Origin of the sequence: Campylobacter sp. CNRCH_2013_0855 (genome assembly GCF_025773025.1) — a bacterium.
Lineage (GTDB): Bacteria > Campylobacterota > Campylobacteria > Campylobacterales > Campylobacteraceae > Campylobacter_D > Campylobacter_D jejuni_C.
The window spans coordinates 1-57,671 of sequence record NZ_JAKMTE010000004.1; the positions used below are offsets into that span (position 1 = coordinate 1).

Here is a 57,671-nt window from a genome sequence, read left to right on the forward strand (position 1 = left end):
GGCTTTAGCCATAGCACCTAATTCATCATTAGTATTAACACTAATCATAGCTGAATCTTTAGTTTTATGATTGATAAAATCAAAGAAAGAGTTAAGGCCGGTTTGGATTTTTTTGAGTGGGGATAAAAACCTGCTAATAACTATTTTAATTAATAGCAAAGCCACAACTATTGCTATTAAAGTTACAACAACTTGTTTGACTAAATCTTTATTTACTTTTTCTGAGTACACTCTTTCTTTTGTGACTGTACATACTTTATATTTCAAATTAAAAGAATTTGTACACATTACAGCCTCTATACTTCCATCTTCATTTGGAATATATGCAATTTCGCTTTCATTTTGTGGATTTAAAAATTCAGGATTTGTTTTCATATAAGCTGAAATATTTTCACTGAATTTATCTTTTTTACCTATTTTCTCAATTTCGGGGTGAAAGAAAACATTTCCCTCGATATCATATATAGCTGTATATGCTTGAGAACTTTTTCCAACTGAAAGTACATCTTTTGAAAACCTTTCTAAATCATAATCTCCTCCAACAACACCTATAAACTGTTTATTTTTAAATACAGGTACTGCATATGCAATTTTCATTTTTCCATCAGCAAAACTAGAATATGGATCTGATACGATTAATTTCTTTTCTTCTTTAGCTTTAATATACCATGCTCTAGTTTTTACATCAAATCCTTTAGATTTATCCAAATAGGTATGATCAGATTTATAGTGTTTTCCTGTTTCGTCTAGAGCAAAATAAATAATATCAAAATTATTCGCTTTCTTAAAAGCTTCTAAAAAATTGTAAATGCTTTCATCGTCAGAAAAATCTTGCTTTACAATTTCTTCAGCCAAAATAGCAATTGCATCTCTTTTTGTATGTGAATATATAGCAAAAACTTCTGCTGTATCTAACATGGTTTTTCTTTGAATCTCTTCAAGATAAGTATAAGTATCCTCTTTAGAGTTGTAATAACTCATACCATTAACCACCGCAAGTACTATAATACTCACAATAGCGATCACCAAAGTTAATCTACTTGTAATACTTTGAAACATTTTTACTCCTTGTATTGAATGTTGTATTGACAAATAAGATTAAAATTGTATTATTTGATTTAAAATTGATAAAAAATGTAATTTAAATAACAAAAAATATAGAAAAAATATTTTTAAAATATACAAGTTATAGAGGAATAAAAAAAGATTATAAAGCCTACATATAGCAGGCTTTTAGTTATAGTTTACCTTCGTTTTTGCTTAAGTAATCAGCTACACCTTTAGGGTCAGCTTTCATACCTTCATCACCTTTATTCCAACCAGCTGGGCAAACTTCACCATGTTCATTAGTAAATAACATAGTATCAACCATTCTAATCATTTCATCAATGTTTCTTCCAAGTGGTAAATCATTAACTACTGCATGGCGGATTGTTCCATCAGCATCAAGCAAGAAAGAACCTCTTAAAGCAACTGCTTCTTCAAATAAAACATCAAAATTTCTAGCAATTTGTTTTGTTAAATCAGCTACTAAAGGGAATTTAACTTGACCTATACCACCTTGATTTACTGGCATATTTTTCCATGCAAAATGAGAAAATTCATTATCGCAAGATACGCCGATTACTTCAATACCTCTATCTTTAAAATCTTGATATCTTTTATCAAAAGCAATGATTTCAGATGGACAAACAAAAGTAAAGTCTTTTGGATAGAAAAATACTACTGCGCCTTTTGGTCCTATATTTTTATAAAGATTAAAATCTTCAACTATTTGATTATTTCCTAATACAGCAGGTGCTGTAAAATCAATAGCTTTTTTAGTTACTATCATAATTTTATCTCCTAATTAATAAATTTTATTTGTAACAAAATAATATCATTTGTAAATTTAAAAATTTATTAATTGTGTAAATTTGTATGTAAATTAATTTTATTATCAAAATTAAAAGATTTTAAGAATAAAATTAAGACAATTTTGATAATCTTGCATTTAACATTTAATATTAAGGAGTAAAAAATGGCAGTTAAAATTACTGATATTTGTATAGCATGTGGTTCTTGTATAGATGAATGCCCAGTAAGTGCAATCGTAGATGATGCAAATAACCCTGAGGGTGAAGATAGATATTATGTTTATGCTGATAAATGTGTTGAATGTGTAGGACATAATGATCAGCCAGCATGTGCAAGTGCATGTCCAACTGATGGCTGTATCGTATGGAGCGATGTAATTAGTGGTCAACCAAGCCGTGATAACATCGGAAGTGATTTAAGAGACGGTTCAACTCCAGTATTTGCTTAATAGTTTAATGTAAGTATCTTGTTTTCAAGCTACTTACAAACTCTTCTATAAACTCTAAATTTTATATAATTTTAAAGCATTTTTTGATATAATTAGCTCTTTTATAAACATAAAACTTATCTAAATTAAGGGGACGATTTTGGAAAAAACACTTTCTATTATTAAACCTGATGCAGTAAAAAAAGGCGTTATTGGTCAAATTTTAACACGCTTTGAAAGCAATGGTCTAAGAATAGCAGCAACAAAAAAAATACAGCTTTCAGAAAAAGAAGCACAAGAATTTTATGCTGTACACAAAGATAGACCATTTTTTAAAGACTTAGTTGAATTTATGATCAGTGGTCCAGTTGTGGTTTCTGTTTTAGAAGGCGAAAATGCTGTGTTAAAAAACAGAGAATTAATGGGTGCTACAAATCCAAAAGAAGCGGCTCCTGGTACTATCAGAGCAGATTTTGCAGATAGTATTGATGCAAACGCGGTTCATGGAAGCGATAGCTTGGAAAATGCAAAAATTGAAATAGAATTTTTCTTTTCAAAAACTGAAATTTTATAATGAAAATTGCCTTTGCAAAACTTAGCTCTGTAGCTTATCCTTTTAAACTAGATCTTGATAATATAGTTTTTGAAGGAACTATTACAAAAGTTAATCCAAAATTAGCTAAAATAACAGCTAATTTTAAAGGATTTACTTATAGAAATTGCGATCGATGTGGTGATGAAATGGAACTTGAAATCGATCAAAATATAGAGCTTTTTGCAAGCGATGGAATTTTTAAAGATGAAAATAATACTTTAAGTGATACTATGGAGTTTTTTGACTCTCATATTGACTTAATAGAGCTTGCTACAAGTGAATTACAATCTTACTTAAGTGATTATTTTTATTGTAATAAATGTTTAAATTAATAAAGGAGTAAAAAATGGCAGTACCTAAGAGAAGAGTGAGTAAAACTCGTGCAGCAAAACGTAGAACTCATTATAAAGTTACCCTACCTATGCCTATTAAGGATAAAGATGGTAGCTACAAAATGCCTCATCGTGTAAATCCTGTAACTAAGGAATATTAAGAACAATGACGAGCATTGCTATTGATGCAATGGGTGGTGATTTTGGGGAAAAGCCTATTATAGAAGGTGTAATTCAAGCTCTAAAAGAGCGAAAATTTAAAGCCATCTTAGTAGGAGATCCTCAAAAGCTTAAAACCCTAATCCCTCAAGAATTAAATCCATACATAGAATACGAAGAAGCTTTTGATGTGTTTGCTATGGAAGAAAATTCTACAGATGCATTAAAACGAAAAGATAGTACTATTTATAAGGCTATAGATTTAGTAAGAAATCAAAAAGCAAAAGCTGTTGTGTCAGCTGGACATAGTGGAGCTACTATGAGTTTGGCTACTTTAAGACTTGGAAGATTAGCCAATATCGCTAGACCTGCAATAGCCACTTTAATGCCAAATATCCATTCAAGAACATTAGTGCTAGATGTTGGTGCAAATGTTGATTGCAAAAGTGAACATTTGTTTCAATTTGCCATTATGGGTGAAGCCTATGCTAAAGAAATTTTAAAAATTGCTAAGCCTAGAGTTGCTTTGCTTTCAAATGGTGAAGAAGAGTGCAAAGGAAATGAGCTTACCAAAGAAACTCATCAACTTTTAAAACAACTTCCAAATTTTGTAGGAAATGCTGAAGGTAGAGATATCTTTAATGGCACTATAGATGTATTAGTATGCGATGGTTTTAATGGAAATATCTTGCTTAAAACCGGAGAGGGTGTGGCAAGTGTTATTACAAAACTTTTAAAACAAGAAATTCAAAAATCTTTTTTAGCAAAACTTGGTTATTTTTTAGCAAAACCAGCTTTTAATGAATTAAAAACTCATATTGACTATGAAGAATACGGCGGAGCCCCGCTTTTAGGCGTAAAAGAATGTGTTATTATAAGTCATGGTAAAAGTGGTCCAAAAGCTATCAAAAATGCTATTTTTCAAGCATTAAATTTCACACAATCAAATATAAACCAAACTATAGAAAAAGAACTTACAAATTATGAAATCAACTAAAGCTTCTTTAAAAAGTATAGCTTCTTATATTCCCAAAAAAATACTTAGTAATCATGATCTAGAAACCATGGTTCAAACTAGCGATGAATGGATATTAAGAAGAACAGGTATAGAGCAAAGACGTATAGCAAATGATGATGAAAATACAAGTGATCTTGGTACTAAAGCAGCTATTAAAGCTATACAAAGAGCTAATTTAAATCCTCAAGATATAGATGCGATTATAGTGGCTACTTTAAGTCCTGATTATTTTACCATGCCATCAACTGCATGTAAAATTGCTCACAATCTTGGTTTAAAAAATGTCACCGCTTTTGATATTTCTGCGGCATGCTCTGGATTTATTTATCTCTTAGAGCTTGCAAAATCTATGGTTGAAAGTGGTGCTAAAAAAAATATATTAATCATAGGAGCTGAAAAAATTAGTTCTATTATAGATTATACTGATAGAAGTACATGTGTTTTATTTGGTGATGGAGCTGGAGCTGGAGTTGTATCATTAGATGACAACTTTCCAATCATAGACACTCATACTGCAAGTGATGGAGAATTTGGAAGTTTATTAATGACTCAAAGATCTCAACAAAGTAACATTTGTACTCCACTTTCGTTACAAATGAAAGGTAACGAAGTATTTAAAATTGCAGTTAATACCTTAAGTAATGATGTTATTGAAATTCTTGCAAAAAACAATATAAAAAGCGAAGAAATTGATCTTTTTATACCCCATCAAGCTAATTTAAGAATCATTAAAGCTGTGCAAGAAAAATTAAATCTCAAAGATGAACAATGTGTAGTTACAGTACAAAAATATGGCAATACATCAGCTGCTTCAATACCTATGGCTATAAATGATGCATATGAAGAAGGTCGTTTAAAACAAGGTTCGTTAATACTACTTGATGCTTTTGGCGGTGGATTTACTTGGGGTTCAGCGCTACTTTATTTTGGAGGGGAATAATAAATTCATTTATTATTTAACCCCCCCCCCTATAATTCTATCCAAAACAGACTGTTTTATAGTGTTATCAGAAGAATCTACACGGATATAAAATTCAACTCTATTATTCATCTCATCTTCTTTATTTTGAGTTAATGGATAATTATCTCCGTAACTTACAACCACCAATTGAGAAGAATTTATACCACTACTAACAAGATAATCAGCCACCACTTGAGCTCTTTTACTAGCTAAATCAAAATTTCTTTTTGGGTCCTTATCGCTTGCATCAGTATAACCTCTGATTTCTATTTGAGCTTGAGTTGGCATTCTCTTTAATACTTCACTAATACGCTTTAAAAAATCTTGCACATCAGTTGAATCAATTTGAGTACTACCTCTAGCAAATTCAACTCTTGCAGGTAGATTCAACACAACGTTATTTTCTCTTTGATCTAATGCTGCTTTTAGTTTTTCTATATTCTCTTGCTGAGTGATACTTAATTTTTTAAGCTTTTCAAGTTCTTCAACATTTGCATTAGATGGCGCACTGTATTTATTATGCACTTCACTTTCTTTTTCTAAGGGACTAGAAGCAGTAAATTCAAAAATTTTAACAAATTCAGTTTTTAAAGCCTCAGTTTTTGCAGGATTACTTTCAGAAATTGCCCAAAGAGCAATAAAAAGTGCCAAAAGCAAACTTAAAAAGTCTGCATAAGGCACAGCCCATTTCTCACCAGCTGGACACTCTGGACATTTATGTTTTTTTCCCATTTTTAACTCTTACTTATCAAACTGAGAAATTCTAGGCTCACCTTGTCCAAGATAATTAAACAATTTAGCCTCTAAATCTCTAGGGTTAGCTCCTTCTGCAATGCTTACAATAGCATGCGAGATCACTATCCTTTCTTTAATGAGCTCATGAGCATTAGCTTTGATTTTATGACCCCAAGGTCCAAATAAAGCATAAGCACCAAAAATCCCCGTTACTGTTGCAGTAAATGCCCCTGCAATACCTGCTGCCATAGCTTGAGGATCATCTAAAAGTTGTAACGCAAGCATAAGCCCCATAACCGCACCAACAAGTCCCATAGTAGGACAAGTCTCGCCAAAACGGATCCAGTATTCTGCCGTTTCTTTATAGTATTCTTCCATTTCTTCTATTTGGATTTCCATGCTTTCTTTAATTTCTTCTACACTCTTGCCATCAACCATCATCATCATGGTTTCTTTTAAAAACTCATTATCTATTTCATTAGTTTTTGATTCTAAAGCCAAAAGTCCATCTCTTCTTGCTATGATAGAGTATTCTACAAGTTCAGCTATTCTCTGACTTAAATTTACCCCTGCACCTTTAAAGGCAAGTTTTAATTCTTTATAAGCTGCTTTAACAAATTTTTTATGCGTTGCTGTCATCGCACAAAATGCTGCAGTTGGAACCACGATCAAAAACGAACTTAAGTGCAAAACATGTAAAGGGTTACCACCCTCTAAAATATCCCCTACAGAAATACTAACAACAGCTAATACCATCCCAAGTATGGTTGAAAGATCCATTAGTTATTCTCCTTATTTTAATGCGCCCCAATTTTTGGCAATACTTGATGAAGTTTTTAATTTAACTTTTAATTTTACAATATTTTCCATAATATCACTAGCATTTTTTGCAAATTCCTCACAAAGTTCATCTTTTACTTCAAAAATAAGCTCATCATGAATTTGTAAAATCAAGCGTTTATTTTCATCTAAATCTTTTGCAATTTCTATCATTGCAAGTTTTATTATATCGGCAGCAGAGCCTTGAAGTGTAGAGTTAATACTCTCTCTTTCATACATTGCCACATGCATAGGCTTTGCATTTTCAAAATCAAAATAACGCTTACGACCTAGCAAAGTCTTTATAAAACCATTTTGCTTAGCTTCATTTTTTACCTTTTCAAAATAAGTTTTAATGCTAGTAAAATTCTCAAAATATTTTTCAATATATTCTTTAGCTAACTTTGCTTCTATTTTTAAATTTTGACTCAAAGTCTTATAACCCATGCCATAAATAAGACCAAAATTTATACTTTTAGCAATACTTCTTGTCTCATAATCACTATAGCCAAAAATCATAATAGCAGTTTTTGCATGAATATCCTCATCATTTGAAAACGCTTCTAGCAATTTCTCATCTTCACTAAAATGTGCTAGCATTCTAAGCTCAATTTGTGAATAATCAAGCGAGATAAAGCTAAATCCTTCTTTTGTTACAAAACAAGATTTATAATCTTTAGCATATTGACCATGTGCAGGGATATTTTGCAAATTTGGGTCTTTTGATGAAAGGCGTCCAGTTGCAGTACCAGTTTGCAAAAAGCTTGAATAAATTCTTGAGTTTTCATCTTTTTTAGCTAATTTTAACAAAGGCTCGCAATAAGTAGAAACTAATTTTGCAAGCTCTCTATAAGCTAAAATTTCTTTCACAATCGGATGTTCATCTAAAATAGTATTTAAAACCTTTTCATCAGTAGAATAACCTGTTTTACTTTTTTTACCACTTGGTAGTTTTAGTTTTTCAAATAAAATATCCCCTACTTGTTTTGGAGAGTTAATATTAAATTTTTCACCCGCTAAATCATATATTTTTTCACTTAATATTTTAATATCTTGATTAAAACTTTGCATTAGGCTTTCAAGTTTTTGAGTATCAAGTTTAATGCCATTATTTTCCATCATAATTAGCACTTTGATAAATTCAAACTCATTTTTTTGTGCAAGTTCAAGCAAAGGCTTTTCTAAATTTTTTAAAAAATACAGATAAAATCTTAAAGTAACATAAGCATCCTCAGCTGCATATTTACAAGCTTTTTCTACATCCACTCCTGCAAAGCTTTCTCCTTTTTTTACCAAATCTTCAAAATGTAAAGTCTCATAATCAAACAATCTTTTTGCTAAATCATCCATATTTACACGCAAACTTGGTTCTTTAAGCCATGCAAGTATCATAGTATCAGCATAATTTTTTGGAGGAAGTAAATTAAAATTATTTTTTATAATCTCAAAATCATATTTAAGATTATGTCCTATAACCGTGCTTTGATAGATTTTTTCTATGCCCTTTTTAGCTACTTGCATAGAAATTTGCTTACAAACTCCCAAATAATCATGTGCAAGTGGCACATAAAAGGCTTCACTTTCATGAAAACAAAAGCTAAACCCTACTATCTTTGCTTCTTTAGTATCTAAGCCCGTAGTTTCAGTGTCAAAAGCAACAATACTTTGATCATCAATTTTTTCTAAAATTTCAAATAATTCTTTCTCATCTAAAATTAATCTTGCATTAAATCCTAAATTTTTATCTTTATTAGTAGGATTAGTACGTAGTTTTTTTAATAAAGCATTTAATTCATAATACTCTAAAATATCCATAATCTTAAGCAAAGGTTCATCTTTTGGATACTCACAATTTAAAAGCATATTTTTCACATCTAAATCTTCATACAAAGAAGCAAGTTTTTTACTCAAAAAAGCATTTTCTTTGCCTTCAAGCAATAAATTACGGCTTCTTTCATTACGCACTAGTGTTAAGTTTTCATAAATTCCCTCAATACTTTCAAACTCATCAAGTAAATTTTTAGCACCCTTAGTACCAATTCCTTTTACCCCTGGGATATTATCTGAGCTATCTCCACATAGAGCTAAAAAATCTCTTATTTGACTAGGTTTTACCCCATATTTTTCCAAACATCCTGCTTCATTATAATCATTTTTTGAAATAGGACTATAAATACTAACTTTATCATCTTTTATAAGTTGATATAAATCTTTATCTTGAGTGATAATTCTTATAAAAATATCCTTATTTTCGCACTCTTTAACCAAAGATGCTATGATATCATCAGCCTCATACCCTTCACAAGAAAAGCTTGAAAAACCCATTTTTTCTATCATTTGAATGCAAATTGGAATTTGAGCTAATAAATCAGGTGGAGGTGGAGTGCGGTTGATTTTATAATTTGGATCAATTTCACTTCTAAAAGTTTTTCCTTTGCTATCAAGAGCAAAAATAATCATATCACTAGGATGTTCATTTTTCAAACTATAAATAAAATTAGCAAAACCGCTAATCATATTACTAGGTTCGCCTTTTGAATTTTTCAAACCCTTTAAAGCATAAAAAAGTCTAAAGAAAAAGCCAAAAGTATCAATTATGGTTAAAGTTTTCATTTTTTTCCTATATTTAAAAAATAATAATAATTATCGCCCAAAATTATTTAAAAGTCGGTAAAAAGCATTAAATTTCCATTTTAAGCATTTTAGATAAAATTATCATTTTGAAATTTCAAATAAAGGTTTAATCTTGCAAACAAAATCAATCGCGGATGAAAATTTTCAAACTCCACAAGGAAAAAAAGCTTTTAAAAAAGCTGTGTTTTCATGTTGGCTAGGAACTGCTATGGAATATGCAGATTTTGCACTTTATGGCTTAGCTGCAGCTACTGTTTTTTCAGAAGTTTTCTTTCCTGAGCAAACTCCTGTTATAGCATTATTGCTTAGTTTTGTTACTTATGGCATAGGTTTTATCGCTAGACCTATTGGAGCTTTGTTTTTTGGATATTTAGGAGATAAATACGGAAGAAAAAATGTATTAATGAGTACTATTGCATTAATGGGTATTTCAACTACTTTAATTGGCTTTATACCAAGTTATGCAGTAATTGGAATTTGGGCTCCTATATGTTTGGTTATTTTGCGCTTTATGCAAGGCTTTGGTGCAGGTGCTGAGCTTTCAGGTGGAACTGTCATGCTTGGAGAATACGCTCCTAGCAAACATAGAGGTTTAATCTCTTCTATCATCGCTCTTGGATCAAATAGTGGAACCTTACTTGCAGCTTTTGTATGGCTTTTAGTTACAAGTATGGATGATACTAGTTTTAAAGAATGGGGGTGGAGAATTCCTTTTATAGGAAGTATCTTCATAGCACTTTTTGCTGTTTATATGCGTTTAAATGTAAAAGAAACTCCTGTTTTTGAAAAACAAAAAGAATTAATGCTAAAAATTCGTCATGAAAATGAAACACATATGAAAAAAGATGAAAGAACTTTTTGGCAAAAAAGTCGTGCATTTTGGACTATGGTGGGTATAAGGATAGGAGAAAATGGGCCATCTTATCTCGCACAAGGCTTTATAGTAGGCTATGTAACTAAAATTTTACTTCTTGATAAATCAGTGGCTACAACTGCTGTTGTCATCGCTTCTTTGGTGGGATTTTTAGTTATACCTTTAGCAGGGTATTTGAGTGATAAATTTGGAAGGCGTATTACTTATAGAACCTTTTGCTTACTTTTAATGCTTTATGCCTTCCCTGCTTTTATGCTACTTGATAGTAAAAATGAAATTATCGTGATTTTAACCATCATCGTAGGTATGTCTTTGGCATCTTTAGGAATTTTTGGTGTGCAAGCTGCGTGGGGTGTAGAACTTTTTGGAGCAAAAAATCGCTATACTAAAATGGCACTAGCAAAAGAATTTGGCTCTATACTTTCAGGAGGAACCGCTCCTATGATAGCTTCAGCTTTACTTGCTTATTATGGTGCTTGGTGGCCAATAGCTTTATATTTTGTTATCACCGCAGGAATTGGTTTTATCACAACTTTCTTTGCACCAGAAACTAGAGGCAGGGATTTAAATTTAATAGAAGATGCGATATGATACGCCTTATTTTAGATACTGATATAGGCAATGGAATAGCAGGGGCTAATACTGATGATGGTTTAGCCCTTGGACTTATTTTAGCCTCCAAAGAAATCAAACTTGAAATGATTAGCACTTTAAGTGGTAATGTGCAAGCTTTAACCGCTTATAGTGTTGCTAAAGATTTATTAAATAAGCTTAATCTAGATATACCTTTGTATTTAGGTGCTCATGAAGCTTTATGTGAAGATAGTCATTTTTGGAGACAAAGACTAGATAAAAGCGTAGAAGAGTTTAAGCTTACTCATCTTTGGGATCATATAAAACCTATAAAAATCCTAGAAAACATAAACCCAAATGCTTGTATGAAAATGGGTGAGCTTATTATGCAAAACCCAGGTGAAATTTCAATTTGCGCTATAGGGCCTTTAACAAATATAGCCATAGCTATGAAACTTTTTAAAGATTTTGATAAAAATGTAAAAGAAATTTTTATCATGGGTGGAAGTTTTGATATGCCTTATCATATCAAAGATACAAATTTTGGCTTTGATCCTGAAGCTGCTAGTATAGTTTTAAACTCAAGAGCTAAAATCACACTTGTTCCTTATAATGCAACAATGCAAACTATGCTCACACATGAAGATTTAAATGCTTTAGAAAATCAAAATCCTCTTTGTGATTTTTTAGTGCAGACTTTAAGAGTTTGGATTGATTTTGCAAGCAAAACAAGAGGCACAAATGGCACATGGATACACGATGCATTAACTATTGCTTATATGCTTGATCCAAATTTAGCAAATTTTGATGAGTATTTAGTAGATGTCATTTGTGATAGTACTTTTGCTAGAGGAAGCACGATAAGGTGTTTTAAAGATGCAAAAATGCCTATGAAAAATCATGAATTAAAAAACACCATAAAAGTTTTAAAAGATGTTGATAATGCTAGACTTTTAAATCTTTTAAAATCAAGGCTTTTAAATGGAATTTGCTATGAAAATTACAAAAGCATAACGACTTAATTTACCCAAGGCTATAAAAATACTTGCTTTTAAAAAAGAATACTTAGCAAATCCAAGCCCTAGTACAAAAAGATCTCCCACTATGGGCAAAAAAGTAAAAAAAGCATACAAAGAGCCAAATTTTTTAAAGTTTGCATTGATTTTTTCTAATTTACATAAAGAGTTTTTAAAATATTTTTCCAAAATTTGACTCTCTCCAAAATAAGCTAATGCATAAGTACTTAAACTACCCAAAGTATTTCCCAAACTTGCTATAAATAAAACCATATAAGCATTAAAATCTAATTTCACAAAAGCAAGCACAAAAGCCTCACTTGCCATAGGTAAAAGCGTGCTAGAGAGAAAACATACTATAAAAAGCCCTATATAGCTTATATCATTATATAAAAAATCAAACATTACAAATTTTCTTAGTATTTATTTTATAAACTATCATTTTAAAGAATTTTTAATAATAATTATCTTAGAATGTAAAGTCATTTGGCAATTTTTTAAAAGGAAAAACTATGGAAAGGAAAAAATTTTCTAAACTAAATTTAGAATACTCATTTAACAAAGCTTCTTTTTCTTGGCGTTAAGCCTGCTACTACATTTTCAATCATTTTTTATTTTACATTTTTAGTTTTAGTTGATCATTTTTTGATTTTAAATTATTAATCATTTTAAGGAAACACTATGAAAAAATATTATGGAAAATTTGGTGGGCAATTTGTGCCAAATGAAGTAAAAATAGCATTAGATGAAGTAGAAAAAGCTTTTTTAAAACTCAAAAAAGATAAAAATTTTAACACAGAATTAAAAGAACTCTTAGCTAATTATGTGGGAAGACCTACACCTTTATACCATGCTAAAAATTTAAGCAAGCTTTATAATCATGAAATTTATTTAAAAAGAGAAGACTTAACTCACACAGGAGCTCATAAGATCAACAATGCCATAGCTCAAGCCTTAATGGCAAAGAAAATGAATAAGAAAAAAATTATTGCTGAAACTGGAGCAGGACAACACGGACTTGCAACCGCTACTGCAGCAGCTCTTTTGGGACTTGAATGTGAGATATTTATGGGGGCTATTGATGTAAAAAGACAAGCCTTAAATGTCTATAAAATGGAACTTTTAGGAGCAAAAGTTCATGCGGTAGAAAGTGGAAGTAAAACTTTAAGTGATGCGGTGGATGAGGCTTTAAATTTTTGGGTTAAAAACACCAAAGAAGTATTTTATGTAGTAGGAAGTGCAGTAGGGCCTTATCCTTATCCACAAATTGTTACACATTTTCAAAGCATTATAGGTAAAGAATGCAAAATACAACTTAGAAAATTAAATAAAAAAGTAGATTACATCATAGCAGCAGCTGGAGGTGGTAGCAATGCTGCTGGAATTTTTCATGCATTTTTAAAAGATGAAAAAGTTAAGCTCATAGGCGTTGAAGCAGCAGGTTTAGGAAAAGATACACCTTATCATGCAGCCACACTTACTAAAGGCAAAGAAGGTATTATCCATGGTATGAAAACTAAGGTTTTACAAGATGATAAAGGCAATATTGCTCATACTTTTAGTATTTCTGCAGGGCTTGATTACCCTGGGATAGGACCTTTGCACGCATATTTGCAAGAAAGTAAAAGAGCAAGTTATCATGCTATTAGCGATGATGAGTGTATCAATGCTTTAAAATTATTATGCAAAGAAGAAGGTATTATACCTGCTATTGAAAGCTCACATGCATTAGCTTATCTAGAAAAACTTTGTCCAACTTTAAAGAAAAAAAGTGTGATAGTTGTAAATCTTTCAGGAAGAGGCGATAAAGATATGCAAAGTATTTATGAGTATAAAAAAGGTGAAATTTATGGTTGAAGGATAACTTCAACCGATTTATTTTTTTGTGTTTTTTAGCTCTAAATTTAGATAATACCCCGTATAAGAACCACTTTTTTCATGATTTTTAGCAAGCTCTTCAACACTACCTTTAGCTATAACCTTACCACCTTTAACTCCACCTTCAGGTCCCATGTCGATGATATAATCAGCATTTTTAATCACATCTAAATTATGCTCTATCACAAACACACTATTTCCAAGATCAACTAAATGTTGCAAAACTAAAATAAGCTTATTAACATCTTCAAAATGAAGTCCTGTTGTAGGCTCATCTAAAATATAAAGAGTTTTTCCTGTATCACTTCTGCTTAATTCTTTAGCTAGTTTGATACGCTGAGCCTCCCCGCCACTTAAAGTAGTTGCATTTTGTCCTAAAGTAAGATAATCAAGCCCAACTTTTACCAAAGTATCAAGCTTTTGTTTTATCTTTGGCACAGAAGTAAAAAACTCACTTGCTTCAATAATACTCATATTTAAAACATCAGCTATGCTTTTACCTTTATATTTAATCTCTAAAGTTGCATCATTATATCTTTTACCATTACAAACATCACAAGTTACCATCACATCAGGCAAAAAGTGCATTTCGATTTTAATTTCACCATCTCCACTGCACTTTTCACATCTTCCACCTTTAACATTAAAAGAAAAACGTCCTGCTTTATAACCTCGCATTTTAGCTTCTTTAGTAGCTGCAAAAAGATTACGAATTTCATCCATAGCGCCTGTATAAGTAGCAGGATTTGAACGCGGGGTACGACCTATAGGACTTTGATCAAGATAAATCACCTTATCAAGTTTTTCTAAACCTTCTATTTTAGCCCCGCTTAGTTTTTTAACTTTTTTAGCACGGTTAAGCTCTTCTTTTGCAAATGGAAGCAAAGTTTGTAAAATTAATGAGCTTTTACCACTTCCTGAAACACCTGTAATTGCCACAAGGTTACGTAATGGAAAATCTACACTTAAATTTTGAATATTATTAATACTCACATCTTTTAAACTAATAAAATCTTTTTGTTCTCTATTTTTTTGATGAGCAATTTGCTTTTTGCCACTCATATAAAGGGCGGTTTGGCTTTTGCTTTTTAACAATTCTTTATAAGTTCCACTAAATACAACCTCACCGCCAAATTTACCAGCATTTGGACCAATATCTACGATAAAATCTGCCTCTTCTATAGTCATTTTATCATGCTCAACTACAATTAAAGTATTACCCTTTTGCTGAAGATTTCTTAAAGTTTTAATGAGTTTTGCTGTATCTCGCTCATGTAAACCAATACTAGGCTCGTCTAAAACATACATCACTCCACTTAAACCACTACCAATTTGAGATGCTATACGAATTCTTTGAGCCTCACCCCCGCTAATGGTTCTTGCATCACGCCCTAAAGATAAATACCCAAGTCCTACATCATAAAGAAAAAACAATCTTTCATTAATTTCTTTAAAAATAGGTTTAGCTATCAATCTTTCTTGCTCACTCAAATACGCAAAATTAGCTTCTTTTGAAAAAAATGCAGTGGTATTTTCTATACTCATATCTAAAATTTCACCCAAATTTTTTTCAGCTACTTTTACAGCTAAACTTTCAGCTCTTAAACGATGACCATTGCAATCTTTACAAGTTTTTTCGCTCATATACTCGCTTAAATCTTTTTCATCTTTTAGCATTTCATAGGCATATTTAACCGCACCTTCAAATTTGCGATTTAAACGATGTCTTTTCCATAAAAAGTTAATTTCTTTGGCATTACCATAAAGCACTAGACGCTTTTCTTCTTCATTTAACTCATTATATGGAATTTTTACCCTGATATCATTTTGCTCGCAAAAGGCCATTAAAAACTTATAATAATAACTTTTATTAAACCCATATAAAAGCTTTATAGCTCCTGCTTCTAAGCTTAATTCTTCATTGATAAGCTTTTTCATATCTAGCGTATATCTTATACCAAGACCATCACAACTTGGACAAGCGCCTTTTGGAGAATTAAAAGAAAAACTCAAAGGCTCAAGCAAAGGAAAAGAAATTTTACAATCAAAACAAGCATTATGCTCACTATAATGAAAATGTTTTGCTATGTTTAATTCTTCATTATTCAAAACTTCAATTTCCACTTCACCAAAGCTCTCACTAAGACCTTTTTCTATATCGCTTGCAAGTCTTGCTAGCATATCATCTTGCACTTCAAGCCTATCTATTACAAGTTTTATTGTATGTTTTTTGGTTTTAGCAAGCTCAATATCCTCATCAAGACGCGTTAAAACCCCATCAATTTGTGCTCTAACATAACCTTTTGCGACTAAATTTTCCAAAAGATCTGCAAAAGTTCCCTTTTTTTCTTTAATCAATGGCGCATAAATGATGATTTTTGCTTGTTTTGGAAGCTTTAAAATTTCACCTACGATATCTGCTGCACTCATAGATGAGATTTTTTGGCCACATTGATGACAATGCTGTGAGCCAATCCTTGCATATAAAAGTCTTAAATAATCATAAATTTCAGTAATAGTTCCAACGGTTGATCGAGGATTTTTAGAAGTTGTTTTTTGATCAATAGCAATAGCAGGAGTTAAACCTTCTATTTTATCAACATTTGGCTTGCCTACTTTATCTAAAAACTGCCTTGCATAAGCACTTAAACTTTCAATATAACGACGTTGTCCTTCTGCATAAAGCGTGCCAAAAGCTAAAGTGGATTTACCACTTCCACTAAGTCCTGTAAAAACTATGAGTTTATTTTTAGGAATTTCTAGGTTGATATTTTTAAGGTTATTCTCTTTAGCACCAATGATACTTATTTTGTCATTATTCATAAAAATCCTCTTTTTATCTAATCAAACATGTTTTTTAGCAAAATCTTTCATAAATTCACTTAACTTTTGAACCTTTTCAATACTGATAGAATTATAAATACTAGCACGAATTCCGCCTAAAATTTTATGTCCTTTAAGACCTATCATACCATTTTCTTCAGCTTCTTTTACAAAAACTGGCTCTAAGTTTTTATCATGAGCTATGTTAAAACTAACATTCATTAGTGATCTATCCTCTTTTTTAGCATGACCTTTATAAAAACCATTACTCTCATCAATCACATCGTATAAAATTTTAGCCTTTTGTATGTTTTGCTCATTGATTTTATCTAAGCCACCTTGATTTAAAAGCCATTTCATTTCAAGATTAAACATATATATAGCAAAGGTTGCAGGTGTATTAAATAAAGAATTATTTTCAGCATAAACACTGTATTTTAACATACTAGGTATATTTTTGTTTTTACTACGCTCTATCATATCTTTACGCACAAATGCACAAGCAAGTCCTGAAATTCCTGCATTTTTTTGCACTCCACCAAAAAGCATAGCAATATTAGAAAAATCTATCTTTTTAGAGAAAAAATCACTAGAAGCATCAATTATCAAAGGACTTTTAGTCTTTGGATAGCTTTTATACTGAGTTCCATAAATGGTGTTGTTAGAGCATATATAAGCATAATCTGCATTATCACTAAATTCAAATTGTGGGATATGATCAAACTCACTTTCTTGAGTGCTTGCTACTATTTTTGTATTTACTCCTAAAATTTCAGCCTCTTTAATAGCTTTTTTAGTCCAAACTCCCGTATTAGCAAATTCACAAACACCACCCATATATAAATTCATAGGTATCATAGCAAATTGCAAACTAGCCCCACCTTGCATTAACAACACTTCATAATCATCATTTACACCATAAAGCTCTTTTGCCATTTTAATAGCTTCAAAATGCACTTCTTCAAAAACCTTTCCACGATGAGAAACTTCCATAATAGAAAAGCCTTTGCTATGATAATCAAACAAATGCTCCTGTGCTTCTTTTAAAACCTCATCAGGCAGATTTGAAGGACCTGCACTAAAATTCATCACTCTCATTTTGTCTCCTTTTTATAGTATTTGGGCTTCTTTACTCTCATTTATTGAACAAAGCTTTATAATATCTCCTTTTTTTAGTTTTTCAAGAGAGATATTTTTGCCATCTTTTTGTAAATTTATCAAATTTTTACTTTTATCAAAGAAATTTTTATGCTGAGTTAAAAGCTCTTCAAAATTATTAAGTTTGTTCTCATAGTTTAATAATTTTAAAATTAAAACGCTCTTTAGTTGACTTTGTAAAAAATCAAGCTTTTGTTTTCTAAGAAAAAAAGCATTTTCCAAAGATTTCGCTTTGGCTAAATTTTGCAAATGATCGATTTTATTTTGATAAAACTTAAGATGGTTTAGCATTTGATTTTTAAAACGCATAGTAAGTTCATCAAGTCCTTGTTCTAAACTTAGTTTATTTGGAAAAATCATATCAATAGCTGCACTTGGAGTTGGTGCTCTTAAATCTGCTACAAAATCACTAATAACATAATCAATCTCATGTCCAATAGCAGAAATGATAGGCGTTTTTAAAGAAAAAATACATCTTGCAAGTTCTTCATCATTAAAACAAAACAAATCCTCTCTGCTTCCACCACCTCTTGCCAAAATAATCACATCTAAATTATACTTATTGGCTTTTTTTAAAGCATTTATCAAAGAATTTGGAGCACTTTGTCCTTGAGTGAGAGCATTAAAAATAGTTATTTTACAAAGATTGTATTCCTTTTGTGAAATTAACTTTAACATATCTTGCAAGGCAGCTGAAGTAAAAGAAGTGATTATGCCTATTTTTTTAGGAAATTTAACAATGCTTTTTTTAGCATTTGTATCAAACAAGCCTTCTTTTTCAAGCTTTTCTTTTAAGGCTAAAAATTTAGCTTCTAAATCCCCAAGGCTTGTTTTTTGCATACTTTTAGCGATAAATTGATACCTACCACTTGCTTCATACAAACTCACATAACCTCTTAGATCAAGCATATCGCCAACTTTTGGTTTAGCTTGAACAAATTGATTAAAGCCTTTAAACATCACACAAGCTATGCTTGATTTTTCATCTTTTAAATCAAAATACCAATGTCCTGAACTATGAATGGTAATTTTAGAAATTTCTCCACTAAGCTCTATATCATCAAGATGAAATTCTAATAAACTTTTAGCTTTTAGATTAAGTTCTGAAACTTTCATTTTTTTCTTGCAATAAACATAGAGCAAACACCAAAGCTAAAACTTTTATACTCTAACATTTCAAAATGCTCACTCAATTCTTTAATAAATTCTTCTTTGCTTAAAAAATCTTCTATAGAATTTGGTAAATACTCATAAGCACTATAATTTTTACTGATAAATCCACCCACTTTTGGCAAAATATTTTTTAAGTAAAAATCTCTACAAGCAGCTACAAAACCACCCTGCTCTCTTTTGGTAAATTCAAGTACAAGTAAAATCCCATCCTTTTTTAACACTCTTGCAAATTCTTTTATAGCTTCTTTTCTATCCACCACATTGCGTATGCCATAACTTATACTTATGATGTCTGCACTTTCATTTTCAAGTGGAAGTTCTTGTGCTTTTGCTTGCACAAAAGTTGCTTCAGGGATTTTTTTCTTAGCCACTTCAAGCATGCCCACACTTGGATCAACCCCTTTTATGCTAATGATATTTTTATTTGCTCTTAAGGCTTGATTTTGCCATTCTATAATCATATCGCCCGTGCCACAAGCCACATCGATAATATCAAGCTCATTGTTAGAAAATTTAAAAACATCCAAACAAGCTTTTTTTCTCCAACTCACATCACTTCCAAAACTTAAAATTCTATTAGCCTTATCATAAGTTGGCGCTATATCATCAAACATTTTGACTATTTTTTCTTGTTTTTGCATGTTTTTCCTAACTATATATTTTTAATTTTTTAATGCTTTTTTCAATTTGTTTTATTATATTTGCATCATATGAAATTTGCTCTAAATGATTAGATTCAAAATAATTTTTTAGTTTTTCAATACTTTTTTCTTCAAACATAGTTGCAAAATAACATAATAAAAATTTTATTTTTTCTACTTCTTCTTCAAGATTTCTTTGAGATTTTACAATTTTTTTCTTTAAAAAAACTAATTCTTTTCTTAGCTTAAAAGCCACTAAAGACTTTAAAATTTGATTTTTTTCTCCTTGATAAAAATCACAATCATTCTTTAAGATAAAATCCATATCAAGAAAAATATCATTGATTTTTTCATCACTTAAAATAAAAATATATTTTTCTAATTCAAATTTACAATTTTTACCACTGCATACTTGTTTTTCCAAATTTAAAATATAATTTTGAAGTTTATTTTGAATACTTTTTTCAAAAAGAGTGCTAAAAAACTCAAAGAAAATACAAATTTGCCTAAGGCTTATAAAAAATTGCTCTAAGCTTTCAAAAGTTAATTTTTGTAAAAAATTTAATCTATCATTTTTTAGTCTTTTTAAAAGCGCAAAAAATAAAATTTTACCCGCTTCAAAACTTTGAATTTGGCTTGGAAAATATAAACTAATATCTTCTTGCTTGTCTAAAATTTTAATACATTTTACACTATCAAAAATTTTAGAAAAATCTCCATATAATGCTAAATTTTTACTATAAAAATTTTCATTATCTGTAATTTCTTTATAGTTTTGCAAAAAATGAGGCAGGTTAAAGCGTTTTGCTTGCTCAAAAGTAGGAAAAATAACTTTCAAAATAATTAAATCTTGCAAATTATTTTTAAATTTATAAAGAAAAAACCAAACACCATCAATCTCAAAACTAATTCTAGTTTTTTTAATGATATCCCCTAGAGCATGTTTACTTTGGCGTTTAAATTCTTTTTTAGAGAGTTTATAAGTTTTTTTATCTATAATATCGTGCAGTTTATAAAGTGAAAATTGATAATAATCTTGATTGATTTTTTTATATTTGACATCACAAAAAGGACTTATACACGTAAAGAAAACGCGTATTTTATCCTTAGAGTAAGCAATTTTTTCTTCTTTTATAATTTTTATAAAATCATCATTTTCAAGTAAAAAGCGTCTTTGAACTTCACAAACCATTTTATTTTTTACAAGCTTTACAGCCATTCACATAAGCAAACACACCAAGGTAATCAATAATATTACCGATTTTTTTCTCAAGATCTTCTTGATATTTATTAATTCCACTATCTTCATAGCATACATCTTCTATATGATTACATTTACTACAAATTACATGAATATGAGGATATTCATAAATATCATAACAAGTTTTTTGATTTGGGGTGTTGATTTCTACAACTAAACCTTGTTCTTTTAAGGTATTTAAATTTTTATACACTGTAGCTAAAGAAATAGAAGGATATTCTTCCTTAATACTTTCATATAAAGATTCAATATTAGGATGTTCATGGCGTTTTAAAATTTTTAAAATACAAAGTCTTTGTGGAGTAGCTTTTAAATCACAATTTTTAAGCATTTGAATAAGTTCCATTATTAATTCTCCGATATTTTTTATATAGTATAACGCTTTTTTTATAAAAAAATAATTATATTAAAGGATATTTTTTATCTTTTAATAACTTTTGATCTTTTTGCATAAAGAATCAATATCAAGCTCTAAAAATTTTTCTACCTCATTTGTTTTACCATGGGTTATAAATTGGTCTGCAAATTCAAAACTTATTAGTTTTATATGATAAAGATTTTCTTTTTGTAAAAAATTTGTAATTAAACTTCCCACTCCTCCTATCTTGGCACTATCTGAAAAAACAAACCAAATTTTTGTATTATTTGCTAATTCTTTTAAAAGCTCTTCATCTAAAGGTTTTGCAAAAATCAAATCTATTAAGCTTGCATAATCTAAACCAAGTTTATCTAAAACTAGTTTTGCCTTAGCCACACCTTGACCAAAACCTAAAAATACTTTATCGCTTTGTGCTTTAGATAAAATTTGAGCTTTTGCAGGTTTTATCTCACATGGATTAAAATCATCATCTAATAAAAAATTACCCCTAGGATAACGAAAAGCAAAAACACCTTGATGAAAATACGCATATTCTATAATTTTTTCCATCATAGCTTCATCTCTTGGGGCCGCTAAAGTAATATTTGGTATAGCACTTAAAAAACTAATATCAAAAACACCTTGGTGTGTTTCTCCATCTTCTCCTACAATTCCTGCTCTATCCATAGCTATAACTACATTTAAATTCATAATAGCGCAATCATGAATAACTTGATCGTAAGCTCTTTGCATAAAAGTGCTATAAATTGCTATAAAAGGCTTAAAACCTTCTTTTGCCATAGCCGCCATAGAAGTAACCGCATGTTGTTCTGCAATTGCTACATCCCAAAAACGCTCGGGATATTTTTCCATTAGCTTATCTATTCCAGTTCCACTTGGCATAGCAGCAGTTACACCTACTATATTTTCATATTTTTGAGCAAGTTTCAACAGTGTATTTGAAAAAATTTCTGTCGCACTTTTTTTACTTACATTTGTTTTTAAGCTTTCTCCACTACTTCTATCAAAAGCACCTACTCCGTGCCATTTAGCATTTTTACCTTCAGCTAATGTATAACCTTTGCCTTTGATAGTTTGTGCATGCACAACGCAAGGCTTATTCATAGCCTTAGCTTGATTTAGTGCGTTAATAACTTCATTTAAATTATGTCCATCAATAGGCCCGATATATTCAAGTCCTAATTCTTCAAATAAAAGTCCAGGCGTAATAAGCCTTAAACCCTCTTCAAAACGCTTTGCCATATAAGAAGCACTTTGAGGAAAATACTCTAAAAGATTTTCTATACGTTTTTTAAATTTTTGATAAAACTGCGTTGCCATTGCTTGAGAAAGATATTTTGAAATAGCTCCGATTGGCTTTGAAATACTCATTTCATTATCATTTAAAATAATCACACAAGGATATTCTCTATCGCCAAGCTCGTTTAAAGCTTCATATGCCATACCCGCACTTAATGCCCCATCGCCTATTAATACAACAGGCAAACGATCTTCTTTTTTTAATCTTATAGCTTTACAAGCTCCAACCGCTAAAGATATAGAAGTACTTGAGTGTCCTGCTACAAAATAATCTCCCTCATCAGGCTTTGTATAACCGCTTAAACCATTAAATTGTCTTAGAGTATAAAAATTATTTATTTTACCACTTAAAAGCTTATGCGGATAAGATTGATGTGAAACATCAAAAATAAAAGGATCTTTTTGCACATCAAAAACATAATGCATTCCTATACTAAGCTCAACTACACCTAAATTTGAGCTTAAATGTCCGCCATTTTTACTCACTGTATCTATGATAACTTCACGCAAATTACTAGCTAAATTTTCTAGTTCTTTAATTTGCATATTTTTAATATTTAAGTTATTTAAATCTATCATTCATTAACCATGTTTTTGATTTTTTGCAAACGATTATTAAGGTTTGACTCTATATTACCTGCATCGCTTAATATTAAAACACTTCCTTTATTAATCGCATCATCAAGACTGAATTTGATATTACTTTGCTCTTGTTCTAAATGTGATTTTACATATTCAAAATCTTCAGGGCTTAGTTTTAATTCTATTTTAGTAGCATTTTTAAGCTCATTCATAAGCTCTTTTGCTAAATTTAAAGCTATAAGTGAGGAATTTTCCTCAAGTTCTTTTGCAATCACTTCTTTTGCAATAATTACAGCTGTATCGGCTAATTCTTTTTCATTTTTAGATAAAAACTCATTTAAATTTTGCACTGTATTTTCAAGCTTTTCTACGCTTTTTAAGTATTTTTCCCTCAAGGCTTCTAATTCACTTTCAAAATTTTTTTGAGCTTGCTCATAACCTTCTTTGGTAAATTTTTCTTTCGCATGTTCTAATTCTGTATTTAAGCGATTATTAAATTCAGCTTCTTGACTTTCTATTTGCATTTGCAACTTAATAATATTTCCTGACATTTCATCAGTTTTTTTAAGTAAATCTTCTACAAAATCAGGTTGAATTTGAGGTTGTGGGGCTTGCGGAGTAGCTTCTATTGCTTGATTTTCTACTACTTGTTGAGTATTTTGACTAAGTGGAGTTTGATTTATAGTTTGAACTTCTTCTTGTTTTTGTTCTTCATTAGAAGACATTTCACTCATAACTTTAAAATGATATCCTTCAACCACATGGGCAGAAATATTTTCAGGTGAAATTACATTAGTTAATTTTGCCATAATCTTACTCTATCATCTCATCAGCCTCACCTACTTGGATAAGACCTTGTTCTGCAAGTTTTTGTACCACTTCTACAACTTTTCTTTGAGCCTCTTCAACATCTTTTACACGCACAGCGCCCAAAAATCCCATTTCTTCTACAAAGGCTTCAGCAGCACGCGTAGACATATTGGACATAAATTTTTGTTTTAAATCCTCGCTTGCACCCTTTAAACCTATCATCAAATCACGTTTATCAGCAGCCTTTAATACCTCTCTAATCGCATTAGTGCTAAGTTGAGAAATATCATCAAAGGTAAACATTAAATCTTTAATGGTTGTAGCAAGTTTTTCATCACTTTGCTCAATATAAGAAAGTGTTGTTTTAGAAGCTTTTTGACCCAAACGATTAAGCACTTCAGCAACTGCTCTTGGACCACCCACTTCAACTTTATAAGAAGTAAGACTTTCAAGTTTACTTTCAAGCACAGCAGATACTCTTTTAATGATTGAAGGTGAAATATCTCCAAGATTTGCCATTCTTATTACAACCTCAGCTCTTAACTCATCACTAAAATACTCCAAAGTTTCAGCAGCTTGAGTGGTATCCATATGAGCTAAAATCAAAGCTATGGTTTGAGGGTGTTCTTTAATGATAAAGTCTGCAAGCTGTTGTGGTTTGATTTGAGAAAGATAAGCAAAATTTTGGTTATTTTCCATACTTTTGGTAAGTTTTTCCAAAATTTTATTGGCAATTTCAGGACCAAAAGTTCTAAATAAAATCTCTTTTGCATATTCCAAACCACCACTTTTTAGATATTGGTTTGACTGTAATAAAGTATAAAATTCCTCAAGAACTGCAGTAGCAACTGGTTTGTCAACATTTTTTGCTAAAGCAATATAGCGAGAAATTTCAGTGATGACATTAATATCCATATGAGAAAATAAAACTGTCGTTACATCTTCTCCAAGTTGGATTAAAAAAATTGCGACCTTTTCTGGCATAGAAAGGTCATCATAGACCATTTTTTGTTCTTCACTAAGCTTTATCATCAGATATCCTTCTCACCAAATTCAGCTTCATTTTCAACAAGTTTTTGTAACAATAATGCCACTTCTTCGCCTTTTTCATTAGCTACTGCTCTTAATTTTTCAAGTAAAACATCATATTGAAGCGCATCTTCATCAAAACTATCTCCAAAACCAAGTTGTTCTTCAACTTTCTTACGTGCTGCGTTGAATTTTTCAATAGCATCTTCAGCCTCATCAATAATCTGCCCGTCCTTACCTTCCATTTCTTCTTCAAGCTTAATATCCGCAAGCATTTTTTGTGAAAATGGAACAATAACTTTTTTGTAAAAGATGAAAAGTAAAATCGCCGCAAAGACATATTTAACAGGCGGGATAAATGGCTCAACAAATCTTGAATAAAAAGTTTGAACTTTATTTTCAACTTTAGCTGTTCTATGAAATTCTAAATTATTTACTTCAACTGCATCACCCCTAGCAAGATTAAAACCTATAGCACCTTTAGTTAAATTTTCAATCGCTTTAATTTCTTTATCATTCAAAGGAATGTATTCATTAGTAACATTTCCTTGATCATCAGTAATTACTTTATACTTTCCATCTACCACAACAGCTGCAGAAATTCTTTTAACGGTTGCAAATTGCTTAGTAGTATTGGTGATTTTTTTAGAAATTTCATTATTAGTTGTGGTTTGGTTTTTAGTATAAACCTCGCGCGCGCCTTTATCATCCAAACCTTCCACAGGACCGATGTTTGAAACAGCACCTGGCACACCTTGAATTTCTTTATCTTTATAACCTTCTCTATGCTCTTCTAAAGTTTGCTCGCTACGCACAACGGTATTTGGATCATATACTTCACTTTGTGATTCTTCTTTAGAAAAATCATAATCAATACTAACCTTTGCTACCACCCTATCATAGCCACCTGCAAATGGAGCAATAGAAGCAACGATTTTTTGTTCTAATTCGTATTCTTGATCTCTTTTGTATTTAATTTGAGCAGCTATTAAATCACTCTCAAAAGCACCCTCATCATCTAAAGGAATACCTTTTTGATCCATGATTTTTACATTTTCAGGGGTAAGTTTTGTCACTGAAGAAGCAATTAAGTTTTTAATCCCCATAATTTGCTTTTTATTAAGCTTTAAACCTTCTTTTATTGTCAAAGCTACTGAAGCAGTTGGTGGAACTTGTTGTTGGGTAAAAAGTGTATCTTTAGCAAAAGCAATATGCACCGTAGCGCTATGAATAGGCTCTAAACTTTCAATCGTTCTAGCAAGCTCACCTTCTAATGCTCTTTGGTATTTTACCTTTTGTTCAGCTTCTGTGGCTCCAAATTCTTGTTTATCAAAAAGCTCAAAGCCTACTTTATTATCTTTTGGCAATAATCCTGCTGAGGCAATAGCTAAACGCTGTTTATATACTTGCTCATTAGGAACTAAAATCGTTCCTTCATTGCGCAAAATATAAGGAACTCCACTTTTTTCAAGCTGCGTTACTATCATCGCTGAATCACTAGTATTAGCATTTTCAAATAATACTGAATATCCAGCCTCACTAGCTACTGTAGAACCACTTCTAAAAAGGGTTAAAAATACTAAAAATCCAACTACAACAACAATAGAAGCAGCAATGATAATACGCTGTCTTAAACTTAAATTTTGATAAAGCTGACCTACTTGGTGCAGTATAGTTTTATAATCCATTTATTTCCTACAAACTAAAAATTTTTAGAAAACTCTTCAAAAAACCTTGAATTTTCATACTCTGTACCTATACTTATACGCACAGCATTTAAACCATAACTTTGTAAATTTCTTATTATTATACCGTTTTTAAGCAGTTTTTCAGATAAATCTGTGCTATTTTTTTCATCAAAAAAATAAGTAATAAAATTTGTATAGCTTGGAATGTATCGAATTTTATAATTTTTAGCAAAATCTTCATAAAGTTTCATTTGCGAAAAATTATTTTCCAAAGTTTTTTGCACAAACTCATCATCATCTAACGCAGCAACAGCAGCTTTTAAACTCAAATTAGTCACATTAAAAGGTGCTCTTAATTTATAAAACGCATTGATAATTTCCTTGCAAGCTATGCCATAACCCACTCTCATGCCACCCAAACCATAAAGCTTAGAAAAGGTTCCTAGATATACTGTATTTTGAAATTTATGGATTAATTCCTTAGGGTTGATATGTTTTTTGCTATCTTTAAATGAAGCAAATGCATTATAAGCTCCATCAATGGCTACCAAACAATCCTCATCAATTTTTTCTAAAAACTCAAAAACCTCACTCGCATCCAAACACTCACCTAAAGGATTATTGGGTAAGCATAAAAAGATTACTTTGATTTCATTTTTATGCTTTTGATATAACTCATACAACTCATTTAAATCATGGGTTAAACTTGGAGTTTTATAAACCTTAACTCCTAGTTGTTTTGCATAAATTTCATACATAGCAAAACTAACCCCGCATTGCAAATAAGCTTTAGAATGATCAAGTTTTGCATGCACTATATATTCTATGATTTGATCACTCCCGCTACCTATGATGAGATTTTCTTTTAAAATATCATATTTTTGCGCTAAAGCTTGTTTTAATTCACTCATAGTATCATCAGGATATAAATGAGCTAAATGTGCATTATTTATAATGGCTTCTTTAGCTTTTTTACTTGTACCATAAGGATTTTCATTACTCGCTAGTTTAATAACTTCTTTTAAACCATATTCTTTAGCAATTAAATCCATATCCTTGCCACTTTCATAAGTTTTAATAGCTTCTAAAAAAGGATTAAATTTCATTACTTTCTCCTGATAAATACGATCCAAGCCATTTTATATGCTCAGCTTTTTTTAATACTCTTTGGACATTTTCATCATCAATATGTCCTTCAAAATCTATATAAAAACTATGTACAAATTCTCTTGTTTTTATAGGGCGTGATTCAAGTTTTGTTAAATTTATCCCCTCTTTTTTAAACTCATATAATAAATCACTAAGCCCACCTGGTTTATGTGCAGCAAGTGCTAAAATAGAAGTTTTACAATGAGGCATTTGAGGTATTTTTATATCACTTAAAATCAAAAACCTAGTGCGATTTGCCAAATTATCCTCAATCGTTTCAAATAATATAGGCACATTATAAAGTTTTGCCGCAATCTTAGAGCAAATCGCAGCTGAAGTAACATCTTGCGAAGCTAAATAAGCTGCATGAGCTGTGGATTTGCTTGCTACAAATTCCACTTCGCTTAAATCATGACTTTCTAAAAAATTTCTACATTGATTATAACCTTGTGGATGAGAATATATGCGTTTAATATCTTTTAAATTTTCACTCATACTTACAAAAGAATGATGAATGTCCATATAAATTTCAGCAAAAATCTTTACATCTTCATATTTTCCAAGACAATCAAGCGTCACACCCACTGCACCTGCTGTATTATTTTCTATAGGTACTACTCCATATTTTGCTTCTTTGTGAGCTAATTCTTTAAAAACATCTTCTATATTTGCAAGTGGAGTATAACGACTCATAGCACCAAAACGCGTTCTTGCTACTTGATGCGTATAGCTTCCCTCAGGTCCTAAATAAGCTATGCTTTGGGGCATTTCTAAATTTCTTGATACAGCAAAAATTTCTTGATAAATTGCTTCGATTGCATTTTGATCTAATAAACCATGATTATAATTTTTAAGTCTATTTATAATAGCTCTTTCGCGCTCAGGTCTATAAATACTCCCACCTAAATTTTGCTTAATAACTCCTATATCTTTAACATGAAGCATTCTTTCATTAAGCAAAGCCAAAATTTTATCATCAATGGTATCGATTTTATTGCGTAATTTTTCTATCTCTTTCATTTAAACCTCGATATGTAGTAATCCTTAATACTATCATATACAAAATTAAGTTTAGTTGTATCAAGACCTTGAGTGTTAGAAATTTTACCACTTAAAACTAAGGCTATTTGCATACCAAGCTCATAGGCACCAAGCAAATCGCCTTTAAAATCATCACTAATGATTAAAGTCTTTTCAAAACTTACATTACAATCTTGTTGTTTTAATAAATTTAAAGCACTTTCATAAAAAGCCTTACTAGGTTTTCCTATCACCTTATAATCAAACTCGCATGCATTTTTAAGCATAGACATAATACTTCCAACGCCTGGATAAAGCCTTGAATTTTTCTTATAAATACTACTTTCATGCATTGCTATAGCTTGCACGCCATTTTTAAGATACTCTATCATACTAGCAAAATCTTGAAATTTAAAATCATCATAACTTGCTACCAAGAATACTTTTGGATTTTTATAATCAAGCTCATAACCTAGCTCTTGAAGTGAATCTAAAAATTCTTTTGCTCCAAAAGCTGCTATTTTACAAGGTTTTAAATGATCTTTTAAAACACAAAAAGGATCAATATAAACTTTTTCATTAATTTCAAAACCTAAATTTTGCAAATAATTTAAAAAATCTAATTTTTTGGTATTATTAGTAATAATCACATAAGGAATTTTTTCTTTATTTAAAGATTGAATGAGTTCTAAAGCACCATTTATAGGACTTTTATCATAATCTGAAATCAAAGTTCCTTGCACATCTAAAAACAACATTTCAATCCTTTAAAAAATCAAGCTCTAAAGCAATTTGATCCTCATAGCTTTCTCTTTTTCTAATCATTCTTACTGTGCCATTTTCACAAGCTAGCTCACATACTCTATTACGAGTATTATAATTACTACTCATGCTAAAACCATACGCACCTGCACTTTTAACTATGATTAAATCTCCTGCTTTTGTTTTAGCTAGTTTTCTATCTTTAGCTAAAAAATCTCCACTCTCACAAATCCCACCAACAATATCACAAAAGCTTTCTTCTTTATTTTCGCTCAAAAGCTTGATTTCATGATAAGCACTATATAAACTTGGACGCAATAAATCATTCATCGCCCCATCAACAATCACAAAACGCTTTTTATCATTAAATTTTTCATATAATACTTTAGTAACAAACTCACCTGCATTTGCTACCAAAAACCTGCCAGGTTCCATACCTATACACACATCAAGACCTTGTAAACTTGCTAAAATTCCTTGAGCATAATCATATAAATTTGATTCTTGCTCATCTTTATAACAAACCCCTAAACCCCCACCTATATCAAAGAATTTAATATTAATTTTCAAAGCTAAAAGTTCTTTTACTAATTTTGCAACAATCGCAGAAGCTTCATGAATACTGCTTATATCAAGAATTTGCGAGCCTATGTGAAAATGCACACCAACTGGCTCTAAAAATTGTGAGTTTTTAGCATAAAGATACATTTTTTTAGCACTTTCTATATCTACGCCAAATTTATTTTCATGCAAACCTGTAGAAATATAAGGATGTGTTTTAGCATCTACATTTGGATTTACTCTTATGCTTATACGGGCTGTCTTTTGATTTTCTTTAGCAATTTGTTCTAAAAGAAGCATTTCTTCATAGCTTTCTAAATTTACATAAAGTATGTTTTGCTCTAAAGCATATTTTAACTCATCAGCACTTTTACCTACCCCACTAAAAATAATTTTATAATTCTTAGCCCCTGCTTTTAAAGCTCTATAAATCTCACCCGCACTAACACAATCAAACCCACTATCTAAAGAAGCTAAAAGCTTTAAAACACTTAAATTAGAATTTGCTTTGACTGCATAAAAAATTTGTGATTTTCTTGCCTTAAAAGCATCTTTTAACATTGTAAAACGCTCTTTGATTTTATCAAAATCGTAAATATAAAATGGTGTGTTGTATTCTTTTGCTAGTTTTAAATAATCCATAAAAACCTCACTTGTAGTTATTTGTGTTTAAAATAATAAAAACTTCCTATACTTATTAAAATAAATACTGGTAGCATTATACCAAGCTCTGGAAGTAAAATTTCATTTTCACTCAATCTTGTTAATAAAAACAACAAACCCCAAACTAAAAGTATACACACAAAAAACACAAAAGCTAAAAGTGCGAGATTAAAAAATCTTGCTGTTAAAGGAAAATAATAATACACAATAAGCATTAAAAATGGCGCAAAAAATGGTGTAAGAACTAAAGAATATAAACTTGTTCTAAGTGTATTAGTAGAAATATTTTGTTTTACAAAAATCGCCATACTTTCTAGCGCGTCTAAAATAGAATAAGAAGGATTACTCTCTACTAAAGAAATTCTTTCTAAAATTTTTGGAGAAAAATCTTCTAAGCCTTTAATATTTTTAAATTCTTCTACACTTAAACCCTCTTTTGAAACAATCAAATTTTGCGGTACATTAGTAGCTTTAGCATCATTTAAATTCCAAGAATCTCCATTAAATTTAGCAGTTTTTGCATGGATTGTGCTTTGAATATCTAAATTTTTTACATCAAAAATTTTTACATTATATAGGGTTTGAGAATTTATTTTTTGTATATAAATAAATTTATCATTGTATTTAATCAAAACCTCCCCGCCTTCTCTATCTACAACACCACGCTTAAGAATATTACTTTTATATTCATCTGCATAAGCAAAGGCACTAAAATTAAGTCCTACATAAACACAACAAAAAAACATAGCCCATAAAAAAGGATAAAAAATCACTTGGTTTTTACTTAAACCCAAGGCATATAAGCTAACAAATTCATTCGAGCGTATCATATTAAAAATACATAAAACCAAAGCAAGGACTATGGCTAAAGGCAGTATATAAGAAGCTGCTGAGCATGTTAAAAAAAATATATATAAAAGCTCCAAATTTGCACTTTTTGGCAGTCTATTAAAATTGAGTAAAAAATCAATCGCTACAAAGAAAAAAGTCAAAGAAAAAAACAAAATAAAAAATGATTTTAAATACAAAGATGAAATATAGCGAAAAAATATACTCATCGTTTAACTTTTTAAAGAATATTTTGAAGCGATTTTTTCTATATCAGAATTTAAAAGCTCAAGTAAGGCTTTTTTACTATGTTCTAAAACCTTAGTTAAACTTTCTTGCTCTTCTTGTTTAAATTTCCCCAAAACATGAGAAATCACATCTTGTCCTTTTCCTACTCCTATGCGTACTCTCTCATAAGCATTACCACAAAGATTATCTATACTTTTAAGTCCGTTATGTCCACCACTTGATCCACCTATTTTAAATTTCAATGCACCTAAATTTAAGTCTATATCATCATGGATTACAATAATTCTATCACATTTATAATATTCACTAACAGCTTTTACACTTTCTCCGGATAAATTCATATAAGTGGAAGGTTTTAAAAAAAGAGTAGAAGAGCCTTTAAAAAGCTCTCCTTTAAATTTAGCATTTGAAAGTTTTGTTGTTTGCAAATCTTTCAAAATTAAGTCAATTAGCATAAACCCTACATTATGACGGGTTTGAGTGTATTGTTCTCCTATATTACCAAGTCCTACGACTAAGGTCATTTTATCTTGCTTTTTCTACGCCAACTACAGCCACTCTATCAGCATCAACCATAGTTACACCCTCAGGTACAACTACATCGCGGATTAAAAGTGCATCACCAACATCAAGTTTAGTTACATCTAGTTCAAAATAATTTGGTAAGTTTTCAGCTGCACATTTTACTTTTAATCTTCTTTTTGATTGGATTAAAACACCTTTATTTTTAAGACCTATAGCCGTTCCTACGATTTTTACAGGAACCATATATTTAGAAATAACACCTTTTTGTGCTACTTTTAAATCTACGTGTTTTAATTCTGCAGTTACAGGATCTTTTTGATAATCAACCACAACAACATTTAATACTTTATCTGCTACTTTTACATCAAAAGCTAAAGTAGTTTTTTTGCGTACTTCTTTAATAAATTCATTTACTTTAAAAGCAGCATTAATGTTTTCTAATCCTTTTCCGTAGATGTTTGCGATTAGATAACCATCTCTTTTTAAAGCTTTAGCAGCTTTTCTACCGATACTCTCTCTAACGATACCTTCTAACATTTTTTCCCTTTTTTATAAAATAAAAGACTTAATAATATCAATTTCTGGCTTAGTAAAGTATAAATTTATTTAAAAAAATCACAAATATCTATTTCAAAAATCTCAGCCATTTGAAATAAATGATTTAAATTAAAATGAGCACCTCTATAATGTCTTTCTGCGCTTGCAACTATAGAAACGCTTTTATGTCCCAATAATAATGATAATTCTAGTTGAGAAATTCCTTTTTCTTTTCTTATTTTTGCAACTCTTTTACCTATTTCTCTATGTTTATCAGATATATCTTGCTTCATATAACCAAGCCTTATAACACTTTATTTATTTATAAGTCTAGTTTTTATATAATTTTTTTACAATCGTTTATAACACTAAGTGTTATTAAACTATAATTAAAAATAAAAGGAATAATATGTCTACAATACTATTAAAAGAATTGGATTTAGAACCAATCATAGTAAAAATAATTGACAAAAATGAGGGGTTAGGGTGGAGTTTAGAATACACCAAATTCATTGAAACTGAATATAGAAAATTTCTTCTTTTATGTCAAGAAAATAAAGATGCCTCAATAGTACCACCAGCTGATGTTGATAAATTTTGGCATTATCATATTTTAGATACATTAAAATATGCTCAAGATTGTGAAAATCTTTTTGGCTATTTCTTACATCATTTTCCTTATTTTGGAATGAGAGGCGAGGAAGATTTCAAAAATCTTAATAAATCTTGGGAGGAAACATGCGTTTTATATGAAAAAAGATTTGGGAAACCTTCGGAATATATAAAAGAAAATTTATGGAAAACAATAGCTAGATGTCCAAATTGCGGTAGAAGATCTCCATCTAATGTTTTTTCACTAAAAAGACCAACTTTAGCAAGTATTAGTGCTTAATCTCATTTGAGATTAAGCCACATTATAAAGATTTTAAAATATCTTCATAAGCTATACAAAATTGCTCTAAACCATCGTCAAGTAAATTTTTACAAGCTTTACTTAAAGCATCTTTTGAAATATTTGCATTTAATTTTTTCTCTATACATTCATCTTTTAAAGGCTCTTTAAATACAATTTGCTTACCCTTAAAAGCTTTTATAGCATCTAGTGGTGCAGTATTAATAGCTTTATCATAGAGTAATTCTTTAATATAATAATCTTTTTCTAAATCATCACCCTTAACACCCGTACTTGCAAATAAAGCTCTAATATTTGCTTCATTTTGTTTAATGATATAATTATAAGCCTTAGTTGCAGTAAGAATTCCCATATAATTTTTATCTAAAACTTGATTATTTAATAATCTATCAAAACGACTTACAAAAATGCTAATAACAGCTTGAGGTTCTTTTTTGGCTATGATATTATTTTTTCTAAATTCTTTTAAACCTAAATTTAAAGCTTCAAAGCATTTTTTAGTTTGTTCAAAATCAAAAATCAAAGTAGCATTGACACTAATGCCATTTTTCATTAATTCTTGCATTACTTCATAAGAAGCTTCTGTAGCAGGAATTTTCATCATCACATTTTCTTTTGCAATCTGTGTGTATAATCTTTTTGCCTCGGCTAAAGATAAACTAGTATTATCTTTTAATCTTGGGTCAATTTCAATACTAATAAAACCATCATTATTTTCATAATAATTAATAGCTAATTTATCTGCGGCCTTAGCTATATCTTCTACCGCAAGATACTCATATAAAGCTTTTTTATCTTTAAGATTTGATTTTTTGATTTTTTCTTTATAAATAGCAGAGTTTAAAATCGCATTTTTAAAAATGGCAGGATTTGAAGTAGCGCCGTTAATTGTTTTTGAGTAAATTAAATCTAAAAATTCATGATCTAAAAATTCATTTTCTATAAAATCACACCATAGTGAAAATTTTTTCATTGTATTACCTTTATTATTTCTTTTAAATCTTTTTTATCTATACAAATATCTGCATGAGATCTTAAAATTTCTTTGGCACAAAAAGCTATTTTTAATCCACATTCTTTAAACATAGAAATATCATTAGCTCCATCGCCTACACACATAATTTCTTCTGTTTTTAAATTTAAAAATTTCTTAAGTCTTTGTAGTATAATACCTTTTGAGTTATTAAACATAATTTCCCCGCCAACTTTTCCCGTCAAAACACCATTTTTACTATGTAAAAAGTTAGCAAAACCAAAATCAAAATGAAGTTTATCTTGTATTAAGTCAATTCCTTCATGAAATCCACCGCTAAAAACAATAATTTTTATGTTTTTATTTTTTAAATACTCGCATAATTCTTTAGCGCCATTCATCAAAGGTAAATTTTCACAGCACTTTCTTACTTGATCAATAGGCATTCCTTCAAGTAAGGCTACTCTAGCACTTAAGCTTTCAAAAAAATCAAGCTCACCATTCATTGCTTTGTTGGTGATTGCTTTTACAGCATCACCAACATTATATTCTTGCGCTAAAATATCGATGGTTTCTCCATCCATTAGCGTAGAATCAAAGTCAAAGGCACAAAGCTTTATCATTAAAACTCACGCTTTAATAAAGCTTCAGCTTTTAATATAGTCAAGATATTTTCTTCTCTTTTGCCTATACCAAAAATCATACCTTTTTCTTTTAATAAAGTTTCAGGCGGTGGATCAATCCTGCTTCTGTGAATTTTAATAGCTTCTGTTAATCTATCTATCACAAAACCCGCATTACCTGCAGGAGTTTGATTACCATTTGCCATACCTTTTAAAACAATATATCTTGTTTGAGGTGTCATTTTAGAACTACCTTGATTAAATCTTTTAGCAAGATCTATCAAAGGCATAACATTACCCCTCATATTAAACACACCTAAAACATAATCAGGCACACTTGGAACCCTAGTATATTCTATAGGTTTAATAATTTCTTGGATATTAAGAATAGGAATAGCATATTCCTCATCCCCTACCACAAAACCAACAAGCTGAATAATATCCTCTTCTTTATCTACATCAGGTTCTGCAATTTGCGCTTGTTGTTTTTGCAAAACCTGGCTTAATTTATCATTCATCTTCTTATCCTAGTTTTAAATTTTTTCTAACTACATTTTCTAAGTACTCTGGAGAGTAAGGCTTAGTAATATACTCAGTCATTCCTACTTCCACACCTCTTAAGCGGTCTGATTTACTAGTTCTTGAAGTTACTGCAACAAGCGGAAGGTTTTTATACTTAGAATACTTTCTGATTTCACCTGCTAAGGTATAACCATCCATTCTTGGCATTTCAATATCAATTAACACTGCATCAATATCATGCTCACCTGATTTGATCATATTTAAAGCTTCCACACCATTAGTTGCTTCTATAATACTCACACCTAATGGCTCTAGTGATTTTTGCATGATATTTCTATCCATTTTAGAATCATCCACTATAAGTACTGTGTAATCACTTGGTTTTTCTTTAGCAGTTTTTTTAGATTGTGATTCAATTTGTGCTTTAATATCTACTTTAATCTCTTTAGCTATATCCATCATAGCAGCAACATCAATAATCAAAGTAACCCTACCATCACCACGAATAGTCGCTCCTGCTATACCTTGAATGTTTTGTAAATACTCACCCATAGACTTAATAACAATCTCTTCTTGACCCACTAAAGTATCTACTATAATACCAAGCTTACTTTCTGCTACACCTATAACAACGACATAAGTTTGATCGGTATTTTCAAGCACTTGTTTTACACCAAACACATCTGAAAGTCTTACCAAAGATAACACTTCATCTCTTAGACGTAATACATTTTTACCTTCAATAGTATAAATATCATCAATTGGCACTCTAACTGTTTCAAGAACGCTTGCAAGTGGAATAGCATAAAATTCTTCTTGCGTACCCACAAGTAATGATTGAATAATTGCTAAAGTAAGTGGAATTTTAAGCTTCATTACAGTGCCTTTTCCAAGCTCACTATCGATCTCAATCACACCATTTAATTTTTCAATATTGGTTTTAACAACGTCCATCCCAACGCCACGGCCTGAAACATTAGTAATTTTTTTCGCAGTTGAAAAACCTGGTTTGAAAATCAATGCAAACGCTTCTTTATCGCTCATTTGATCAGCTTCGCGTTCTGTAATTAGATTTTTCTCCATAGCTTTTGCTTTTAATACATCAGCATCAAGCCCTTTACCATCATCAGCAATCTCTACTACAATATGATTTCCCTCATTGTATGCTTTAAGATTAACCGTTCCTTTTTCTGGTTTACCATTAGCCACACGCGTTGCTGGATCTTCTATACCATGATCACATGAGTTTCTAATCATGTGCATAATAGGATCGCCGATTTCTTCCACAATAGACTTATCAAGTTCAGTTTCTTCCCCTGAAATTTCAAGCTCCATTTGCTTACCAAGCTCACGACCCAAATCACGTACAACCCTTGGGAATTTATTAAATACTTTTGCAATAGGTTGCATTCTTGTTTTCATAACCGCAAGCTGAATATCTGTAGTGACAATACTAAGTTGAGAAACAACTTGATTTAATTCTTCTAAGAATTTTTCCCCATCATATCTTTCTTCAACATCATCATAAATTTTCAATAAGCGGTTTTTACCTAGTACCAACTCACCAATTAAGTTCATTAAATGATCAAGTCTTTTAACTTCAACCCTAATGGTTTGATCCATATTTGCACCACTGCTTCCACCACCTGCTGCAGGAACTTTTTTCTCAGTAGTTGCATTTTGTGCTTGAGCAGCTGGTTTACTTGGAGCTGGGTTTGCTTCTTGTGTTTTTTTCTTTTCAGCACGTCTTGCTTGATCTTCAGCTTTTCTTACCTTTAAAAGCCTTTCTATTTCAGCTTCAACTTCATCATCACTAAGTTTATTAACATCAACTTCAGGCTCTTCAGCTTTTGGCTCTTCTTTGACTTCTTCTTTTGACTCTTCAGCTTTAGCCGGTGCAACAGACTCTAAGCTTTCACCTTCTGAAATAGCGGTTAATCTTGCGCAAATTGGAGCTATGTCAAGTCCTATTGCTGTATCATTTCCATTATCTCTAATAGAATTTAACAAAGTTTTCATCATATCAATAGACTCTAAAACCACGTCCATTACTTCAGGAGTAATTTTAAGCTCATTATGTCTTGCTTTATTTAAAACATCTTCCATATGATGAGTAAGTTTTGTTAAAACATCAAAATTTAAAAAGCTTGATGAACCTTTAACAGTGTGTGCAACACGGAAAATTCTATTTAATAGTTCTAAGTCTTCAGGATTTGCTTCTAATTCAACCAAATCATGATCAATTTGCTCGACTAATTCAAAGGCTTCAACTAAAAAATCCTCAAGTATTTCTTGAATATCTTCCATTTTTACTCCTCACCTTTTTCATGTTTTGCTATAATACGAGAAATTTCAGCAAAGAAATCACTTGCGTTAAATTTAACTAAATATCCATCACCACCTGCTTCTTTAACACCTTTATCACTCATAAATTCATTTGACAAAGAAGAATTAAACACGATAGGAATATTTTTAAATCTCTCATCTTCTCTTACTTTAGCTGCAAAGTGAAAACCATCCATTTGTGGCATTTCAACATCACTTACGATGATTTTTAGATGCTTTCTTAAATCAGCACCATAGGCATTATAAAGCTCTTCTAATTTTTGTAAGCCTTCAACACCATCTTTTGCTTCAACAACTTTTAACCCGATTTTATTAAGAATATCTTTTACAAGTTTTCTTGCAGTAGAGCTATCATCAAGCGCTAAAGCCATACCTTCTATTTTTTGGATTTTATCATCTTCAATATCAGTTTGTGGGGTATAAATTCCAAGCTCTTGCACTATGCTTTCTAAATCTAAGATAAGTAAAACCTCATCACCTTCGATTTTAGTCACACCAGTAATTTTACCCTTATCTAAGCTACCCGCACTTGTTGCAAAAGTAGCTGGCTCAATATTTTTCCAATTAATCCTACGAATTCTTTTTGCTTCATGCACTATAAAACCGATCAATACATTACTAAATTCAGTAATGATAACTCTAGGTTTTATATTTGTCATTTCTGGTTCTTGAATTTGCATCCATTTTGCTAGGTTGATTACAGGAATCACCACACCACGAAGATCAAAAATACCTTCCACATATTCAGGCACTCCTGGAATTTCAGTCAAAAAAGGAATTTTAATGATTTCTCTAACCTTAGAAACATTTACACCATAAATTCCCTCATAGACTTTATCGTGGCCTTGCTTAAAGATGCGAAAATCAACAAGTTCCATTTCATTTGAACCTGTTTTAACGACATTCTCATCAAACATTATGCCTCCTTAAGTTCTATTTTGTGAAATCTGATTTCTGGCTCATATTTTACTACAAAAAAACTTTCCTTGTATGCAAAAGCAGCTAAATTTAAATATTTTATATTTTCATATTCTAAAAACACATCTTGATGATAATGACCTTCTATTATAAAACCTATATTATAGTGCTTTAAACGCTCTTTTACTAAGGCAGAAAAATGAGGAATTTTTCTAATAAGTTGTTTTTTGTTTTGATTTTTTAGAATTTTTTGAGTAATTTTTTCTTTACTAATAACATTTAAAAAATTTAAAAAAAATAACAAGTAATGATTTCTCAAACTTTTTAAGCAAAATTGCAAAAAAGGTTTTAAAAAAATATCCCCATGGGCTAATTTTACTAAGGTTTTGTCATGAAATTCACAAAGCAAAGGTTGCTGTTTTATACTAAAAACTTTCACTTTTTTAAAAAATTTAGCTAAATTAAAATCATGATTACCTTCTAAATATATGATTTCAATTTTACACGCAAGTTCTTCAAGTAAGTCTATATAAGCTTTTGCAAAATCATGTGTAGCTTTTACTTCATAAATTAAAAGATCAAATATATCACCCATCAAAAAAAGCTGTGGAGTTTGAATTTTTTTATTTTTTAAGGCTTGCAAAAACTCCCAAAAACCACGCCTATTTTCATTTTCATGCACATCAGCAATAAAAATAGCATTTTCTTTTATAATTATTTTTTGCAAAAACTAAAATTCCAAAGCTTTGTATTCTATAGAAATGATTTCAAATTCACTCTCACCTTTTGGTAAACGCACTTTAAAATCATCACCCTCTTTTTTACCAAGCATTGCTTTAGCAATAGGCGAACTAATGGAAATATAACCTTTATCTAAATTTCCCTCGTTTACCCCTACCAAAGTATAAGTGCTTTGCTTTTCACTTTCTAAATCTTCTACCACAACAGTTGAGCCAAATTTCACACTATCATGCTCATAAGAAGATGGATCGATGATTTGTGCTCTTGAGATCAAATCCCCAAGTTCAGCTATCTTTCCTTCTATAAAAGCTTGTTTTTCTCTAGCTGCGTGATATTCTGCATTTTCTTTTAAATCTCCATGGCTTCTTGCTATGTCTATTTCTTCTACTACTTTTGGGCGTTCAACTTTTTTTAAATGCCCTAATTCTTTTTCTAATTTCTCATAGCCGTATTTACTCATAGGTTCTTTTTGCATGATTTATCCTTATTTGATTTCATAAAGTATTTTAGCTAAATTTTTTGCACTTGCAAATTGCAAATATTCTTTTAAAAAATCTACTTTATCAAAAAATGCCTTATAATCGTATTTAAGATAAGCTTGATATAAATTTTCCACATTCACTTGCTCTTGTAAAAATTCAGGATTAAGCTCGCTTTTTCCTGTAAAATCCAAAAAGATATTTGCAAGGCCTATATGTTTGAGTTTTACAAAACATCTTGCGATAAATACATCAATAGCTTTAGCTTTATAAGCAAGCACAAAAGGCGTGCCGACCAAAGCTGCTTCAAGTGTAGCTGTGCCACTACAAATAAAAGCAAAATCAGCATTTTTCAGCACCTTTGGGGTGTTAGTTTGAATTTCAAAATTACTCATTTCCCCGTAAATTTCTAATCTCTTTAAATTAAACTCAGGTACACAAAGGATTTTTTTACCTTCAAATTTAACACTTAATTCTCTAAAAATAGGCATCAAACGCTTTATTTCACTTTTTCTTGAACCTGGTAAGAAAGCGATGATTTTTTCATCATCTTTTTTTGAAAATATAGAATTTATATCTTCTTGGTTTTTAAACTCTTTTATCTCATCTAAAAGCGGATGTCCCACATAAGTGCTTTTGCTAAAAAACTCACTATCAAAAGGCAAAATAGAAGCTAACACATCAAAATGACTTTCTATGATAGGTATGCGACCTTTTTTCCATGCCCAAACTTGAGGTAAGATATAATAAATTCTTTTTACTTTGGAATTTGCTTTTTTTAAAGCTTTTGCAAAAGGTATGTTAAAAGCAGGAGAATCTATACATAAAATCACATCAATTTTTTGAGCAAAACTTAAACTCACTAGCTCTTTTATAGCTCTTTTAGCTTTTAAAATGAGTGGCAAAACCTCTATAAAACCCATAGCACTAAACTCATGTGAACTATAAAGTGGCTTGGAATTTAAACTAAATTCTTTGCACAAATTCTCATCATAAATTCCTACTAAATCAAATTCTTTATACTCATTTTTATAAGCTTTTAAAACTTCTTTTAAATGCAAATTTGCTGAAGGCTCTAAGGCACAAACTAAAAAGGTTTTCATTAACTTACCTTACTATGTCAATTTAAAAAACATTCTAACAAATTTTAACTTAGAGTTTTAACCCGCTAAAGCGGGTTAAATTTAATAAAGTGGAGTTGCTTCAACGATAGCAGGAGTAAAAAACATTAATTCATAAAGTTCCAAAAATAAAGCAGGATCATCAAGAGTACATTGTTGAATTCCAAAACGCTGTTCAATAGGAACTTGAGGATTATTAAATACTACCATACATTCTACACCCCCAAGCACTAAAGAGCGAATTTGCACAGCAGAAGTAGTAGTTGGCATTATAGAATAAACCGTTTCTAATTTTCCATCTTCTAAATCCTGTTTACAAGATTTTCCACCAAAAAAACCACTTTCTAATATAGCTAAACACAAATCATCATCACTTGGATTTACAAATTGTACATAACCAAAAGGAAGTTTATCTGCCAAAGTATCTTTTTGTTTTAATTCTTCGCTAAGTACAATTTCTCTTAGAATCCAGTTTTGATCTTCTAATTTTGTTGAATTATCCCTAAATGGACTTAACGAAATTCCTGTTTCAAGCGATCTTATAGCAAACATAGGGGTAAAATCTGGTAAATCTCCTTGCGAAGGAGGCGCACCAAAAGAAAAACCAATATATGCAAATAACAAAAATATAATTTTTTTCATCACAAACTCCTAAAATCTTCTAAAATTTACTGGAAAATGATCTGAAGCTAAAAAACTCCTTAATCCAGCTAATGCTAAAACAGCAGCAAAAGCAGGTGGAGTATAAAGTGCACTTTGATTTGAATTTCCGGTAATTGCATAATCAATTATATTGCCACTAGTTTGTGTAAAAGAAGGCGGTGATACTATATTAACACGCGATCTTAAATCCGGATCAAGTAATCCTATAAGATTATTAGGTGTTCTATTAAAATCGCCCATAATCATCCAATTAATTTGTGGCATATTTCTAAAATGCATATCCACTGCCGTTACAATGGCACCTGCATCATTGCCACCTCTTGCCAAAGCGTGTATACTAAAAAATACATCATTTCCTATACGAATTCCTATAATAGGTCTTGAAGCAACAGTTGGGGGAGGTAAAACTATAACCTCATCAGCTTGTCTTCTACTAACTATAGCCATATTAACACGATTTGCTCCAACATCTACCCTAGAATAATATATAAAAACAGAATTTGGACGCGACAAAGAGCCCAAATTCCATTCATATTCATGAATAGGAATACCTACCCCTGGTGGCTGAACCTGTCTTGGAGTCATCATTGCAGTAGAAGGTAAAACTCCAGCTTCTTGCACTGCTAAAACATCTAAAGGATTATCTCCAGTTACCAATTGTCTTATACTAATATTCCATTTACTTTCAGTTGATGCTGATGATCCTTGTAAATTCCAAGTTCCTACATTATAATCATCTAAAGCGCTAAAAGCCAAGCTCACACTAAAAATAAAAGATAATATTATTTTTTTCATATTCTTCTCCTATTTTCCCATATAAGGGGTTTTTGCTGTGAAAGTTGGTACAGTTATATACCATTGTCTGTCTAAATTTTTCTCCCCTTTTTTCACACAATCAGTTAAATATATATTATAAAAACTAAAATCAAACTCATGCATTACATCTTTTACCGGAGTTTGAATACACTGTTGCGTTGCAAAATTTTGAATTTGAAAAGATCCATTACTCATAGGAAAAAATTTCCAAAATTGTGCGTAATTACTTTGATCACAAGGATAATGTACTATACCATTTCCGTAAGCATTTAAGCAAGTATTAGTTTTTGCGTTCTTAATCATAACCATATCATTTGGAAATTCTATAAGTTGCCAAACCCTAGCATCGCCAAAAGGTTTACTATTATATAAATTATAACCCCAAATCCAATTTCCAGCAGCTAAAGCCCATACAGTTAACGCAGCTCCATTTGGATTCATAATAGTAACAAAATCACTCGGAAAACCTCTATTTTCAAACACTGAGCTCTCACTAAAATTCCCAGTTGATGTCAATCTTGGTAAAGGACCTTTTATAGCATTATTACCTTTAAAAGTATTTGTTTTTATAAGCGGTGGATCTAAAGGCACAGCTGGAACTATATCTTTACCTTCTACTAAAGCTGGAATTGTTTGCTTTGCAGGTGGTGTTGGATTTTTACCTATTTTTAAAGGATCAGTATCATTTATATTACCAAAAGAGCGTCCTAAAGGATTTAATTGTTCCTTAGAAGAACACCCCATAAGAAATGCTATAAACGCGATCAACATCATCGCAAATTTAATTTTATGCATTTTTCCTCCTTGAATTTTTAAGTTTGAATATATTAACATAATTTTAAAACATTTTGATAAAAAATATCATTAATAGCTTTTCTTGATTTTATTAAGTATTTAAAAAATGAATTGTTATAATTTACTAATTTTAATCTAAAAGGAAAAATTATGGATATTGTGCAAAGATTTATAAACTACACTAAGATTAATACCACTACAAGTAGAGAAAATGGCGCCAAAGGCATTATGCCATCAAGTCCTAATCAAATGGAGCTTGCAAAATTACTTGAAAAAGAATTACAAGAACTAGGTTTAAAAGACATCAAAAGAAGAGAAAACACCATCACCACAGCTCTTTTACCAGCAAACACTCCAAATGCTCCTAAAATAGCCTTTTTTGCGCATTTAGATACAAGTATGGAACAAACTAATGACACCAAAGCACAAATCACTAAGTATCAAGGTGGGGATATATGTTTAAATAAAAACTTAGATCTTTATTTGAAAGAAAGTGAATTTAAAGAGCTTAAAAACTACATAGGAGATGATATTATCCACACTGATGGCACAAGTTTGCTTGGAGCTGATGATAAAGCAGCCATTGCGGCGATTATGGATATGCTTGAATTTTTTGTTAAAAATCCTGATATTAAACATGGCGATATTTATGTTTGCTTTTTACCTGATGAAGAGCAAGGTTTAAGAGGAGCAAAAGCTTTTGATATAAAAGAAATTGATGCTGATTTTGGGTATTGTTTAGATTGTTGTGAGATAGGAGAGTTTATTTATGAAAATTGGAATGCAGGAGATTGTGAAGTAGAATTTATAGGAAAATCTGCTCATCCTATGAGCGCCAAAGGAAAATTAGTTAATTCTTTATTTTTAGCACATAAATTTATCTCTATGCTTCCAAATGGCGAAGCACCTGAATACACAGAAAATAAAGAGGGATATTTTTGGGTTAAAGAACTCAAGGGAAATAGTGCTAAAACTATTTTAAAAATAGATATTAGAGAATTTGATGATGAAAAATACAAACAAAGAATGCAATTTTTACAAGATTTAAACGATAGTTTTAAAAAGTTATACGGAGAAGAAAGAATTAACATTAAGCTTAATGATCGTTATAAAAATGTCTTTAATAGTCTAAAAACAACCAAATCTTTACCTATTAAACTTGCTTTACAAGCTTATGAAAATTTAAATATCAAAACTAAAATCATTCCTATGCGTGGAGGATACGATGGAGCAGTGCTTTCAGAAAAAGGCTTGCCTTGTCCAAATATCTTTACTGGAGCACATAATTTTCACTCTATTTATGAGTATTTACCTGTTAAATCTTTAAAAGCAGCGAGCAAAGTTATACAAGAAATCATCATCCTAGCTGCAAAATAAATTTAAGCCTTTTAAGGCTTAAATTTATAATAACACAAAAGCAATTATAACCACCGAAACAACACAACCTAAAGCAGTTCTTTTAACAATTTCTAAAGGACTAACCCCAGCTATAGCTGAAACGATAATACAAGCTCCTAAAATAGGCGAAAGATATCTTCCAAGCACTGCTGACATTGCCACTGCGGTACCAAGTTTAACTTGATCAAAACCAAGATCTTGAGCATGAATAGTTACAGCCTTGTTAAATGCCATAGCAGCAGCATCACCACTACCTGTAACCATAGCCATTAAAAATGGTATAAAAGTTCCACCAAAACGCACATAATGTTGTTCATTTTTAAGCCATTCTATGATGATATCAATTACCCCGCATGCTTTTAAACCTGCAACAAAAACACTAGCAGCTATGATAATCCCTATAATCTCTGCATAAGATTTTCCCATACCATTAAAAAACTCTTTAAAAATACTATCAGGCTTACTCATAGTTACCACCAAAGCTATAATCGCTCCCAAAAGCATAGCTTCAGCAACTCCAACTTCTTTTGTCCATGTTAAAAACTCATAATCATTTAAAGGACTTGCGCCTATGATTAGCACAATTAAAGGCACTAAAGGCATAAACGCATAAAATACATTTACTTTTTCAATATTATCTTCAGTCTTGTTTTGATTAGCCACTTCAAAAACTTGCCCTTTTTGATAATCTTTAAAAATCACTGCCATAATCATCAAAGAAATCATCACTATTACTCCTGCCGTTAATGCATTTGGAGTTTGAGTTAAAACAATCTCTTGTATATTTTTCCCCGAAATTTCAGAAATCAAAGCCGTATGAGAAACACCTGGACTTAAAATTCCTCCTATAGTTCCACAAAGCACCGTTGCTGCTGCCATAGCAGGTTTTATACCCGAAGCCATTAAAAGCGGTATCAAAGTCGCACCAACTGCAGCTGAACATCCTGCTGCGGAAGGTATAGCTATAGCGATGAAAAAAGTCACTATAAAAGCAAGCGGAATTAAGAAAAATCCTACATTTTTCAAAGGTGTTGTAAGTAGTTTAACCAAATGCTTATCACACCTAGTCACTTTCATCACAAAAGCAAAGCCCATGCTTGCACAAATTGCCTTAATCAAAGCAGGTTGCACCATAGCATGCGTAAAAGCACTCAAAGCTTCAATGGGCTTAAGTGAAATCAAACATAAAATAAAACCAACACTAATTAAAGCTGTTTTTGTTTCTACTTTTTTAATAAGCAAATAAACCACAGCCACAATACCAAAAATCGCAGCTAAAAGATAAAAAGTTTGCATTTTTCTCCTTTAGATTTTAGTTATTTGATTGACTTTTAAATATTCCACATTAAAAGGATAGCTTAGCTTTAGCACATCATGATGACCTATGATTTTTAAGCTATCATCTTGCACTTTTAATGCAGAACCCTCCGGTATAGCATAAACAATGTCTTTTGGATTAGTTAATAAAAACTCTTCCAAGCGCTCCTCTCTGCTTTCTCCATTATGGCCAGGAATTTTACCACTAATAAAATGCGGGTTGATTTGATAAGGAAAAACCCCTAAACTATCAAAACTTTTTGGCATAACAATAGGCATATCATTAGTTATTTTTATGCTAAGTCCTGCTATATTTGAGCCTGCACTCCAACCTATATAACAAGCTCCTTTTTCAATACGCTCTTTTAACACTTCAAGCAAATCATTTTCATATAATTTATACAAAAGCATAAAGCTATTGCCTCCACCTACTAAAAAAACTTTTGCATTTAAAATTGCTTCTTTTAAATTTTCAAAATGGTGTAATGATTTGATATTATCTTTTTTCAAGCCTTCTTTTACCCTAGCTTCATAAGCATCATAAGTCCTTCTAACGCCCGCATAAGGTATAAAAAGAATTTCTTCATCTTTCATGGAATTTTCTTTTAAAAAATCATCTATAAATTCTCTAGTGTGACTTAAGTAAACACTATCTTTATAACCAGAAGCACTAAAAAGCAAAAGTTTTGACATCATTCTTTCCTTTAAAAAATTAATCAAAACTATAATTTTAATATTTAAAAAATGAAAAAACAATTTAGCAATAAAAAATATTGTATTACTTGTGTTAAAATTTAAAAAAAGGAAAAAACATGAAAGAAATTTTAATAACAAACGATGATGGCTATGAAAGTGAAGGCTTAAAAAAGCTTGTAAAAATGCTAAAAAAGCATTTTAAAGCTAAAATTACCATAGTAGCTCCTGCTAGCGAAAAATCAGCATGCTCACACTCTATAACACTAACCAAACCTTTAAGATTTCACAAGGTTGGTAAAAGATTTTACAAGCTTGATGATGGCACACCTGCAGATTGCGTTTATCTTGCTTTGCATGCTTTATATAAAAAGCGTTTGCCTGATCTTGTCATAAGTGGAATCAATAAAGGAGCTAATGTAGGCGAGGATATCACTTACTCAGGAACTTGCGCAGGTGCTATGGAAGCAGTGCTTCATGGAATTCCTGCCATAGCTTTATCACAATTTTACAAAGATAGCCAAAAAGAGCTTGATTATAAACTTGCTTTAAAACTTACTAAAAAAATAGTCAAAAATATCTTTGAAAAGGGCTTTCCTTTAGATAAAAAAGAATTTTTAAATATCAACTTTCCTTCTAGCAAAACAGCCTTTCAAGGCTTAAAAATTTGTAAAGCAGGTAAAAGAATTTATAGTTATGAAGCACACTCAAATACAAATCCAAGAGGTGTAGAATACTACTGGCTAGCTGCTGCTAATCTTGATCATGAAAATGAAAAAGACTCAGACATAGCACTTTTAAAACAAGGTTATGCCACAATAACCCCTATAATGCTTGATCTAACAGCTTATAAACAAATGAAAAATCTCAAAAAATGGATGAAAAATGGATAGATACACGCGTATAAAATGGCTTGTTAATGAAGATAATTTTATTAAATTTCAAAATACCAAAGTTTTAGTTTGTGGTTTGGGTGGAGTTGGTGGAATTTGCATTGATGCGCTTTTTAGAAGTGGCTTTAGCAATCTAACCTTAATCGATGCGGATAAATTTGAAACTACTAATCAAAACCGCCAGCTTCATAGTGAAAATATAGGTGAAGAAAAAGCTAAGGTTTTTGAACGCATTTACAATGCCAAAGGTATAGTTAGTAAAATCGATGATGAGTTTTTGAAAAGTTTTGATCTAAGTGAGTTTGATTTAATCATTGATGCGATTGATGATATACCTGCTAAGGTTGCTTTGGCTAATTTGGTTGATTTGAAAAAACAAATTTTTATCTCATCAACCGGTGGAGCTAGAAAGCTTGATCCAACGCGTATTAAGACGACAAGCATATTTAAAACTCACGGCGATGCCCTAGCTAAAAAATTCCGCTATGAGCTTAGAAAATCAGGCTTTAAAGGAGACTTTGATGTGGTATTTTCAGATGAAGAAGCTCATTGTAAAGATCTTGGCTCATTTATGGGTGTGACAGCCTCTTTTGGGCTTGCTTTAGCTTCTTTGGCTTTAAGGAAAGTGCTTGATAAGAAAGCTTGATATAAAAGACTTAGCTTCTTGTATCAAGCTTTTTAAGCAAAGCGTATCTACTCTTTGTAAAAATGATTATACAAAAGAGCAAATTCATGCATGGATTAATATAGACCAAAAAGCTTGGGAGGAAAAATTTCAAAATCAACTAGGCTTTGTTTATGAAGAAAAAGGCCAAATCATATCTTTTATAAATATAAATTTAGAAGAAAAAACACTCGATCTTTGCTTTACTCATGCAAGCTATACTCATCAAGGTTATGGCAAAGCTTTATTAGAATTTGCTCTTAAAAACTACCCTTATAGTGAAATTTATACTTTTGCTAGCCTTAGTGCTAAAAATTTCTTTTTAAAAGCAGGATTTAAAATCATCAAAGAAAACATTGCTATAAGAGATCAACAAGAATTAAAAAATTTCTTCATGAAAAAGGAAATAAATTGAAAAAAATACTTTTACTTTTTAGCCTTTTTTGCTCTTTTACTTTGGCAAATGAAAATTTAGAAAATCTTTTTAAAGATTACAATGAAAGTGGAGTTTTTATAGCTTATGATGGCAAGAATTATTATAGCAATGATTTTAAAAAAGCAAACAAACGCATTCTACCTGCCTCTACTTTTAAAATTTTCAACGCCCTAATCGCACTTAATGAAGGTATTGTGAAAAATACTAATGAGATTTTTTATCATTACAAAGGCGAAAAAGTATTTTCACCCTCTTGGAAAAATGACGCAAATTTAGCCCTAGCTATGCAAAGATCCCAACTACCTGCTTATAAAGAACTAGCTAGAAAAATCGGCTTAGAAAAAATGCAAAAAAACCTAAATAAACTCAACTATGGCAATCAAAAAATAAGCAAAATAGATGAATTTTGGCTTGATGATTCTTTGCAAATTAGTCCTAAAGAGCAATCCACTTTACTTTTTAAACTTGCAAATTTAGCACTAGATTATCCTAAAAATATACAAAAAGAAATTATAAATATAATAAAACTTAGTGAAAATGATCATTATGAGTTTTTTGCAAAAACAGGCTGGGGAAAAGAAAAATACGGACAAATCGTAGGTTTTATAAAAGATAAAAAAACTCATCAAATTTATGCTTTTGCTTTATGTATGGATATAAGTGATTTTAACAAGCTTTATCTAAGAGAAGAATTAGCAAAAAAATATCTATCAAATTTAATAAACTTGGCACATAAAAAATAAAGGATGATAAGTCAAGGTATTTTGAAATTCTTTTTCATAGTTTTTTAAAAATGCCTTGCTTATGAAAAATTTTTCACTCAAAGCATTTACCCCGCTTAATTTCAAATGTCTAAAAAGCTCTAAAGTATCATCAAATTTTAGCTCTTTTAACTCTTCTTTTGTCTTTATGATCTTAAAATTTTTAGAAAGCTTTTGCCTAATTTGCTCTAAAGTTAAATATTCAAGTGATAAATTAGTGCTTTGCTTTATTTGAGTGAAATTTTTTTCTCCAAAAGTAGAAAAAAGCAAAATCCCATTTTTATTTAGCATGCTTGCAAGATTTTCTAAAAGCTCATCTATCTTTAGCCACTGCACGCAAGCATTTGAAGCTATAAGATCAAATTTTTTCGTATAAAAATGATGATTTTTAAGCTCATTCATATCAAAAACACCAAATTCATCAAACTTACAAGGATTTTCAAAAGGATAAATATCATTTAAAAAATAATGCTTAAATTTAATACACTCTTGCAAAGCCTTGCTAAAAACCCCTACCCCACAGCCAAACTCAAACACCGCTTTAAAATCTCTAAAATCATTCTCACTAAGCATTTTACAAAGCTCTTTAGCCATGGCTTTTTGCACAGGCGTATTTGCGCTATAAGTGTCTTTTGCTCTTATGAAAGTTTGCAAAGTGCTTCCCAAGTGCGGTATTTAAAAAATGCAAAATGTGGCTCATCGACAAACATTGCCTTTTCTTTGAAAAAATTAAAAGCATGCTTTGGTGGAAAGATTTTATCCTCTTTACTGATTATGGCTTTATCCCAAGTGAAATTTTCGTTTAAATCTTTAGTGCAAAACTCATATAAGCTTAAAAGTTCTGCTTTTAAATGCTCGTTTTTTTCAAAATAAAATCCATCACTTAAACTCATTCTTTTTTCAAGCAAATTTGCTTTAAAATCCTCTAAAGCAAACCTTTTCATCGTAAGTTTAAAAATGGCTTTTTTAATCCCAAATTCATCATCTATAGGTAAATTTGTGCCATTTATGGCTATTTTTTTATCAAATTTTATATCTTTTAAAATTTTACTCGCTACACAAACTCCCATAGAAAAGCCAACAAGAGTGATTTTTTCAAATTTATGAAGATTAATTTCCCAATCAAAACTCGTATAATCATACACCATTAAAACATTTACATCACTTTTTAAATGTGAAAAATGGCTAAAATGTGAGCAAAATCCTGAAAAAAATAAAATCAACTCACATGAATTTGCATTTTCATGTAAAAAATGAGTTTTCAAAGTACCTCCAAAACCTTTTCTAAGTCTTTTTTTACTAAACCAGCATGCAAAGAAAAGCGAATTCTGGCTGTATTTTTAGCTACGGTTGGCTCTTTAATAGCAGGTGCAAAAACACCATTTTCTAAAAGCTTTTGAGAAATTTCACTAGCTAGTGCATTTTGCCCTAAAATAAAAGATATCACATAAGCCTCGCCTAAAACTGCACCTTTACTTGCCAAAGCATTTTTAAACCAAGTGCTTAACTCTAAAAGCTTTTTTCTTTGAGCATTAAATTCATGCAAATGCTTAAAAACATGCAAAGTCCAAGCTACATTAATAGGTGCAATAGCAGTTGAGTATATAAAAGCTCTTGCTTTGTTGATAAAAAAATCTTTTTCATCACTTATCATGCAAGCTCCCATGGAAGCTATGGCCTTACCAAAGGTAAAAACTAAAAAATCCACTTCCTTTTCCAAGCCCAAAAATTTCACATAACCCAAACCATCATCACTAAAACACCCTATGCTATGGGCTTCGTCAATGTAAATTTTGATATTTTTAAATTCTTTTTTCAAATTTATGAATTCTTTTATAGGTGCAAAATCCCCATCCATACTAAATAAAGCTTCACTTATGATGATGATATTTTCAAATTCTTTATAATGTTTTTGCACTAAGCTTTGCAAATGCTTTATATCATTGTGTTTAAATCTTATAAATTTAGCCCCGCCAAGCCTTAAACCATCGATAATACTTGCATGTACTTGCTTATCTGCTAAAAACAAAGTATTTTTAATGCTTGCTAAAGCTTGCAAACAGCTAACATTTAAAGCATAGCCATTGTTAAAATGTAAGATTTTTCTGCCTAACTTAGCTTCTAAAAAGCTTTCAAATTCATCAAAAATCGCATAATTTCCACTCAAGCTTCTTGAACTTGAACTAGAAAATTCAAATTCTTTTAAATGCGTTAAAAAATCTTGCTTTAATGCTTTTTCATTGCTTAAATTTAAATAATCATTACTAGCTAAATTTAGCAATTTTTGCTCATTATAAATAACATATTTTCCCTCATGTTTTAATGAGCGTAGAATTCTAAAATTATCTTGTTGTTTTAATGCATCTAAAATTTGTGCAATTTGCATTATTGTTTAAACCTTGCGTAAGCTTGACAACCTAAATCATCTTTTAAATCACAAGCTTTACCAAAATATTCTAAAGCCTTAAAAGTGTCTTTTCTAACGCCTTTTCCAAGTGCATATATAGCTCCGAGATTAAAACAGCCATTTCCATTATTTAAGTCGCATGCTTTTTGATATAATTCTGTTGCTTTAAAATTATCCTTTTTTACACCATACCCATTTGCATACATAAAACCAAGACTAGAACAACCCAATCCTTCGTTTAAACTACATGCTTTTCCATAAAACTCCACTGCTTTAAAATTATCTTTTCTTATGCCATAACCTTTTTCATACATTACACCAAGATTAAAACAGCCATTTCCACTATTTAAATTACAAGCTTTTTTATAAAACTCCACTGCTTTAAAATTATCCTTTTTTACACCTTGTCCATTTGCATACATGAAAGCAAGATTAGAACAGCCGTCCCCGTTATTTAAATCACACGCTTGTTTGTAATACTTCATAGCTTTTATATAATCACCACTCTCATAAGCTTCAAGTCCTTTTAAAAACAAATCCTCTTGTGAGTATGCAAAATTTGAAAATAAAATCGTTAAGATAATCAATACTTTTTTCATACTTTACCTCTAAATTTAAGATAAAAGCTAATTATATAAATATTTTCTAAATAATCCTTTTTCATTTTAAAGCATAAATTTGAGTAAAAATTGTAGTATCATTAGTAATAAAAATCAAAGAAGTAAAAATGAATTTAAAAGAACTAGATTTAAAACACATTTGGCACCCTTGCACACAAATGAGCGATCATGAGTTTTTACCTTTAATACCTATAAAAAAGGCTAAAGGAGTGTATTTGTATGATTTTGACGAAAAATCCTACATAGACTGCATTAGCTCTTGGTGGGTAAATATCTTTGGCCATTGTAATGAATATATCAATGAAAAAATCAAAGATCAACTTCAAAATTTAGAGCATGTTATACTTGCTGGTTTTTCACATGAGCCTATCATAAAGCTTTCACAAAGACTTTGCAAGCTTTTACCTTTTGATAAATGCTTTTTTGCAGACAATGGTAGTTCAGCCATAGAAGTGGCTTTAAAAATGAGCTTTCAATACCACTTAAACAATGGCTCTAAAAAGGATAAATTCTTATCGCTTAGCAATTCTTACCATGGAGAAACCTTAGGTGCATTAAGCGTTGGCGATGTAGCACTTTATAAAAAAACCTATGAGCCTTTACTTTTAAAAAGTATCACAACACCTGTGCCAACTAGCAAGGACTATACAAAAGAACTTGAAATTTTAGAAAGCATTTTAAAAAATCATCATCATGAAATTTGTGCTTTTATACTTGAGCCTTTACTTCAATGTGCGGGCAATATGCACATGTACGAGCTTGGGTATTTAGATGAGGCGATTAAACTTGCTAAAAATTATGGTGTGCAAGTGATATTTGATGAGATAGCCACAGGTTTTGGACGCACAGGGGAAATGTTTGTGCTAGATTATTGCTCACAAAGCATTGATTATATATGTCTTTCTAAAGCTATCACTGGTGGGTATTTACCACTTTCAGTGGTGCTTACTAAAGATGAAATTTATGAGAAATTTTATGATAGCTATGAGAGCCAAAAGGCCTTTTTACACTCTCACTCTTACACGGGTAATGCCCTAGCTTGTGCAGCGGCTAATGCGACTTTGGATATTTTTGAAAAAGAAAATATCATCACAAAAAATAAAATCAAAAGTGCTTTTATAAAAACTCAATGGGAGAGTTTAAAAGAATTTGACTTTTTAGGAAATTTTAGAAATTTAGGCATGGTAGGTGCATTTGACATACAAAAAAGCAAATATCAAAGAGCAGGACTTGAAGTCTTTCAAAGAGCCTTAGAAAAAGGATTGCTTTTAAGACCGCTTGGAAATACAATTTATTTCATGCCACCATATGTTATAAATGAAGATGAGATTGCTTATGTAGTGCAGTCTTTAAGAGAGATTTTCAAGGATTTTTGAAAGTTTTTCGCACACTTTATCATCAAATTCTATGATAGGAATTTTAGCATAATTACTTATAAAATCCTTGCTAAAAGCATCTTGGATTTTTAAGATTAAAGCAAGGATTTTAATATCTCTTTGTTTTAGTGCTTCTATACTTAAAAGCGTGTGATTGATACTTCCTAGATAGTCTTTTGCAACTAAAATCGTAGGGTGCTTAAACGCACTCATATAATCAATCATTGTTTTTTCATCATCAAGGGGCGAAAAAAGCCCACCAGCTAACTCGATAATGAGTTTTTCACTTTGTGGAATTTGTATATCAAAAGCTTTATAGCTTAAATTTTCTAAAATCCTACCTTTATGTGGTGAAGCAGGGGTTTGCAAAAACACACCTTCTTTGAAAATCTTAGTTTTTGGACTAAATTGAGCTACTACCTCACTATCTTTTGGCATACCTGCTTGGATAAGCTTAAAATAATCAAAACCTAATTCTTTACAAATTCTAGCACTTAGATAAGTTTTACCAACATCTGTGTCTATACCACTAATGTATATTTTCATTTTAAACCTATGAAAGTATTTTTAAACCCACGGTGCAAGCAATGATAAGAGCAATCAAAAAAAGCTTTAAAAAGCTTTTGCTTTCTTTATAAAAAAGCACCCCTATGATAACTCCACCTGCAGTTCCAGCTCCTGTCCATATAGAATAAGCCACACTCATAGCAATGCTTTGCATGCTAAGACTTAAAAATCCAAACGAAAAACCAAAACATACTATCAAAGCTAAAAGATAAAGCTTATTTTTAGTGCTTACAAGTTGCTTCATAATAATCACACCAAAAATTTCAAAAGCGGTCGCTAAAAATAAAAAAAACCATTCCATTACTTAGCTTCCTTGCTAATGATTTTAAGGCCTATGATACTTAAAAGCAAAATGGCTATTAAAGTAAGCTTGACAATAGAACTTGGCTCATTGAAAATAAACATCTCATTAAGCACCACTCCAACCGTGCCAATACCTACAAAAACACTATAAGCAATACTTACTTCAAGTCTTTCACAAGCTTTTAAAAAACATGTAAAAGATATACACACCCCAATGGCTGTTAAAGCATAATGCCAAATTTCAGTTGAGTATTTTAAGCCACTCACCCAAAAACACTCAACCAAACCACCTAAAATCACCATAAACCAACCAAAATTAGAGCTTATTTTTGTTCTTTCTATCATAATCTACCTTTTTTCAAAAGCGCAAATTATAGCTAAATTTACAAAACAATAAGCTCTATAAAATTAAATTTTCTTACTTTCTACCTCTTTTAATATAGATTGAGATATGTTTCCTACAGCTTTGGTAGCTTCATTTGTGAAATTAGCAATTTCTACATTTTCCTTTGTAACATCTTCTAAATTAACTATAGCATCATTAATTTGAGTAATACTCTGTGTTTGCTCTTGCATTGATATAGAAACATCATTAACACTTTGAACTAAAATATTAACATTGGCTTCTATCTCCCCTAAGCTTTTCTCTGTTTTTTCAGCTAAATGACGTACCTCATCTGCCACCACCGCAAAACCTCTGCCATGTTCACCCGCACGTGCAGCTTCAATAGCTGCATTTAAAGCTAGCAAATTAGTTTGATCTGCTATATCTTTAATCACATTCACAATTTCTTTGATATTATCAGCTTGTGTTACTACTTCTTTTGTTTTATCCCCCACATTTTGCATGGAAATATTGATCTGATCTACCGCGTGTATTGATTTTTCAAGTGATTGAGATTGAGAGTGTGTCCCATCTACTAATTTTTGCATAGATTCTTCTAGTTTTACACTTTGCAAAGTTAGTTCTTTTGCAAAAGTAGAGGAAGAAATAAGCATTTTTTTAATTTCATCACCTAAAACATTTGTTGTAATTTCTACATTACCTTTTGCATTCTGAACCTGTGTTGAAAAGTCTAATGCCTTATAACTTTCAAGCACTCTATCAAGCTCATTGATGTTAGATCCTACTTTTTCTTCTAAAACTTTTAGCATTTCATTTAGAATATTTTTCAATTCAATAAGTTGTGGATTTACTGGGTTTTTTTCAATTCTAACAGATAAATCTCCTAATTCTATTTTCTTAACTTTTTGCACACTTTCCATCACTGCTTCTTGATCTTTGTGTAAATTACTTTGAGTATTTGCAATACTTTCGCTAATTTCACGTGCTATAATTGAAAATTCATCATTTCCTTTAAGATTAATCTTTATAGAATCCATTTGTTTTTTATAATTTAAACTATCAAAAAAACTCTCTAATGTATTTTTAATAATAATAATCTTTTTAAGAAAATAATCTATCATTCCTCCTAAAATAGCAATAATAATCAACACAAACATTATTCCAAAAACAATTTGTGTTATCAAAAGCTTATTGAAAATATTGTCATAATCTTTCAATGAATTTGCAGAACACAACATCATTCCATTTGTAGTGTTTAAACATACAGCTACACGTTTATCATTTTTCAATGTATATTCAATCAAATTTGTTGGTTCATTAGGTGTTAGTCTTGCTACTTCTATAAACATTTTAATAGCATTTGCTATTTCGGTTTCTTTGTTAATATCAATATATCCTGAAGAATGTGCTATTAAATTTCCTTTATCATTTATTAAAAATACACTATTACTTGGTGTTATTTTTAACCCCTCAAAAGCCTTTCGCATATCATCAAGAAAAATTTCACCTGCCAATACCCCTAAGAATTTTCCATTTATCTCTATAGGAGCTGTTATAGATACAACCATTTTTTTAGTCACAACATCCACAAATGGATCTGAAATATTAATTTTTTTAGTATCTTTTGTAAGTTTATACCAATCCCTTGTTCTAGCATCAAATCCATCTTTTTCTTGATTTAAAAAGAAATGCTTTCCTTTAGAATTAATATCCACATCAATTAAACTTCCATCCTTTTCATACCCAACATAAATAGCCGTAAAAGAGTATAAAGTAAAAACATGCTCTAAAAAACCAGCGATATAATCTTCACTCAAATCTTTATTGGAAGTAATACTTTGAGTTATTTTTTCTATATCTTCTTTCTTAGAATTAAAATAAAGCTCGGTAAAACTTCTACCATTTTTGACACTTTCTTGTTTTCCATGTGTAATACTTTGTAAAATATCTCTTTTAGAAGAATAA

General features: G+C 30.7%; 60 protein-coding genes and 2 pseudogenes (1 of these 62 running past the window's edge). 16 read left to right on the top strand and 46 right to left on the bottom strand.

The window, feature by feature from the left end:
* A partial coding sequence (locus L8X40_RS03025; RefSeq protein WP_263667276.1) for a cache domain-containing protein occupies nucleotides 1–1,059 on the bottom strand: 1,059 nt, incomplete at its 3' end.
* Nucleotides 1,060–1,237: 178 nt separating this feature from the next.
* Nucleotides 1,238–1,834: a peroxiredoxin gene (locus L8X40_RS03030; RefSeq protein ID WP_214099954.1), complete on the bottom strand. Its 597-nt coding sequence runs from the start codon at nucleotides 1,832–1,834 to the stop codon at nucleotides 1,238–1,240.
* 186 nt (nucleotides 1,835–2,020) lie between these two features.
* On the opposite strand from L8X40_RS03030, the gene L8X40_RS03035 reads away from it, so the two are divergent.
* The 6 genes from L8X40_RS03035 to L8X40_RS03060 all read left to right on the top strand — a co-directional run bounded on the left by L8X40_RS03035 (nucleotide 2,021) and on the right by L8X40_RS03060 (nucleotide 5,328).
* Nucleotides 2,021–2,305 (top strand): DUF362 domain-containing protein, encoded by a 285-nt coding sequence (locus L8X40_RS03035; RefSeq protein WP_087699606.1) that lies wholly within the window; start codon nucleotides 2,021–2,023, stop codon nucleotides 2,303–2,305.
* Between the two features lie 139 nt (nucleotides 2,306–2,444).
* Nucleotides 2,445–2,858, top strand: a complete 414-nt coding sequence (gene ndk / locus L8X40_RS03040) for a nucleoside-diphosphate kinase (RefSeq protein WP_039642239.1) — start codon at nucleotides 2,445–2,447, stop codon at nucleotides 2,856–2,858.
* Nucleotides 2,858–3,211: a hypothetical protein gene (locus L8X40_RS03045; protein ID WP_087699608.1), complete on the top strand. Its 354-nt coding sequence runs from the start codon at nucleotides 2,858–2,860 to the stop codon at nucleotides 3,209–3,211. Before ndk ends, L8X40_RS03045 begins: the two co-directional genes overlap by 1 nt.
* A gap of 14 nt (nucleotides 3,212–3,225) precedes the next feature.
* A complete protein-coding gene (gene rpmF / locus L8X40_RS03050) occupies nucleotides 3,226–3,372 on the top strand; it encodes a 50S ribosomal protein L32 (protein WP_012662034.1) in 147 nt (48 codons plus the stop codon).
* Nucleotides 3,373–3,377: 5 nt separating this feature from the next.
* Nucleotides 3,378–4,367 carry a phosphate acyltransferase PlsX gene (gene plsX, locus L8X40_RS03055; RefSeq protein ID WP_214136293.1) on the top strand — a complete coding sequence of 330 codons (990 nt, stop codon included), beginning with the start codon at nucleotides 3,378–3,380 and terminating at the stop codon, nucleotides 4,365–4,367.
* Nucleotides 4,354–5,328, top strand: coding sequence for a beta-ketoacyl-ACP synthase III (locus L8X40_RS03060; RefSeq protein WP_087699612.1), 975 nt, complete (start codon nucleotides 4,354–4,356; stop codon nucleotides 5,326–5,328). Before plsX ends, L8X40_RS03060 begins: the two co-directional genes overlap by 14 nt.
* 12 nt (nucleotides 5,329–5,340) lie before the next feature.
* Here the strand turns inward: L8X40_RS03060 and motB are convergent, their stop codons facing one another.
* From motB to polA, 3 genes are read right to left on the bottom strand one after another with little or no spacing between them, the layout of a single operon-like run.
* A complete protein-coding gene (gene motB, locus L8X40_RS03065; RefSeq protein WP_263667277.1) occupies nucleotides 5,341–6,081 on the bottom strand; it encodes a flagellar motor protein MotB in 741 nt (246 codons plus the stop codon).
* 9 nt (nucleotides 6,082–6,090) lie between these two features.
* Nucleotides 6,091–6,864 carry a flagellar motor stator protein MotA gene (motA, locus tag L8X40_RS03070; protein ID WP_039619177.1) on the bottom strand — a complete coding sequence of 258 codons (774 nt, stop codon included), beginning with the start codon at nucleotides 6,862–6,864 and terminating at the stop codon, nucleotides 6,091–6,093.
* A 12-nt stretch (nucleotides 6,865–6,876) separates the two neighbouring features.
* On the bottom strand, nucleotides 6,877–9,516 hold the full coding sequence (polA, locus tag L8X40_RS03075) for a DNA polymerase I (protein WP_214136290.1): 2,640 nt from the start codon (nucleotides 9,514–9,516) through the stop codon (nucleotides 6,877–6,879).
* A 130-nt stretch (nucleotides 9,517–9,646) separates the two neighbouring features.
* Between polA and L8X40_RS03080 the strand changes: the two genes are divergently transcribed.
* Together L8X40_RS03080 and L8X40_RS03085 are read left to right on the top strand one after the other, a co-directional pair.
* Nucleotides 9,647–11,002 carry an MFS transporter gene (locus L8X40_RS03080; RefSeq protein WP_214136296.1) on the top strand — a complete coding sequence of 452 codons (1,356 nt, stop codon included), beginning with the start codon at nucleotides 9,647–9,649 and terminating at the stop codon, nucleotides 11,000–11,002.
* Nucleotides 11,002–12,006: a nucleoside hydrolase gene (locus tag L8X40_RS03085; RefSeq protein ID WP_263667330.1), complete on the top strand. Its 1,005-nt coding sequence runs from the start codon at nucleotides 11,002–11,004 to the stop codon at nucleotides 12,004–12,006. Before L8X40_RS03080 ends, L8X40_RS03085 begins: the two co-directional genes overlap by 1 nt.
* Here the strand turns inward: L8X40_RS03085 and L8X40_RS03090 are convergent.
* Nucleotides 11,962–12,405: a YqaA family protein gene (locus L8X40_RS03090; RefSeq protein WP_263667278.1), complete on the bottom strand. Its 444-nt coding sequence runs from the start codon at nucleotides 12,403–12,405 to the stop codon at nucleotides 11,962–11,964. The genes L8X40_RS03085 and L8X40_RS03090 overlap by 45 nt on opposite strands.
* Nucleotides 12,406–12,681: 276 nt before the next feature.
* Here L8X40_RS03090 and trpB point away from each other — a divergent pair, with 276 nt between their 5' ends.
* Nucleotides 12,682–13,857, top strand: coding sequence for a tryptophan synthase subunit beta (gene trpB / locus L8X40_RS03095; protein ID WP_263667279.1), 1,176 nt, complete (start codon nucleotides 12,682–12,684; stop codon nucleotides 13,855–13,857).
* An 18-nt stretch (nucleotides 13,858–13,875) separates the two neighbouring features.
* Here the strand turns inward: trpB and uvrA are convergent, their stop codons facing one another.
* The 18 genes from uvrA to L8X40_RS03185 form a co-directional block, all read right to left on the bottom strand.
* Nucleotides 13,876–16,701 (bottom strand): excinuclease ABC subunit UvrA, encoded by a 2,826-nt coding sequence (gene uvrA / locus L8X40_RS03100; RefSeq protein ID WP_263667280.1) that lies wholly within the window; start codon nucleotides 16,699–16,701, stop codon nucleotides 13,876–13,878.
* A 21-nt stretch (nucleotides 16,702–16,722) separates the two neighbouring features.
* A complete protein-coding gene (gene serC, locus L8X40_RS03105; RefSeq protein WP_214136286.1) occupies nucleotides 16,723–17,799 on the bottom strand; it encodes a phosphoserine transaminase in 1,077 nt (358 codons plus the stop codon).
* Between the two features lie 12 nt (nucleotides 17,800–17,811).
* Nucleotides 17,812–18,975: an exodeoxyribonuclease VII large subunit gene (gene xseA / locus L8X40_RS03110; RefSeq protein ID WP_214136285.1), complete on the bottom strand. Its 1,164-nt coding sequence runs from the start codon at nucleotides 18,973–18,975 to the stop codon at nucleotides 17,812–17,814.
* Nucleotides 18,972–19,673 carry a bifunctional demethylmenaquinone methyltransferase/2-methoxy-6-polyprenyl-1,4-benzoquinol methylase UbiE gene (gene ubiE / locus L8X40_RS03115; protein ID WP_214136283.1) on the bottom strand — a complete coding sequence of 234 codons (702 nt, stop codon included), beginning with the start codon at nucleotides 19,671–19,673 and terminating at the stop codon, nucleotides 18,972–18,974. Before ubiE ends, xseA begins: the two co-directional genes overlap by 4 nt.
* A gap of 7 nt (nucleotides 19,674–19,680) precedes the next feature.
* Nucleotides 19,681–20,892 (bottom strand): hypothetical protein, encoded by a 1,212-nt coding sequence (locus tag L8X40_RS03120; protein WP_263667281.1) that lies wholly within the window; start codon nucleotides 20,890–20,892, stop codon nucleotides 19,681–19,683.
* Nucleotides 20,867–21,280, bottom strand: a complete 414-nt coding sequence (perR, locus tag L8X40_RS03125) for a peroxide-responsive transcriptional repressor PerR (protein ID WP_087699633.1) — start codon at nucleotides 21,278–21,280, stop codon at nucleotides 20,867–20,869. Before perR ends, L8X40_RS03120 begins: the two co-directional genes overlap by 26 nt.
* 81 nt (nucleotides 21,281–21,361) lie before the next feature.
* On the bottom strand, nucleotides 21,362–23,191 hold the full coding sequence (dxs, locus tag L8X40_RS03130) for a 1-deoxy-D-xylulose-5-phosphate synthase (protein WP_263667282.1): 1,830 nt from the start codon (nucleotides 23,189–23,191) through the stop codon (nucleotides 21,362–21,364).
* Nucleotides 23,188–24,003, bottom strand: a complete 816-nt coding sequence (gene fliH / locus L8X40_RS03135) for a flagellar assembly protein FliH (RefSeq protein WP_214135802.1) — start codon at nucleotides 24,001–24,003, stop codon at nucleotides 23,188–23,190. Before fliH ends, dxs begins: the two co-directional genes overlap by 4 nt.
* Before the next feature lie 4 nt (nucleotides 24,004–24,007).
* Nucleotides 24,008–25,036 (bottom strand): flagellar motor switch protein FliG, encoded by a 1,029-nt coding sequence (gene fliG / locus L8X40_RS03140; protein WP_039619192.1) that lies wholly within the window; start codon nucleotides 25,034–25,036, stop codon nucleotides 24,008–24,010.
* A complete protein-coding gene (gene fliF / locus L8X40_RS03145; RefSeq protein ID WP_087699639.1) occupies nucleotides 25,036–26,721 on the bottom strand; it encodes a flagellar basal-body MS-ring/collar protein FliF in 1,686 nt (561 codons plus the stop codon). The genes fliG and fliF overlap by 1 nt, the downstream gene beginning before the upstream one ends.
* Nucleotides 26,722–26,735: 14 nt before the next feature.
* Nucleotides 26,736–27,827 (bottom strand): histidinol-phosphate transaminase, encoded by a 1,092-nt coding sequence (hisC, locus tag L8X40_RS03150; protein WP_263667283.1) that lies wholly within the window; start codon nucleotides 27,825–27,827, stop codon nucleotides 26,736–26,738.
* The gene (pheA, locus tag L8X40_RS03155; protein ID WP_070255253.1) at nucleotides 27,817–28,890 is read right to left on the bottom strand and encodes a prephenate dehydratase; all 1,074 of its coding nucleotides are present in this window, start codon (nucleotides 28,888–28,890) and stop codon (nucleotides 27,817–27,819) included. Before pheA ends, hisC begins: the two co-directional genes overlap by 11 nt.
* On the bottom strand, nucleotides 28,887–29,648 hold the full coding sequence (locus L8X40_RS03160) for an HAD-IIA family hydrolase (RefSeq protein WP_263667284.1): 762 nt from the start codon (nucleotides 29,646–29,648) through the stop codon (nucleotides 28,887–28,889). The genes pheA and L8X40_RS03160 overlap by 4 nt, the downstream gene beginning before the upstream one ends.
* Before the next feature lies 1 nt (nucleotide 29,649).
* The gene (gene lysA / locus L8X40_RS03165; protein WP_263667285.1) at nucleotides 29,650–30,855 is read right to left on the bottom strand and encodes a diaminopimelate decarboxylase; all 1,206 of its coding nucleotides are present in this window, start codon (nucleotides 30,853–30,855) and stop codon (nucleotides 29,650–29,652) included.
* A 17-nt stretch (nucleotides 30,856–30,872) separates the two neighbouring features.
* Nucleotides 30,873–31,934, bottom strand: a complete 1,062-nt coding sequence (locus L8X40_RS03170; RefSeq protein ID WP_261529785.1) for an LptF/LptG family permease — start codon at nucleotides 31,932–31,934, stop codon at nucleotides 30,873–30,875.
* Between the two features lie 3 nt (nucleotides 31,935–31,937).
* Entirely contained in the window at nucleotides 31,938–32,477 is a 540-nt protein-coding gene (gene pth, locus L8X40_RS03175; protein WP_214126200.1) for an aminoacyl-tRNA hydrolase, read from the bottom strand.
* 1 nt (nucleotide 32,478) lies between these two features.
* Nucleotides 32,479–33,015: a 50S ribosomal protein L25/general stress protein Ctc gene (locus tag L8X40_RS03180; protein WP_087699653.1), complete on the bottom strand. Its 537-nt coding sequence runs from the start codon at nucleotides 33,013–33,015 to the stop codon at nucleotides 32,479–32,481.
* Nucleotides 33,016–33,080: 65 nt separating this feature from the next.
* Nucleotides 33,081–33,308: a helix-turn-helix domain-containing protein gene (locus L8X40_RS03185; protein ID WP_039627042.1), complete on the bottom strand. Its 228-nt coding sequence runs from the start codon at nucleotides 33,306–33,308 to the stop codon at nucleotides 33,081–33,083.
* A gap of 116 nt (nucleotides 33,309–33,424) precedes the next feature.
* Between L8X40_RS03185 and L8X40_RS03190 the strand changes: the two genes are divergently transcribed.
* Nucleotides 33,425–33,907, top strand: coding sequence for a glycine-rich domain-containing protein (locus L8X40_RS03190; protein ID WP_039627043.1), 483 nt, complete (start codon nucleotides 33,425–33,427; stop codon nucleotides 33,905–33,907).
* 22 nt (nucleotides 33,908–33,929) lie between these two features.
* Here the strand turns inward: L8X40_RS03190 and L8X40_RS03195 are convergent, their stop codons facing one another.
* The 11 genes from L8X40_RS03195 to L8X40_RS03245 all read right to left on the bottom strand — a co-directional run bounded on the left by L8X40_RS03195 (nucleotide 33,930) and on the right by L8X40_RS03245 (nucleotide 43,925).
* Entirely contained in the window at nucleotides 33,930–34,901 is a 972-nt protein-coding gene (locus L8X40_RS03195; RefSeq protein ID WP_214099972.1) for a transaldolase, read from the bottom strand.
* Complete coding sequence (serB, locus tag L8X40_RS03200) at nucleotides 34,898–35,524, bottom strand: phosphoserine phosphatase SerB (RefSeq protein WP_214099973.1); 627 nt, start codon at nucleotides 35,522–35,524, stop codon at nucleotides 34,898–34,900. The genes L8X40_RS03195 and serB overlap by 4 nt, the downstream gene beginning before the upstream one ends.
* Nucleotides 35,524–36,042 (bottom strand): chemotaxis protein CheW, encoded by a 519-nt coding sequence (locus L8X40_RS03205; RefSeq protein WP_039619209.1) that lies wholly within the window; start codon nucleotides 36,040–36,042, stop codon nucleotides 35,524–35,526. Before L8X40_RS03205 ends, serB begins: the two co-directional genes overlap by 1 nt.
* Nucleotides 36,043–36,046: 4 nt before the next feature.
* Nucleotides 36,047–38,353 carry a chemotaxis protein CheW gene (locus L8X40_RS03210; protein ID WP_214126202.1) on the bottom strand — a complete coding sequence of 769 codons (2,307 nt, stop codon included), beginning with the start codon at nucleotides 38,351–38,353 and terminating at the stop codon, nucleotides 36,047–36,049.
* A 2-nt stretch (nucleotides 38,354–38,355) separates the two neighbouring features.
* Complete coding sequence (locus tag L8X40_RS03215; RefSeq protein WP_087699663.1) at nucleotides 38,356–39,309, bottom strand: chemotaxis protein; 954 nt, start codon at nucleotides 39,307–39,309, stop codon at nucleotides 38,356–38,358.
* The gene (locus L8X40_RS03220) at nucleotides 39,309–40,037 is read right to left on the bottom strand and encodes a UDP-2,3-diacylglucosamine diphosphatase (RefSeq protein WP_214126203.1); all 729 of its coding nucleotides are present in this window, start codon (nucleotides 40,035–40,037) and stop codon (nucleotides 39,309–39,311) included. Before L8X40_RS03220 ends, L8X40_RS03215 begins: the two co-directional genes overlap by 1 nt.
* A gap of 3 nt (nucleotides 40,038–40,040) precedes the next feature.
* Entirely contained in the window at nucleotides 40,041–40,526 is a 486-nt protein-coding gene (greA, locus tag L8X40_RS03225; RefSeq protein WP_214126204.1) for a transcription elongation factor GreA, read from the bottom strand.
* Between the two features lie 9 nt (nucleotides 40,527–40,535).
* A complete protein-coding gene (lpxB, locus tag L8X40_RS03230; protein WP_263667287.1) occupies nucleotides 40,536–41,633 on the bottom strand; it encodes a lipid-A-disaccharide synthase in 1,098 nt (365 codons plus the stop codon).
* Between the two features lie 81 nt (nucleotides 41,634–41,714).
* Nucleotides 41,715–42,293, bottom strand: a complete 579-nt coding sequence (locus L8X40_RS03235) for a cytolethal distending toxin subunit A (RefSeq protein WP_214126206.1) — start codon at nucleotides 42,291–42,293, stop codon at nucleotides 41,715–41,717.
* Between the two features lie 9 nt (nucleotides 42,294–42,302).
* Complete coding sequence (locus L8X40_RS03240) at nucleotides 42,303–43,109, bottom strand: cytolethal distending toxin subunit B family protein (protein WP_214126207.1); 807 nt, start codon at nucleotides 43,107–43,109, stop codon at nucleotides 42,303–42,305.
* Between the two features lie 9 nt (nucleotides 43,110–43,118).
* Nucleotides 43,119–43,925 carry an RICIN domain-containing protein gene (locus tag L8X40_RS03245; RefSeq protein WP_087699680.1) on the bottom strand — a complete coding sequence of 269 codons (807 nt, stop codon included), beginning with the start codon at nucleotides 43,923–43,925 and terminating at the stop codon, nucleotides 43,119–43,121.
* A gap of 150 nt (nucleotides 43,926–44,075) precedes the next feature.
* On the opposite strand from L8X40_RS03245, the gene pepT reads away from it, so the two are divergent.
* On the top strand, nucleotides 44,076–45,302 hold the full coding sequence (gene pepT / locus L8X40_RS03250) for a peptidase T (protein WP_263667289.1): 1,227 nt from the start codon (nucleotides 44,076–44,078) through the stop codon (nucleotides 45,300–45,302).
* Nucleotides 45,303–45,326: 24 nt separating this feature from the next.
* Here the strand turns inward: pepT and dcuC are convergent, their stop codons facing one another.
* Nucleotides 45,327–46,619, bottom strand: a complete 1,293-nt coding sequence (gene dcuC / locus L8X40_RS03255; RefSeq protein ID WP_263667291.1) for a C4-dicarboxylate transporter DcuC — start codon at nucleotides 46,617–46,619, stop codon at nucleotides 45,327–45,329.
* A gap of 9 nt (nucleotides 46,620–46,628) precedes the next feature.
* A complete protein-coding gene (gene pepE, locus L8X40_RS03260) occupies nucleotides 46,629–47,333 on the bottom strand; it encodes a dipeptidase PepE (protein ID WP_263667331.1) in 705 nt (234 codons plus the stop codon).
* A 119-nt stretch (nucleotides 47,334–47,452) separates the two neighbouring features.
* Here pepE and surE point away from each other — a divergent pair, with 119 nt between their 5' ends.
* The 4 genes from surE to blaOXA are packed head-to-tail and all read left to right on the top strand — an operon-like array spanning nucleotide 47,453 to nucleotide 50,069.
* Nucleotides 47,453–48,226: a 5'/3'-nucleotidase SurE gene (surE, locus tag L8X40_RS03265; protein WP_087699687.1), complete on the top strand. Its 774-nt coding sequence runs from the start codon at nucleotides 47,453–47,455 to the stop codon at nucleotides 48,224–48,226.
* Entirely contained in the window at nucleotides 48,219–48,872 is a 654-nt protein-coding gene (locus L8X40_RS03270; protein WP_087699690.1) for a ThiF family adenylyltransferase, read from the top strand. The genes surE and L8X40_RS03270 overlap by 8 nt, the downstream gene beginning before the upstream one ends.
* Nucleotides 48,856–49,305 (top strand): GNAT family N-acetyltransferase, encoded by a 450-nt coding sequence (locus L8X40_RS03275; protein WP_214135792.1) that lies wholly within the window; start codon nucleotides 48,856–48,858, stop codon nucleotides 49,303–49,305. Before L8X40_RS03270 ends, L8X40_RS03275 begins: the two co-directional genes overlap by 17 nt.
* Nucleotides 49,302–50,069 carry an OXA-493 family class D beta-lactamase gene (gene blaOXA, locus L8X40_RS03280; RefSeq protein ID WP_263667296.1) on the top strand — a complete coding sequence of 256 codons (768 nt, stop codon included), beginning with the start codon at nucleotides 49,302–49,304 and terminating at the stop codon, nucleotides 50,067–50,069. The genes L8X40_RS03275 and blaOXA overlap by 4 nt, the downstream gene beginning before the upstream one ends.
* On the opposite strand, the gene bioC is transcribed toward blaOXA, so the two are convergent.
* The 4 genes from bioC to L8X40_RS03300 are packed head-to-tail and all read right to left on the bottom strand — an operon-like array spanning nucleotide 50,043 to nucleotide 53,093.
* The gene (gene bioC, locus L8X40_RS03285; protein WP_263667298.1) at nucleotides 50,043–50,741 is read right to left on the bottom strand and encodes a malonyl-ACP O-methyltransferase BioC; all 699 of its coding nucleotides are present in this window, start codon (nucleotides 50,739–50,741) and stop codon (nucleotides 50,043–50,045) included. The two genes, blaOXA and bioC, sit on opposite strands and share 27 nt — an antisense overlap.
* Nucleotides 50,726–51,352 (bottom strand): pimeloyl-ACP methyl esterase BioG family protein, encoded by a 627-nt coding sequence (locus L8X40_RS03290; protein ID WP_263667300.1) that lies wholly within the window; start codon nucleotides 51,350–51,352, stop codon nucleotides 50,726–50,728. Before L8X40_RS03290 ends, bioC begins: the two co-directional genes overlap by 16 nt.
* Nucleotides 51,349–52,473, bottom strand: coding sequence for an aminotransferase class I/II-fold pyridoxal phosphate-dependent enzyme (locus tag L8X40_RS03295; RefSeq protein WP_263667301.1), 1,125 nt, complete (start codon nucleotides 52,471–52,473; stop codon nucleotides 51,349–51,351). The genes L8X40_RS03290 and L8X40_RS03295 overlap by 4 nt, the downstream gene beginning before the upstream one ends.
* Complete coding sequence (locus tag L8X40_RS03300; protein ID WP_263667302.1) at nucleotides 52,473–53,093, bottom strand: tetratricopeptide repeat protein; 621 nt, start codon at nucleotides 53,091–53,093, stop codon at nucleotides 52,473–52,475. The genes L8X40_RS03295 and L8X40_RS03300 overlap by 1 nt, the downstream gene beginning before the upstream one ends.
* A gap of 128 nt (nucleotides 53,094–53,221) precedes the next feature.
* On the opposite strand from L8X40_RS03300, the gene L8X40_RS03305 reads away from it, so the two are divergent.
* Nucleotides 53,222–54,490 carry an adenosylmethionine--8-amino-7-oxononanoate transaminase gene (locus tag L8X40_RS03305; RefSeq protein ID WP_263667303.1) on the top strand — a complete coding sequence of 423 codons (1,269 nt, stop codon included), beginning with the start codon at nucleotides 53,222–53,224 and terminating at the stop codon, nucleotides 54,488–54,490.
* On the opposite strand, the gene bioD is transcribed toward L8X40_RS03305, so the two are convergent.
* The 5 genes and pseudogenes from bioD to L8X40_RS08580 all read right to left on the bottom strand — a co-directional run.
* On the bottom strand, nucleotides 54,464–55,036 hold the full coding sequence (bioD, locus tag L8X40_RS03310) for a dethiobiotin synthase (protein WP_261529770.1): 573 nt from the start codon (nucleotides 55,034–55,036) through the stop codon (nucleotides 54,464–54,466). The two genes, L8X40_RS03305 and bioD, sit on opposite strands and share 27 nt — an antisense overlap.
* 7 nt (nucleotides 55,037–55,043) lie before the next feature.
* The gene (locus L8X40_RS03315) at nucleotides 55,044–55,358 is read right to left on the bottom strand and encodes a DMT family transporter (protein WP_039619256.1); all 315 of its coding nucleotides are present in this window, start codon (nucleotides 55,356–55,358) and stop codon (nucleotides 55,044–55,046) included.
* Nucleotides 55,358–55,705, bottom strand: coding sequence for a DMT family transporter (locus L8X40_RS03320; protein ID WP_214097655.1), 348 nt, complete (start codon nucleotides 55,703–55,705; stop codon nucleotides 55,358–55,360). The genes L8X40_RS03315 and L8X40_RS03320 overlap by 1 nt, the downstream gene beginning before the upstream one ends.
* Before the next feature lie 63 nt (nucleotides 55,706–55,768).
* Nucleotides 55,769–56,170, bottom strand: a pseudogene (locus L8X40_RS08575) (methyl-accepting chemotaxis protein); the annotation flags it as partial.
* A gap of 936 nt (nucleotides 56,171–57,106) precedes the next feature.
* Nucleotides 57,107–57,671: pseudogene (locus tag L8X40_RS08580) on the bottom strand (cache domain-containing protein) (its annotated part continues 92 nt past the right edge of the window); the annotation flags it as partial.

Bases quoted from the DNA above. Each gene is read 5' to 3' on its own strand.
- L8X40_RS03030 (WP_214099954.1), bottom strand. From the start codon at position 1,834: ATGATAGTAACTAAAAAAGCTATTGATTTTACAGCACCTGCTGTATTA.
- L8X40_RS03035 (WP_087699606.1), top strand. From the start codon at position 2,021: ATGGCAGTTAAAATTACTGATATTTGTATAGCATGTGGTTCTTGTATA.
- L8X40_RS03045 (WP_087699608.1), top strand. From the start codon at position 2,858: ATGAAAATTGCCTTTGCAAAACTTAGCTCTGTAGCTTATCCTTTTAAA.
- rpmF (WP_012662034.1), top strand. From the start codon at position 3,226: ATGGCAGTACCTAAGAGAAGAGTGAGTAAAACTCGTGCAGCAAAACGT.
- plsX (WP_214136293.1), top strand. From the start codon at position 3,378: ATGACGAGCATTGCTATTGATGCAATGGGTGGTGATTTTGGGGAAAAG.
- L8X40_RS03060 (WP_087699612.1), top strand. From the start codon at position 4,354: ATGAAATCAACTAAAGCTTCTTTAAAAAGTATAGCTTCTTATATTCCC.
- motB (WP_263667277.1), bottom strand. From the start codon at position 6,081: ATGGGAAAAAAACATAAATGTCCAGAGTGTCCAGCTGGTGAGAAATGG.
- motA (WP_039619177.1), bottom strand. From the start codon at position 6,864: ATGGATCTTTCAACCATACTTGGGATGGTATTAGCTGTTGTTAGTATT.
- polA (WP_214136290.1), bottom strand. From the start codon at position 9,516: ATGAAAACTTTAACCATAATTGATACTTTTGGCTTTTTCTTTAGACTT.
- L8X40_RS03090 (WP_263667278.1), bottom strand. From the start codon at position 12,405: ATGTTTGATTTTTTATATAATGATATAAGCTATATAGGGCTTTTTATA.
- trpB (WP_263667279.1), top strand. From the start codon at position 12,682: ATGAAAAAATATTATGGAAAATTTGGTGGGCAATTTGTGCCAAATGAA.
- uvrA (WP_263667280.1), bottom strand. From the start codon at position 16,701: ATGAATAATGACAAAATAAGTATCATTGGTGCTAAAGAGAATAACCTT.
- serC (WP_214136286.1), bottom strand. From the start codon at position 17,799: ATGAGAGTGATGAATTTTAGTGCAGGTCCTTCAAATCTGCCTGATGAG.
- xseA (WP_214136285.1), bottom strand. From the start codon at position 18,975: ATGAAAGTTTCAGAACTTAATCTAAAAGCTAAAAGTTTATTAGAATTT.
- ubiE (WP_214136283.1), bottom strand. From the start codon at position 19,673: ATGCAAAAACAAGAAAAAATAGTCAAAATGTTTGATGATATAGCGCCA.
- L8X40_RS03120 (WP_263667281.1), bottom strand. From the start codon at position 20,892: ATGGCTGTAAAGCTTGTAAAAAATAAAATGGTTTGTGAAGTTCAAAGA.
- perR (WP_087699633.1), bottom strand. From the start codon at position 21,280: ATGGAACTTATTCAAATGCTTAAAAATTGTGATTTAAAAGCTACTCCA.
- dxs (WP_263667282.1), bottom strand. From the start codon at position 23,191: ATGATAGATTTAAATAACTTAAATATTAAAAATATGCAAATTAAAGAA.
- fliH (WP_214135802.1), bottom strand. From the start codon at position 24,003: ATGGCAAAATTAACTAATGTAATTTCACCTGAAAATATTTCTGCCCAT.
- fliG (WP_039619192.1), bottom strand. From the start codon at position 25,036: ATGATAAAGCTTAGTGAAGAACAAAAAATGGTCTATGATGACCTTTCT.
- fliF (WP_087699639.1), bottom strand. From the start codon at position 26,721: ATGGATTATAAAACTATACTGCACCAAGTAGGTCAGCTTTATCAAAAT.
- hisC (WP_263667283.1), bottom strand. From the start codon at position 27,827: ATGAAATTTAATCCTTTTTTAGAAGCTATTAAAACTTATGAAAGTGGC.
- pheA (WP_070255253.1), bottom strand. From the start codon at position 28,890: ATGAAAGAGATAGAAAAATTACGCAATAAAATCGATACCATTGATGAT.
- L8X40_RS03160 (WP_263667284.1), bottom strand. From the start codon at position 29,648: ATGTTGTTTTTAGATGTGCAAGGAACTTTGATTTCAGATTATGATAAA.
- lysA (WP_263667285.1), bottom strand. From the start codon at position 30,855: ATGGATTATTTAAAACTAGCAAAAGAATACAACACACCATTTTATATT.
- L8X40_RS03170 (WP_261529785.1), bottom strand. From the start codon at position 31,934: ATGAGTATATTTTTTCGCTATATTTCATCTTTGTATTTAAAATCATTT.
- pth (WP_214126200.1), bottom strand. From the start codon at position 32,477: ATGACCTTAGTCGTAGGACTTGGTAATATAGGAGAACAATACACTCAA.
- L8X40_RS03180 (WP_087699653.1), bottom strand. From the start codon at position 33,015: ATGTTAGAAGGTATCGTTAGAGAGAGTATCGGTAGAAAAGCTGCTAAA.
- L8X40_RS03185 (WP_039627042.1), bottom strand. From the start codon at position 33,308: ATGAAGCAAGATATATCTGATAAACATAGAGAAATAGGTAAAAGAGTT.
- L8X40_RS03190 (WP_039627043.1), top strand. From the start codon at position 33,425: ATGTCTACAATACTATTAAAAGAATTGGATTTAGAACCAATCATAGTA.
- L8X40_RS03195 (WP_214099972.1), bottom strand. From the start codon at position 34,901: ATGAAAAAATTTTCACTATGGTGTGATTTTATAGAAAATGAATTTTTA.
- serB (WP_214099973.1), bottom strand. From the start codon at position 35,524: ATGATAAAGCTTTGTGCCTTTGACTTTGATTCTACGCTAATGGATGGA.
- L8X40_RS03205 (WP_039619209.1), bottom strand. From the start codon at position 36,042: ATGAATGATAAATTAAGCCAGGTTTTGCAAAAACAACAAGCGCAAATT.
- L8X40_RS03210 (WP_214126202.1), bottom strand. From the start codon at position 38,353: ATGGAAGATATTCAAGAAATACTTGAGGATTTTTTAGTTGAAGCCTTT.
- L8X40_RS03215 (WP_087699663.1), bottom strand. From the start codon at position 39,309: ATGTTTGATGAGAATGTCGTTAAAACAGGTTCAAATGAAATGGAACTT.
- greA (WP_214126204.1), bottom strand. From the start codon at position 40,526: ATGCAAAAAGAACCTATGAGTAAATACGGCTATGAGAAATTAGAAAAA.
- lpxB (WP_263667287.1), bottom strand. From the start codon at position 41,633: ATGAAAACCTTTTTAGTTTGTGCCTTAGAGCCTTCAGCAAATTTGCAT.
- L8X40_RS03235 (WP_214126206.1), bottom strand. From the start codon at position 42,293: ATGAAAAAAATTATATTTTTGTTATTTGCATATATTGGTTTTTCTTTT.
- L8X40_RS03240 (WP_214126207.1), bottom strand. From the start codon at position 43,109: ATGAAAAAAATAATATTATCTTTTATTTTTAGTGTGAGCTTGGCTTTT.
- L8X40_RS03245 (WP_087699680.1), bottom strand. From the start codon at position 43,925: ATGCATAAAATTAAATTTGCGATGATGTTGATCGCGTTTATAGCATTT.
- pepT (WP_263667289.1), top strand. From the start codon at position 44,076: ATGGATATTGTGCAAAGATTTATAAACTACACTAAGATTAATACCACT.
- dcuC (WP_263667291.1), bottom strand. From the start codon at position 46,619: ATGCAAACTTTTTATCTTTTAGCTGCGATTTTTGGTATTGTGGCTGTG.
- pepE (WP_263667331.1), bottom strand. From the start codon at position 47,333: ATGTCAAAACTTTTGCTTTTTAGTGCTTCTGGTTATAAAGATAGTGTT.
- surE (WP_087699687.1), top strand. From the start codon at position 47,453: ATGAAAGAAATTTTAATAACAAACGATGATGGCTATGAAAGTGAAGGC.
- L8X40_RS03270 (WP_087699690.1), top strand. From the start codon at position 48,219: ATGGATAGATACACGCGTATAAAATGGCTTGTTAATGAAGATAATTTT.
- L8X40_RS03295 (WP_263667301.1), bottom strand. From the start codon at position 52,473: ATGCAAATTGCACAAATTTTAGATGCATTAAAACAACAAGATAATTTT.
- L8X40_RS03300 (WP_263667302.1), bottom strand. From the start codon at position 53,093: ATGAAAAAAGTATTGATTATCTTAACGATTTTATTTTCAAATTTTGCA.
- L8X40_RS03305 (WP_263667303.1), top strand. From the start codon at position 53,222: ATGAATTTAAAAGAACTAGATTTAAAACACATTTGGCACCCTTGCACA.
- bioD (WP_261529770.1), bottom strand. From the start codon at position 55,036: ATGAAAATATACATTAGTGGTATAGACACAGATGTTGGTAAAACTTAT.
- L8X40_RS03315 (WP_039619256.1), bottom strand. From the start codon at position 55,358: ATGGAATGGTTTTTTTTATTTTTAGCGACCGCTTTTGAAATTTTTGGT.
- L8X40_RS03320 (WP_214097655.1), bottom strand. From the start codon at position 55,705: ATGATAGAAAGAACAAAAATAAGCTCTAATTTTGGTTGGTTTATGGTG.